Raw genomic sequence first — 54,881 nt, 5'->3', positions numbered from 1 at the left:
TATTTCTTCTTCATAAGCGACTCCTACATCTACAATCGCTATGCTGTTTCCTACAGAGTAATTTGTAACTTCCGTAATATTGCCGTTTGGAATAATAAAAACTTCGCCGTTCATGCCTTTAATTTTTGTAATTCGAAGTCCAATTTCCACTACCGTTCCCATATACTTTCCTGACACTTCGATCATATCTCCGACACTGTACCAATCTTCAAACACTAAAAAAAATCCGGATATTACATCTTTCACCAAGGACTGGGCCCCAAAACCGACGGCCAATCCAACTACCCCCGCGCCCGCCAAAACAGGCCCCAAATTAACTCCGATTTGTTGCAGTACCGTCAGTAACGCTACAAAATAAATGACATAGGTAGCGGTGTTTTTCATTAAACTTTTGGCTGTTTCCGACCGTCTTTGTGAGATTTTTAGATGGTCCCGTTTGCGGAATATTTTCTCGACCCCAAATTTTAAAATCGCAACCGATACACGGGCCAGAATCAGGATCAAGACGATTTTAAAGATCGTAACTCCGACTTCAATCCAAATATTATCATGCGCATTCAGATAACTTGTCCATTTCGCGTATACGTCCCTGATCCACATACCGTATTGATTTCTCCTTTCCCTAGAATACCTTTTTCCCATCTTATCACATTCGAGCGATTCTTCCCCACCTATAAAAAGGGCTTCTACCGAAACGTGTTTAAACAAAACTTGGCTTCGCCAAGCCTCTGGCGCGGACGAGGGACAGAAGATGTGTTAAAAACGCATGACAAATTGTATTACATTTGTAACTATCACCGATTGCCCAATTAACTGGTCAAGCGCTTCCCAACCCTTAACCCAAGATAAAAGTCCTAAACAATCCACCAGATATGCGGCTCCCGCACTCCCAATACAGAATCCGATCAGAGAACCTGCGATACGGGAACCCACCCTTACGTTTGTTTCCTCCCATAACGTCTCATACACCTTCAAAATCATCCGAATTCCAATCCATACACTGCACGCTGCCACACCCACAACAATCAGGTGATAGAGTTTGTCGGCCGGCCCCTCTCCCCCCGCACTTAAACCTATGCTTGTTGGCACCGCCTGCATGTGGTCCTGCATCCATTTTCTTAAATCCCATGCCCATGAACCGTCTACCAGCCTATCTTTGATGAACGGGACGGTGAACAATACGACTGCAATGGCACTCCCGATACCCATACAGCCTACCATGGAACGATATGCGCCTCTTTGCCATCCGTTTACGGTTGACCACGACAGTAAACAGATGATCAGCAAGTCCATCATCTCAATTCCTTCTCCCGCATATAATGTATGACCGAATCATATATTGCTGTATCCACTTTATAGTTATTTCGTTCCGGCAAGTATAGAACTCTTGTTTTTTCCACAAACTGACTGATAGAAAATCTTATTGGGGGAAGATTGGATGCCAGCTTTTAAAATAAATCATGCAATACCTGATGCGTCAGATCAGATCCGTAACCAGATTATCAATCTACTTTCTGAAACCGTTTCAAATCGTCCTTTATTAGTGGTTTGTATCGGAACTGATCGGTCTACAGGCGATTCCTTGGGACCATTAGCCGGGAGTCGGCTGCAAACTCTTTTACCTGACGGTGATTGCCCCGTATACGGAACGTTAGAGAATCCCGTACACGCCGTTAATCTCGCTGACACCCTCCAGTCCATTCAACAGCTTTATCACAACCCTTGCATCATTGCGATTGACGCTTGCCTTGGTCAGCTTAACTCGGTTGGCATGATTTCTGTCGCATCGGGTCCTTTGCGCCCAGGTGCCGGTGTCAACAAAAATCTGCCTGAGATTGGCGATCTACATATTACCGGTATTGTCAATGTCGGCGGCTTTATGGAATACTTCGTTCTACAGAACACAAGGCTTTCCTTAGTCATGAAAATGGCAGAATGCATTGCGCAAACGTTGGCGGAAACTCTGCCTGTTTTCTTGCCTGCTGCCAATAGGAAAGATACACGGTATAAGCCGGTTCGATTTGAAACAAACTACCTTCGTTAATACCAACCGGCTGCCATTGCCGGACTGGAGAGCAGCGGTACGATGTCAATCCCCTAACTTAACCTAATATTTGTCGTACCCATTTTTTTGGGGGAGGTGCAGCTAAAGAAGGCAACACCAAACTAAGCCCACCCCACCTTGAATTCCTGTTATTGCCATTTTATTCAAGGAACGGGTGTCCTTGCAGATCTTTGGTATGTCTACGCGTGTTGTCGGATCCCTCCTTCGGGCACGTAAAGTCGATTGGTCTTCAGCAGATAAAAGACCAATCTCATCAGTTTACGGGCTGTGAGCGCAAGGACTCGTCCCTCGGCAAACTCTTTTGGCTCCGCTTTCTTCTTGGCGTAGTACTCGGCAAAAACAGGGTCGTGCACCCGAACGCTGTTTGCCGCCTCGATCATGTAGTACTTGAGATAGCGGTTGCCGGAAAGAATCAGCCGGGTTCGGTTTGCTGTAAATTTCCCGGACTGGTGAACGGTCCAAGCCAGCCCTGCGTATTTCGCTGCTTCCTTATGGCTTTTGAACTGGCGTACATCCAGTTCGGCCACTATTCCGGAAGCAAAGATGGGACCGATGCCGGGGATGGAATCCAGCGTTTGCGGAATCGTCGCCAAGTAATCTTCAATCCCTTTGCGAAGCGCCTTCAGCTGCTCCTGTACTGTGCGAATCACGCGGATGCTGAAAGCCATAGCGAGATTGACAGAGTCCGCCATCACTTGCGCCAATCGATACGAAGAGCGGGCAGCCTTTTGGAAGGAACGGGCGACCGCCTCAGGATCGTCGAACCGGTTCTTGCCGTGCTTCACAAGGAAGTCGACGATAAGACTGGGATTGAAGAGGTACACATTCTTACGGCGGACGCCGAAATCAAAGTGACGTTGGATGTACATGGCGGCATGGGTCAAATAACAGCCCGTGTGCTCAAGGCCAAAGAGAACTTCTTCCGCGTGGTGTTTCTGCACCAGCTTGGTGATGCGATCCTGAAACTCCAGGATTCCAGGGCGATTGTTGGTGACGGTGAAAGGGCTAACAGCTCGTTTCTCATCGTCCCGGGTCAAACAGCAAACCGAATGGCTTCGCTGCCTACATCAATTCCGACAAACAGGGGAGAGGGCATGGCAATCACCTCCTTCGGTTGGAATGAAGATGCCTACGACCTTGGGATGTCCCTGGGAAACCCATGAACGACAGCCTTGCGAGCTATTGGAATACACCGGGGGCCATCGGTGCACATGCCTCCCTCTGCGGGAGGTAACGGAACATTCCCTTGGTAGACACCTGCGGCTATTTTCCCAAAGACAGCCCAAGGTCCTAAACATCTCTAACTGGCATTCAATTGCTAAAGCGATCGCTAGGAAAATGCTCCCGCGCTTCGCTTGGGCTACATCCAGCAACTACGTCATGGTTATGTAAACAAAATGGGCAGCTGCTCTTACTATACAAGGAGGAATTGTGATGAATCGGATTGCAGTCGAAGCAAATTTATCACCTGTTCATGAATATCTGAAAAACCAAGGATGTCAAGTGGATACCCTGGATGCGGATCATTTGGGTGCAAATAACCAGTATTCGGCCATTGTAATTTCAGGCACTGATCAAAATTTGATGGGGATCCAAAACGTAGCTCAAAACTGTCCGGTGATCAATGCTTCCGGCCTGTCTCCGCAGCAAGTTTACGAACGCATTCAACAACTGCAATAAGTTTTGTGGATACCACGAAACATACAAATTCCGATCAATCAAGAAAAGCATCCCCTTGAAAAACCGAGGGGATGCGCTCTTTAGATCGGGCGTACATCCGTAATTCTGTACTCAATCCCGTGAATGCCTTTGTAATATTCGGGGTACATTTCCCCTCCGCACTGTTCACAGGAGAAGCGCGGCGCCACCGATTCGTCTCCTAAATCCATCGCATCAAAGTCTCGTACGACCGACAAAGGGATCTCTTCATGCGTATCGCAATCCAAGCAGATGTAGTTGACCACCTTGTTCTTTCTTTCCCTGGTGTTTGCTTTCTTTTTCTTTTTTCCTTTCTTGCCGTGTTTGGAAACCGGACACATCCTCAATCATTTCCTCCAATCTCTTTCTCGCCGTCTCACAAACGGCATACTTCACCTTTAACCTTCCGTCTTGAATACACACTTCTCCCTTATACTCTAAATACTCTTGTTTAGATTTTGGGCATGCCAACGGATCGGCCCCCCAACTCAAGAACATTTTCTCTCTCCACCGAACCGTTACCCGCTTCTCCCTCGCTAGCTTCTGCAATCACGTTTTCGTCCGTTCCCACCACGCCTCGATCCGTTCCATCCACATTTTTTCGAACGCCTTGGGCGCATGCACATAAAACCCATCCGGATTTTCTCGATAGGCCTCATTCAGTAACTTTCGGTATTTCTTTCTCTCTCTTGGGTTCAAAGGTATGCAGTCCCATCACAATTCCAATGGTCACCTTGTAACGATCCAAAAACCAATCTTGCAGAAGTTTGGCTGCTTCATCCATGAATGCTTTTAGCATCTCTCTTTTGAGACAAAACAAGGACCACAGTCGCTCATCCATGGTGAATACAACATGGCGCTGGGGAACCGTAGGCAACTCCTGCTCCATCACCTTGCTCCACTCTTCCGTTTCCCCGTTGGAGTACGTCGTACAAAAGCGCCCTTACACCGGTACGGCACAAATTTCATATGTCCGCACCCTTCACAGGCAAACAGCTTGAACCGTTCCTCCAAACTTACTCAAATCTACACATAGGTAGCTTTGACGTTGAATTCCTGCTTCGTTGAGGCTGCCCCTGTGTTAGCAGGTCTTACGCTCTCTCCACAGGCTGTCGCCGTGGAACTCACGGCCAATTTCATCAGATTCCTTGCAGCATTCAAGTCTCGATCATGATGGGTTCCGCACTCAGGGCATGTCCACTCGCGTATCGACAGTGGCATGTCCTCTTCCTTTGTGCCACAATCTGAGCATGCCTTGCTCGATGCAAACCACCTGTCTGCGACAATCACCCGTCCGCCTCGCATCGCCGTCTTATACTCCAACTGCCTGCGAAATTCATGAAAACCCATGTCGCCAACCGCTCGCGCCAAGCGATGATTCGTCATCATACCTTTGACGTTTAGGTCCTCGATCACGATCACGCCATATTGGCTCGCCAGGTTGGTCGTCAGCTTGTGCAACTCATCATGGCGAATGTTGGCGATCCGCACGTGGAGCTTCGCTAATTTCTGTTTCGCCTTCGCTCTGTTCTTTGAACCTTTTTGCTTACGCGATAGAGAGCGGGACAGACGGCGCAACCGTTTCAAAAGAGTCTTATGCGGCTTCGCGCCTGTCACCATCGTCCCGTCCGACAAGGTGGCAAGACGATTGATTCCCAAATCCACACCGACGATGGCTTGGCTTTCGCTCATCGGCGGTACGTCTTCGGTGTCTACCGTAATACTGACAAACCACTTGCCCGCCTTACGCGAAATGGTGGCGGACATGATTTTGCCGGAAAACCTCAACGCTTCCCGCATCCGTACCCAACCAAGATTCGGGATGCGGATTCGCTTGCCACTGACCGCAAACTGATCGTTGGTCAACGTAAAACTGTCATGGACGCCTTTCTTTTTGAATGTGGGATACTTCGCGCGACCAGAAAAAAAGTTCTTGAACGCCTGCCCCAAATGGATGATTGCCATTTGCGGGGCGTTTTTCGTCACTTCGAGCATCCACGGAAACTGATCTCTTTTAATCAAGTTCAGTTGACGGCGAAGTGACGCTTCTGTCGGCTTTTCACCTGCTTCATACTGTCGCTTCCATTCTGCCAAGCCCCAATTGAAGGCAAAGCGAGCCACACCACACGCTTTTGCGAAGTAGGTGGACTGCTTGTTATTCGGTTGAAGCGCAATCTTATGGCTTCTCAGCATCCTCAACCACCCGCTTCATCCCTTCTATGAGCTTCTGGTTCTTGCGTGAACGCGAACCGTAGAGCCGTGCAGAAAACACCGTGATAATCTCCAAAACATCCTTGGCAAGATCTTCTTCAAACGTAGTGTCTTCGCCCTGGTTGAGAATCACCACTTCCACCTCTTTCGCCTCACAAATGGCGAAGACCAGCTCCGCACCAAAACGAAGGAGGCGATCTTTGTGTGTGATGACCAGTCTGCCTACTTCGTCCTGCAAGATGGCGTGTAAGAGGCGTTTCAAACCTTTTTTGTGGTAGTTCATTCCCGATCCAAGGTCAGAAACCACTTCAAACGTCCACCCTTGCGAAGCGCAGTACATTTCAAGGACTTGTTTCTGTCGCTCCAAATCCTCTTTCTGATCGTGGCTTGATACTCTGGCATAGGCCACGGTTGTTCTGTCGCTGCGCTGAAGCCGGAACAATTCAGGCCGCAGTTTCACAAGATCGTATCGCCGATGGCCGCCGGGGGTAATTTCATCCGGTTGCAAACGGCCTTCTTTTTCCCATCGCCGGAGTGTTGTAATCGATACTCCCAACACCTTTGAAGCTTCGCCTATCGTTACTAATCTGTACATATTGATAGTATACAGTCAGTTTTAGGCAGAATCAATGTTTACAGTTCAAGCCCTCCATGCATGGTTCCGCAAATACGAAACTTTTCCACTTCCGTGATTACTTGTGGACGAATTCGTTTCCCATGTGTGGCAGCAAACCGTTCCCCATGTCGATGTTCGTCAAAGAATATTCGTTTCAACTCGTTCGTCTCCACTTGAATATCCATACTCTTTACTTCAACAAAGAAAGGGAAATCCCTTGAATCACAAGAGACTTCCCCTCAGGAAATTTTATACATTCTTACAGTTTCAAAAAAAGCGCCGCTTGGCGCTTTTTATTTGTTTCTCTCCAGGTTTTGAACGGCCCGTTGTACCGCTTCTTTTTCTTCGTCTGTCATTTTATAGGAAGAATCCCCATTCTCAATCGGCTTAGCGAAAATCCTGGAATCTTCTCTGCCAAACAAACTTGTTAGCACAAAACCGTTTTTTTCTCGATTTAACAGTGCGATTGAAAAACTCAAATCGCTTCCCACATCGTTAAATGCGTTATATCGTACGATTCCCACCGGCCCTAAACTTTTTTCAATATCTTTCTGCACTTGTGAATGTTCCCCTTGAACTGTCTCAACTTTCGTTTGCAATTCCTTCAACTTCTCCATTTGTTTAAAAATCAATTCCTCTAGGTTGGATTTATCAACACCCCGCATCAACTGGCGATATCTTTTGTGAAGTTGGTTGAGTCGAACCGTGTTTATAATAAAGAAAAAAAGTGCTAGCACCAAGAGACCAACTAATACGAGTACAATTGTTTCAAGATTATCCAAAATCAATTGCCGGTAATCCAACATTTCGGAATGACTCCTTCCCAGTATAACATCGCGAACAACGATATTTTATCATATTATGCTGTGCTGCTTCTATGGTCCCCGGACCTATCTATACATGAACCATTTGATTGCTCCTGCAACAAAAATAGCAGGCAGCAGATTTCCTACGTTAATTTTTTTGATATCCAGTATCTGAATCGCTATGCCCATAATCAGTACTCCACCAGTTGCTGACATCATCGTAACGACTGGATCCGATAAAACGGTTTTTACCCATTCCGCCGATATCGCAATAATCCCTTGATAAACGAAAACTGGAATCGCTGCAAGCAGTACCCCCACACCCATCGTAGATGTAAATATGATTGAAGACAGCCCATCCAGTACGGATTTTGTATACAAGATCGAATGATTTTGGTTTAAACCGCTTTCCAACGCACCTACAACAGCCATTGCACCCACGCAATAAAGAAGTGAAGCAAAGACAAATGATTCTGCTACTTTTCCTCCGCCAAGACGAGTCATTTTGCGCTCGGCAAACTTACCGATCTGCTCCAACTTTCCTTCAATATCAATCCACTCGCCCAGCAAAGCACCGACCACCAAGGATATTATCACCCAAAACAGATCATTACCTGCCTCAAACGCCATCTTTGCTCCTATTACAAAAACAGCCAGTCCCATCCCCTGCAAGATGGTCTGTTTCATCCGCTCCGGAATCCGTCGAAAAACCATTCCTAAAAATGATCCCACGATAATAGCGGCAACATTGACTAAGGTTCCCAAAAGCGCCATTCTTTACTTCCTTTCAGTTGATGATATCTTTTAATGCATGGACCAACTCTTTTACATCCTCCTCCGAATTGAAATATCCAAAACTTACACGCACCAACCCCCCCTGCTCACTCGTTCCCAGACTGTCATGGGCTAATGGTGAACAGTGCAACCCGGCCCGGACTGCAATCTGATAATGTGCATCAAGAATAAACCCGATCTCGTTCGCATCAAATCCTTCCACAGCAAACGAAACGATCGGACATTGAAATTCGTTTTTCTCCCATCCATACACTGCGATCGAGGGAATCGCAGCCAATTCATCCACCAAATAATTGGCCAACTGTTGTTCATGTTGTTGAATTTGTTGCAACCCTGTCTGCTCAATAAAATTGACACCTGCGCCCAATCCGGCAATTCCCACCGTGTTACGGGTGCCGCTCTCAAAACGTTCCGGCCGAATTGGGGGTTGATCAATTAACTCTGAATAGCCGCCTGTTCCACCATGCAATAAAGGAACGAGATCCAATTCAGGATGAACATAAAGTCCTCCTGTTCCCTGTGGCCCGTATAAACTTTTATGACCGGTAAAGGCAAGCAGGTCAATCTTCATCGAATCCACATCAATCGAACAAAATCCTGCCGTTTGCGAAGCGTCTACCAGCAGTCTGATTCCATGCCTGCTGGTTATTTCACCAATCATCTCGATTGGCAGAATCGTACCTGTCACATTAGAGGCGTGTGTCACAGCAACCAATTTGGTATTCTCACGAAACGATTGTTCCAAAAGATCAGCATGCAAGTCTTTCCCTGTATGGATGTTTAGATATGTAACTTCAACGCCTTTTGCCTTGAGAAATTCAAGCGGTCGTCGAATCGAATTGTGTTCCAAGCTTGTCGTAAGAACATGGTCTCCCGGTTTAAGAAACCCCTTCAGTGCAAGGTTTGTTGATTCGGTCGCATTTTGTGTAAACACAATATCGTTCGGATTCTTAACATGAAACAACTTTGCAATTCGCGCTCTCGTTTCGAAAATTTTTTCTGCTGCTTTCGCTGCCAGTTGATGTCCGCTGCGCCCGGGATTGGCTGCATAATTCAGCAGCACTTCTTCCATTGATTTTACTACCTGTGGCGGTTTTGGCCATGATGATGCCGCGTTGTCTAAATAGATCATTTTTTATCCCCCACTGATCCACTGATTCAAAATATATAAATTTCCTAACAGGTAATGAAAAAGGCTTCTACCGAAGCATATTCAACGATGAAGCGGCGCCTATTAAAGGAACCCTTTTTCGACAGCCGAAAGTATAAAAATGGTGATGTAATATCACATTTTATACTTTCTAAGCTGTTGAAAAATCCGCTTTCGCCAAGCCTCTGGCCAAAGTTACACCCACCGAAGTGACAAGTACTTTCACTCACCAGTATTATGTTACGCTAGGGCACCGAAGGTGCCTAGTCGTGCCTTGCGGTTGGGACCCATGCACTTATACAATTGTACACTTCTACGTTATACTTTCCAATTGTGCAAGATAGAACGGAGAGGTTTTCCCTCTCCGCTTTTTATACCTTCTATTCACCTATCAAGTTTAGGATGCGTTCCAAATCTTCCAGCGAGAAATAATCGATTTCAATTTTTCCCCGTTTTTTGCCAGGATGAATTTTGACTGATGTTCCTAGACTGCTTCGAAACTTTTCTTCATACTGTTTAATCACTTTATTTTCTTCCGGTTTCTTCTTTTTTGTTTCACGTGAAACATTCTGCGTTAGTTGATTCACCATCTGCTCTACAACACGAACACTTAAATCTTGATCGACAATTTTTTTAGCGAGAGCAATCTTCTGCTCGTTGCTTTCCAATCCAAGCACGGCTCTTGCATGGCCCATCGAGATTGTTCCACGTGAAACATGATCACGAATTACCGGTGGGAGATTAAGCAAGCGGAGGAAATTAGCCACATGCGATCGGCTTTGTCCAACCTTTTTAGCCAACTCTTCCTGAGTCAGCTCAAATTTCTCCATAATATTATGATACGCTTCGGCTACTTCCATCGGATTTAAATCTTCACGCTGCAGATTTTCAATGAGAGCAATTTCAGTCATTTGCCTGTCATCAAACTCTTTTACAACAACAGGGACTTCTGTCAGCCCCGCCAGATTCGCAGCGCGCCATCTGCGTTCCCCAGCCACAATCTCATATCCGCGAAAGCTCTTCCGAACAATGATAGGTTGTATAATGCCGTGTTGTTTGATCGATTCCGTTAACTCATTCAATTTTTCCTGGTTAAACTCTTTGCGCGGTTGATACGGGTTAGGCCTTAAATCATCAATACTCGCCTGCACAATCGTATCATCTGCGCCAATCTGCGGCAGCAACGCTTCCAGTCCTTTGCCTAGACGTTTAGACATCAACCCGCCACTTCCTTTGCCAAGTCCATGTAAACTTCTGCGCCGCGTGAACGAGGATCATAAGAAATAATCGGTTGTCCATGACTGGGCGCTTCACTAAGCCGAACATTGCGGGGAATAATCGTCTGGTACACCTTTTCACGAAAATATTTCTTAACATCTTCAATAACCTGAATGCCCAGATTGGTTCTTGCGTCCAACATAGTTAAGACAACACCTTCAATTTCCAATTTGGTGTTGAGATGTTTCTGCACAAGACGAATCGTATTAAGTAATTGACTTAAGCCTTCCAGAGCATAATATTCACATTGTATGGGTATCAAAACAGAATCTGCTGCGGTCAACGCATTTATTGTCAAAAGACCGAGAGATGGGGGGCAATCAATGATAATGTAATCGTATTTGCTTTTCAGTGGCTGCAGTGCTTTCCGAAGACGCACTTCACGGGAGATGGTCGGAACCAGTTCAATCTCAGCCCCTGCAAGTTGAATCGTTGCAGGTATGATATGAAGACTTTCTATTTCGGTGGAGCGGATCGCTTCTTGCGCACTTACATCATTTATTAATACATCGTAGATGCAATTTTCTACATCTGCTTTGTTGACCCCAACCCCACTTGTCGTATTTCCTTGCGGGTCGATGTCAATCAAAAGAGCGCGTTTACCCAAAGCGGCTAGGCATGCACCGAGGTTTACGGCAGTCGTTGTTTTCCCAACTCCGCCTTTTTGATTTGCTACTGCGATTATTCTCGCCAAGAAGCTTCACCTCGTTAGACTATGATTCTCGTAAATTTTATTTTACAAGATAGAATACAAAAAAGAAACCGCCGCAGGTAAACGACATTCGAATTTTTAAACCTACCCGGCAATCAATCCCTAAAAACAGATGGAACAACAGCCGTAAAATTTAATCAGAAAACTTATTTTGGCACGCGGATCACAATTTGATAGTAATCAGCATGATCATGTTCTTCCGTTTCCAATGAAATTCCTGTTTTTCGAATCATATCCATCGATTGCCGAATCGTATTCAGGGCCAATCGGACATCTTTTGAAAAAGAAACTTTGCGCGCTTTCTTTTTCGGATTTTCCATTTCAAGCAGCTTTTCAATCCGAAGTTCTGTCTGCTTCACGTTCCACTGTTTATCAATCACTTCGGCCAGTACTTTTAGCTGTAATTCAGCAGTGGGAAGCGACAACATCGCTCTTGCGTGACGTTCTGTAATTTGCCTGGTGAGAAGCGCTTGATGTACTTCTTCCGGCAAATTCAGCAAACGAAGTTTGTTAGCAACAGTTGACTGTGCTTTGCCAAGACGTTGTGCCAGGCTTTCCTGCGTAAGCCCGTGCAGCTCCTGCAGCTTTTGATAGGCGTAAGCTTCTTCAATAGCCGACAAGCCCTCACGTTGCAGATTTTCAATCAACGCCACAGAGGCTGCCTGAACATCACTTAGCTCTCTAACAATCGCCGGTATCTGGTTAAGACCCAATTTTTTGGCAGCACGCCAACGACGCTCGCCTGCAATCAGTTCATATCCCGAACCGTTGCGGCGAACGACAATGGGTTGAATCAAACCATGTGTCCGGATCGTCTGACTTAATTCGTCAATTCTTTCATCATCAAAAACGGACCGTGGCTGATAGCGATTCGGTTGAATAGAATCGATCGGCAGCTGCTTCACTTCTTCCGACCCTGCTCCGCTCAGCTCCTTATCCGCAATGCCAAAAATCCTCGATAATTGATCTTTCATCGCCATTCCCCCACAGGATATTTCCCGAGAAAACTTTCTATGTTTGCAGGTAATTATTCGCGGTACCAATCTAAAGTTCCTTCTTATACAATTGGTTTTTTCGCGGGTGTTCCCGCTTTGCGGGGATATGCTTTCGGTGTTGGACGGATCTTTTTAATCGCAATGATAGTGCGTTTACCCTCGATTTGAGAGATGTCGAATGTGCGAATACTGTGCAGTTTCCCCCCCAACGTCTCCAACGCTTTTGCTGATTCCTGCAATTCCGCTTCCCCGTCCGGGCCTTTCATCGCAAAGAAATATCCCCCCGTCTTGACGAACGGCAAACAAAACTCCAACAACACCGGTAACCGGGCAAGCGCACGAGCCGTAACCTGGTGGAACGATTCACGCCATTTTGGATCCCTTCCATAATCCTCCGCCCGGCCGTGGACGGCGGAAAAATTCGGGAGATGCAGCTCTTTGAACAACTCCTGCAAAAAAGAAATCCGCTTCTGCAGCGAATCCAGCACTGTGACTTTTAAATCCGGGCATAAAATCTGTAGAGGCACCGACGGAAAGCCTGCCCCCGCCCCCACATCCAGCAGATCGGCAGAACGGTCAAATTCCGGTACTGTCAACAAAGTCACCGAATCATAAAAGTGTTTCCAATACACAGCAGATTGCTCTGTAATGGCGGTCAGATTGATTCGTTCATTCCATTCCACCAACAGTTCGTAATAACGTGCAAAGCGGGCAAGGTCCCCCTTACCCACTTCTATACCGATCTCAGATTGAATTTCTTTCGCAAATTGGTCAAATAACAGTTGGCTCATGCGCCGGCGCTCCTTTTAATCTTACTTTCCAGCCAGACCAGCAAAATCGAAATATCCGCCGGATTTACACCCGAAATACGTGATGCTTGACCAATTGAACGAGGTCGTATTTTAGCCAACTTTTCTTTTGCCTCAGAAGACAAACCCTGCACCTCATGATAGTCGATATGATCCGGAATCAGCCGCGCTTCCAGCTTCTTTTGCCGTTCAATCTGCTGTGTTTGCTTCTCAATATACCCTGCGTATTTAATCTGGATTTCAACCTGCTCCGCTACTTCCGGATGCACGGTTTGCGGAGCTGGCGCAATTTCCTGGATCGATTTGTAATCGATCTCCGGCCGCTTTAACAGCTGGTCCAATGTGACAGCTTGATCTTTATCGAGCGGATGGGTCTCTTTTTGAATCAAAAACAGGTTGATCTCATCCGCTTTAAACCGGATCGATTTCAAACGGCTTATCTCGTTTTGGATTCCCTCTTTCTTTCTCAGGAATCGTTCAAACCGTCGATCGGACACCAACCCTATGCGGTGACCGATCTCCATCAAACGCAAATCAGCATTGTCGTTGCGCAGAATCAAACGGTATTCAGCCCTGGAGGTTAACAGCCGATAAGGTTCGTTTGTTCCTTTCGTAACCAAATCATCGATCATGACGCCAATGTATGCGTCCGCCCGTCCCAAAATCACAGGCTCACGATCAAGGGCGCCCAAAGCCGCATTAATTCCCGCCATAATCCCCTGTCCTGCCGCTTCTTCATATCCGGACGTACCGTTAATTTGTCCGGCTGTATACAACCCACTGATCGCTTTTGATTCAAGCGTAAGCTTCAATTGCGTTGGCAAAATCGCATCATACTCGATCGCATAACCGGGCCGCATCATTTCCACATTCTCCAGCCCGGGAATCGTTCGAAGCATCTGAAACTGTACATCTTCCGGCAAGGAGGTAGAGAACCCCTGAACGTACCATTCTGCCGTTTTCTTTCCTTCCGGTTCCAAGAAAATCTGATGGGCAGGTCGATCCGCAAACCGAACCACCTTATCTTCGATAGAAGGACAATAGCGGGGGCCCGTTCCTTTAATATCGCCGGAATACATCGGTGCCCGGTGAAGATTTTCCATAATGATCGAATGAGTGGATTCATTTGTATAGGTCAACCAACACGGGACCTGTTCACGCGGCGCCACATCATCCGAAAAAGAAAAATGCAGCGGTTCCGGATCACCCGGCTGTACGACACATTTATCAAAGTTGATCGAGTTTTTGTTAATGCGCGGCGGGGTTCCCGTCTTAAAGCGGGTTAATTCAAAACCCAAATCCAGTAAAGAATCGGTTAATTTCAAGGAGGGCATTTGACCGTTCGGACCACTTTGATAAGAAACATCGCCAATAATGACGCGGCCTCTTAAATAAGTCCCAGTCGTCAACACAACAGCCTGCGCATGATACTCCGCGCCTGTACGGGTTACAACGCCCTTGATACGTCCGTTTTCAACCAACAACTCTTCCACCATCGCCTGGCGCAATGTCAGATTGGGAGTATGTTCAATTGTTTCTTTCATGGTCAAACTATACAGCGCTTTGTCCGCTTGCGCACGCAATGCGTGTACAGCAGGCCCTTTCCCTGTGTTCAAAAGCCGCATCTGAATATACGTTTTGTCAATATTCGCTGCCATTTCCCCGCCAAGGGCATCAATTTCACGAACCACATTCCCTTTTGCCGGACCGCCAACCGACGGATTGCAGGGCATATAAGCCACCGTATCCAGACTGATATTTAGCAAAAGCGTTTTACATCCTATCCGCGCGGCTGCCAATGCGGCCTCACATCCGGCATGACCGGCACCAATTACAATTACCTGATACTCTCCAGCAAAATACCTCATCACAGACACCCCCGTTCCTGATTACTTACCCAAACAGAATTGGGAAAAAATCTGGTCCAACAGATCTTCCCCCGCCGTTTCCCCAATAATCTCGCCTAAAGTTTCCCACGCTTCCCGAATATCAACCGCTACAAGATCGAGTGTCATCCCGGCCTCCGCCGATTCAATTGCATCCTTAAGCTGACGGTCCGCTTTTTCCAACAGCGAAATATGACGGACATTCGATACATAAGCAGCCTCTTTTCCCTCAATCGAACCGCTCAAAAACAAACTTTCCACTTGCTGTTCAAGCTTTTCCAAACCACTCGTTTCTTTGACAGACATCTCAACAAATATTCCGGAAGAAGCGATGTGCCGGATTTCATCAAGATTCATTCGTCGAGGCAAATCCAATTTGTTCAATATAATAACGGTTGGTTTATTCGCCGTATAGGTCAGCAATTCGCGGTCTGTGTCATCAAGCGGACGGCTGGCGTCCAACATGAAAAGAATGAGATCCGCCTCTTCTAAAGCGCCTCGGCTTCGTTCCACGCCGATTCGTTCCACCACATCTTCTGTCTCCCGAATACCGGCCGTATCGATGATCTGGATCGGGATGCCCCGGATGCTGATCTGTTCTTCCAAAATATCACGCGTGGTTCCCGGGATATCCGTAACAATCGCCCGATCTGTACGGGACAGCAAATTTAAAAGTGACGATTTCCCCACGTTCGGTTTTCCAATAATCACAGTGCGAATTCCTTCCCGGTAAATCCGCCCGGTTCGTGACCCCTGCAAAAGAGACCGGATCTCGTTTCGCATCTCGTTGCCCTGTCGGATAATTTGCCGAATCGCAACATCTTCTACATCATGTTCAGGATAATCGATTGTGACTTCTATATGTGCCATCAATTCAATCATGGTTTGCCGCAAAGAGGCAATCTTTTTGCGTAAAAACCCCTCCACCTGGCGAAAGGCAATTTTCATGGAAGAATCCGTTTTTGAACGGATCAGATCAATGATGGCTTCCGCTTGTGACAAATCAATCCGTCCGTTTAGAAAAGCCCGCTTTGTAAACTCGCCAGGTTCAGCCAATCGAGCACCGGCCCCGAGTACAAGCTGGAGAACCCGTTGAATTACAATGATACCGCCGTGACAACTGATTTCAACCACATCTTCTCTTGTAAAACTCCTTGGTGATCTCATCAGGGAAACCAATACTTCGTCCACCTTTTCACCCGTTTCGGGGACGGTAATATAACCATAATGAAGCGTATGAGAGGCAGCATCCGCCAGTTTTTGTCTGGAGTGAAAAACGGTATCGGCTACTTTGATCGCGTCAGGACCGCTAATTCGAATAACACCAATGCTGCCTTCCCCCAACGCTGTTGCAATTGCTGCTATCGTATCAAACTCTAGCATAGGAATCCCCCAAGAGAATCAACTGACTTTCAAAAAGACAGCTTTTATTTTATCATAATCATTTCCCATTCAGAAAAAAAACCGTCATCTTAGACGGTTGCGGACTACTTTGGAAAAATTGTCACTTTGCGATTCGGTTCCTCACCGACGCTGCGAGTGCCAACCTGTTTATATCCCTGCAGATAGGTATGAATGACTTTTCGTTCATGCGCAGGCATCGGTTCCAATTCAATTTCTTTCCGCTCCCGAATCACCTGCTTTGCCAGGCGGTCCGCCAAACGTTCAAGTGTTTCCTTACGTCGTTGTCTGTATCCTTCTGCATCCAATATAATTCGCAAAAAAGATTTCGAATGTTTATTTGCCACCAAATTGACCAGATACTGCACAGCATCCAATGTCTGACCGCGTTTCCCAATCAGGATGCCGAGTTGTCCTCCTTCAATTTCAAAAAGGTAAAACCCGTCTTTATCCTGACGAACCGTAATTTGCGCATTCAAATTCATGGAACGGACCAGATCATTCAAAAATTGTTCGGCTCTTTCAACCGCCACAGATACATCAACGATTTGATCATCCGGCAACGGGTCAAACACTTCCGGTTTTAAGTCGGCCGTTTCGATTGCCTGCTCAGCTTCTTTAACAACTGCCTCAATCTCCGCTTCACGGGATCCGATCAAGCCAAACAGACCACGCGAGGGTTTCGTCAGAACACGAACATCAATCTGATCTTCAGAAACCCCCAACTTGTCAAGAGCGACCTGAATCGCTTCTTCCACTGTCTTACCGGTGGTCACAACTCGTTTCATTTATTGGCGCCCCCCTGTTTGGCTGCCGCTTGCGGTCGTTTCAAGAAATAGTACTGAATAATGGTCAAAATGTTGCCGAACGCCCAATAAAGCGCGAGAGCAGCCGGAAAAGAAAAACTGAAGAAGAAAATCATGGCCGGCATAATATACATCATCATCTTTTGCTGCGGGTTATTTATATCCATCATTGTCATTCGGGTCTGAATGAATGTGGTAAGCGCAGCCAGCACAGGTAAAATAAAAGTATGATCCGGCTGTCCCAATGGAACTAAACCGAGAAACCTCGCATTCTGAATATCATGGTTATACATGATTGCCTGATAAAGACCAATCAAAATAGGCATTTGCACCAAAATCGGCAGACAACCCGATAGCGGATTTGTTCCTTTCGACTGGAACAACTTCATCATTTCTTGATTCATTCGCTGCGGATCATCTTTATACTTTTCACGAATTTTCGTCATTTCAGGCTGCATTTCCTGCATAACCTTTGAGTGTTTCAACTGCTTGTACACCAATGGAAAAATAATAATTCGTACAATCAATGTAACGACCAAAATCGAAAGGCCATAATCGCCTAGCAGGTGACCGAAATAATCGAGGGCGTCTGAAATCAAACCGACAAACTTCCCCCATATATTTGAACGATTTAATTCACCCATGGGCCTGGCGCCACACCCCGCCGTAACTAAAGCCACTAACATTAAAAGCGAAAAATTGCGAAGTTTTTTCAAAAAAGTCCCCTCCTAGTTCGAACCCCTGCGTTTGCGTTCCGGCACCAAATCGATTCCACCAGGATGCCATGGAGCACACTTTCCTATCCGGATCAACGTCAACCATCCCCCTCGCAACAAACCGTGCTTCTCGATCGCCTCAACGGCATATTCGGAACAAGTTGGGTAAAAACGGCAAGAAGGAGGTTTTAAAGGAGAAATCCATTTGCGATAAAATTGAATCAACAAAATAGGCAAGCGTTTCATTTTCTTATGTATCCCGCTTTGTGCAATAAGTGTGCGAGGTGGCAACAAAAATCGGTGAAATCCAAATCGACTGCAGGCTGTCTGGCAATAATCACAAAATCGACTGACAAAAAGGAATCGATGCCTGACGTTCGAAAAGCCTCCCTGACATATCGTTTGACCTTATTTCGAACCACGGCAATACCTATCTTTTTTGACACCGAAATACCCACCCGGTAATGTTCCAATTGGTTAGGAGCATGATATAAAACCAGGTACCGGTTCGCAACTGACTTGCCTTGTTGAAAAACGCGGCTAAAATCGCGATTATCTTTCAGTCTATGGATTTTATTCATAATTACCTCTCAGTATGACAAAAAAACCGAGCTTTTAAACAGTTAAAAAAAGACCACAAACGAAATTTGTGGCCTTATGCGGACAATACCTTTCTTCCTTTACGGCGACGAGCAGCCAATACTTTACGGCCGTTTTTCGTGCTCATACGTTTACGGAAACCGTGAACTTTCTTACGCTTGCGAACGTTCGGTTGAAACGTCGGTCTCATCTTGACACCCCCTATAGCAAAAAACCATATCTCTCACGAAACAAATGATTTTCCGTCATCCACATACTAGGTAATTATAGACATGTCCAAAGCCAAATGTCAAGGTTATACACATGTGAGTAAATTCCAGATGCCCTCCCCTGAATATCCACAAATTTCGACAATTTTTTCAACCATCTATCCACAATCCACAGGCCTGCGGACATTCTGTTTGGAACAATGTCCGTTCTGTGGGTAACTTTTAAAAAATCATTGCAGTTCTACGACAAATTTTGTTATCATGAATTTACAATTGCAGTGGATAACCTGCTTTTATACACAAACTTGTCCACACCTTGTGGATAATCTTGTGAATACTTATCCTCTAGGTGGATTGAAAGAATTCACATATCCTCATTGGAGCCGTGTTTCTGAGTTATACCGCGTAATTTCAACAAATTTCCTATCAGTTTTATCCACAAACATTGATTTGTAATTGTGGCTTTTTTTTTCTTGTCGAGTAACTCTGGGACAATCGTCTTGGCTAGGAGGTAGGAATTGTTTTATGGATTGGCATGCGGAAGATCTTTGGCAAAAAACGCTTTCCCTCTTGGAACACACGCTTTCCCAGCCGAGTATTGAAACTTGGTTTAAAGTGATTAAACCGGTTTCCATTGAAGGGAATACGTTGGTTGCCTCGGTCCCGAACGACTTTTCAAGAGATTGGTTGGAATCAAGGTATTTGAACATCATTAATGAAACTCTAACTTCAATTGCTTTGACCAATATGCGGGTTAAGTTTGTGATTCCGCAAATTGCGCCAGAACAATTTATTTCCAAAGAACAGCCTCTCGCAAAAGAAACAGTACGTCGACCGGATCTGTCGGAAGAATTTGTTCCCTCGGCCCTTAATCCGAAATACAAGTTTGAAACATTTGTCATCGGGTCGGGTAACCGGTTTGCCCACGCAGCCGCACTGGCAGTGGCGGAAGCTCCCTCCAGGGCATATAATCCTTTTTTTATTTATGGGGGAGTCGGTCTAGGAAAAACCCACTTGATGCATGCCATCGGCCACTATGTATCGGAACATAACCCGGCGATGAAAGTTCTCTACATTTCTTCTGAAAAGTTTACAAATGAGTTTATTAACGCGATTCAATACAATCGTACGGAGGATTTTCGCAATAAATACAGGAACATCGATGTTTTGTTGATAGATGATATTCAGTTCCTGGCGGGAAAAGAACAGACACAGGAAGAATTTTTCCATACGTTTAACACCTTGCATGAAGAGAGCAAGCAAATCATCATATCAAGCGACAGACCGCCGAAAGATATCCCCACCTTGGAGGATCGGCTCCGTTCCCGATTCGAATGGGGACTGATTACAGATATTCAACCCCCTGATCTGGAAACGCGCGTCGCGATCTTACGAAAGAAAGCCAAAGCGGATGGTTTAAGCATACCGAATGATGTAATTATGTATATTGCCAACAAGATCGATACAAACATCCGCGAACTGGAAGGCGCCTTGATCCGTGTTGTGGCTTATTCCTCGCTGATTAACCAGGACTTGAACGCAAACCTGGCGCAAGAAGCGTTGAAAGATATCATTTCCGATTCACGGCCGAAAATGATTACGATCAGCGACATCCAAAGAGTTGTCGGAGAACATTTTGACCTTCGTATTGATGATTTTAAAGCCAAAAAAAGAACGAAGGCAGTTGCCTTTCCCAGACAGATTGCCATGTATTTGGCAAGAGAATTGACCGATTTTTCACTTCCCAAAATCGGCGATGAATTTGGCGGCCGGGATCACACAACCGTGATTCACGCACATGATAAAATCGCTAAGGAGTTGGAAAACAACTATTCGCTAAGACAAACGGTGGAATCGCTGCGTGAGAAAATCAAAGTATAAAGGGAAGTTATCAACATACTTTCAACATCGACAAAATTAGACAAAATAAGAATCCACAGAGTTTATCCACAAATCCACAGACCTTATTACTACTATGAATAATTTACTTAGAAATTAATATGATTATGAACGGCGCAAAAGTTTTATGACAGCACATGAGGAAACAAGTGTGATTAAGGAGGACATAAAGTGAAGCTGTTAATTGAACGAGGTATACTTCTTTCTGCAATCCAAAACGTACAACGATCAGTTTCTACAAAAACGACAATTCCTGTCTTATCCGGCATTAAAATAACCGCAACCCATGAAGGGCTGCAAATGACAGCCACCGATCTGGAAACGGGAATTGAAACACACATCCCAACCCACATAGAAGATCAAGAACATGTACAAATTATGGAAGAAGGTTCTATCGTTCTAACAGCTCGCTACTTGTTCGAAATCGTTCGTAAACTTCCACATTCGCAAGTGGAATTGGAAGTGAAACAAAATTATTTGACAATTATCCGTTCCGGTTCTTCTGAGTTTAATCTGCATGGATTGCATGCAGAAGAATTTCCCCGCTTGCCGCAAGTATCGGGAGATCAAATATTCAGCACATCTTCTCTTGTGCTGAAAGAAATGATTCGGCAAACGGTGCCGGCTGTGTCTACCGAAGAAATCAGACCTGTACTGACAGGCGTTGTCGCGTCTATGCAGCAGGGAGAATTGCGTTTTGTGGCAACAGATAGCCATCGTTTGGCGCAAAGAAACGCAAGGGTAGAAGCGTCTGCCGATCTTGCATTCGACAATGTGATCATTCCCGGCAAAAGCTTATCCGAATTAAGCAGACTTTTGCCTGATCAGGACAGTCTGGTTGATGTGGTTATAGCAGACAACCAGATTTTATTCCGGTTTGGTCAGACTAAATTTTATTCCCGGTTGATAGACGGGCAGTATCCTGACACGTCACGGATCATTCCCGCCTCATTCAAGACCCACGTGCACGTTGCGACCAAGTCTCTTCTTGATGCGGTGGAACGGGCAGCGTTGATTGCGAGAGATAACGACAACAACGTGGTGCGTTTGAATATAAAAGCGGACCAGTTTGAAATTTCCTCCAATTCGGCTGATGTGGGAAAAGTGACGGAAAACATTGCAGCGGACGATTTTTCTGGTGAGGACCTGTTGATTGCCTGCAACGCCAAGTATTTGATCGATGCATTGCGAGTCATCGAAAGCGATAAAATCCTGATTGAATTTACGGGAGCGATGAGTCCGTTCTTGATCAAGCTGCCAGACAATCCGGATTATATCCATCTGATTTTACCGATTCGGATTTATTAAATTGTATGTGGAATTGCTGTCTGATTCTTTTGAAGGAGGCCATCTGTATTGAGGCAAGTGAGCATCTATTCGGATGAAATCACATTAGGGCAATTATTGAAACATGCCGATATTATCGGTTCCGGTGGGGAAGTGAAAGCTTTCCTGCAGGAAACGAAAATTCTGGTGAATGGGCAACCGGAAAACAGGCGCGGGCGAAAACTTCGGGAAGGCGATATTGTCGAGGTGGAGGGAAACGGACGATTGGTCCTGACCCGCAGTCACTAAGATGATTTTGCAGAGTCTTGAAGCTGTGAATTTCCGGAATTATGCTCATCTGTCCTTGACACTTTCTCCCTATATTACGATTCTGGTTGGTCAAAATGCACAGGGGAAAACAAATATTCTGGAAAGTATTCTGATGCTTTCGCTGGCCAAATCGCACCGGGCGGGTCGTGATTCCGAAATGATCCGCTGGGGGGAAGAATTTGCTTCCGTTACGGGTCAGGTAGTACGGCAGCAAAGAACGTATGAATTGAACCTGAAAATCTTAAATCGCGGTAAAAAGGTTCGTGTCAATCAAATTGAAAAACGGAGAATCAGCGATTTTATCGGTCATTTGAATGTGGTTTTATTTGCACCTGAAGATCTTCAACTCGTAAAGGGCGCTCCACAAACCCGCAGGAAATTTTTGGATGTTGAACTCGGGCAAATTAACCCACAGTACTTACATAACCTGGTTCAGTATCAACGGGTTTTGCAGCAGCGAAACAATCTTTTGAAAGACGCAGAATCGCTTGACTCCCGGTTGTCAGAAATGCTTTCCGTATGGGATGATCAGTTGGTCGAATACGGCAGCCGGATAGTGACAAAACGGGTCGAGTTTGTCCATAAATTACAAATGCATGCGGCGGAGATCCATCGCCAGATCACCTCCGAAAAAGAGTCGTTGGAATTGTCCTACCAGTGCGTTTTGCTGGAAAATGGACGCTCGCTTGAAGCAGTGAAGGAATATTTTCGACAACAACTGGTTGCCAGGCGAAAGGAAGATTTCCGGAGAGGCATTACTTCGACAGGCCCTCATCGGGATGATATCGAAGTTCAAATTGACAGCAAAAATGTTCAGGTTTACGGTTCACAAGGGCAACAGCGAACGGCCGCCCTGTCAATGAAGCTGGCAGAAATCGAACTGATTCGGCAAGAGGTGGGGGAATACCCGGTACTGCTGTTAGATGACGTATTGTCTGAATTGGATGAAATGAGGCAGCTGCATCTTTTGGAAAGTATGGGGCAAAAAGTACAAACTTTAATTACCACCACAATGACATACGGGTTAGATGAGATGATGCGGGAAAAAGCGGTCGTATACAGGGTTTCGCAAGGAACGATTGAGAAAATGTAAAGGGGGCAGCCGGATGTTTATTCATTTGGGTGGCGACGTAATGGTGCCAAGTCGGGAAGTGATTGCCATTTTTGAAACCAAAACGAAAGATTTGGCAGAAAGTACAAAAGAATTTTTAAACGTTGCCGAAGAAGAGGGTTTTGTAATTGTGATCGATGAAAATGAAAGCAAATCATTCGTCGTGACAGATAAAAATGTGTATTTTTCTCCCATTTCTTCCCTAACATTGAAAAAAAGAGCAGGGTTTGTGGCGGAACTTGACGAAAAATAAACTAGGCGGTCAGGATATGGAATCCTGTTTTGAGGGGTCAGGATGTTGGAATCCTGTTTTTTTTGCGTTTAGATCGGGGCGTATGGTAAAATTTATAGGCATTAAAGGAATCGGAGGGACTTGAATGACGCAGGAGACGCACGTTTATGACGAGTCTCAGATTCAGGTTTTGGAAGGTCTCGAGGCCGTTCGAAAGCGTCCGGGTATGTACATCGGATCGACAAGCGCTCGCGGCTTGCATCATCTGGTTTGGGAGATTGTCGACAATAGTATTGACGAAGCGCTCGCGGGACGTTGCGATAAAATTAACGTCACAATCCATCCGGATAACAGTGTGACCGTCAGCGACAACGGAAGTGGTATACCGGTTGGAATCCATCCTAAAATGGGAATTCCAACTGTGGAAGTGGTTCTTACAGTTCTTCACGCCGGTGGCAAATTTGGCGGAGAAGGATACAAAGTGTCAGGTGGACTGCACGGTGTGGGTTCTTCTGTTGTGAACGCTCTTTCCGAATATTTGGTGGCGGAAGTGAAGCGGGAAGGAAAAATCCATAGACAAAAGTTTGAACGGGGAAAAACCGTTTCTCCTCTCGAAGTGATCGGGGAAACGAATGAGACAGGAACCACCATCACATTTAAGCCCGATCCGGAGATATTCCGGGAGACGCTTGAATTCAGCTATGATACGCTGCAATCTCGTTTGCGCGAGTTGGCATTTTTGAACGGCGGAATTTCCATCAAACTGACTGATGAACGGAATGACAAGCAGCAAACTTTTCATTATGAGGGCGGTATCCGTTCATTTGTCGAATACTTAAATCAAAATCGGGAAACTCTTCATGAACCTGTCTTTGTCGGCGGCGAAAAAGACGGCATTATAGCCGAGGTAGCGCTTCAGTACAATGACGGATTTGCAAGCAGCATTTACTCTTTTGCAAACAACATCAATACGCATGAGGGTGGAACGCACGAAGTCGGGTTTAAAACGGCCCTGACTCGTGTTATTAACGATTACGGGAAACGGATGAATTTGTTGAAAGACGATACGAAATTGGACGGGGATGATGTGCAGGAAGGGTTGACTGCTGTCATTTCCGTTAAGATTCCGGAACCGCAATTTGAAGGCCAGACGAAGACAAAATTGGGGAATTCGGAAGTTCGCGGTATCGTACAGACATTGTTCAGTGAAAAATTTACAGATTTCTTGAACGAAAATCCGGCAGTCGGCAAAAAGATTGTCGAGAAAGCGCTTATGGCAGCGAGAGCAAGGGAAGCAGCCAGAAAAGCGCGGGATTTAACACGGCGGAAAAGCGCGCTTGAAGTTGGGTCCTTACCGGGTAAGCTGGCAGATTGTATGTCGCGTGATGCTTCGATATCCGAAATTTATATTGTGGAGGGAGATTCGGCGGGAGGATCGGCTAAACAAGGCCGTGACAGCAAATTCCAAGCGATTTTGCCTTTGCGCGGGAAAATTCTCAATGTAGAGAAAGCCCGTCTCGATAAAATCCTTTCCAACGCGGAAATTCGAGCCATTATCACAGCCATAGGAACAGGCATTGGAGAAGATTTTGATATCAGCAAAGCGCGTTACCACAAAATCGTGATTATGACAGACGCCGATGTAGACGGTTCCCATATCCGTATCCTGCTTCTTACGTTCTTCTATCGATTTATGCGTCAACTGGTTGATCAAGGATTTATTTATATCGCGCAACCGCCGCTTTATAAGATCACAAAAGGTCGGCAGATCGTGTATGCATACAATGACAAAGAACTGGAACGGATTTTATCTGAAATGGGCCGTAACGGGATTAATATTCAACGGTACAAAGGTCTCGGAGAGATGAACGCCGACCAATTGTGGGAGACCACAATGGACCCGGAACATCGCACGCTGCTTCAGGTATCGGCGGAAGATGCGGCAGAAGCGGATATGATTTTTGATAAGTTAATGGGCGAGCGTGTCGAGCCCCGTCGTGAATTCATCGAAGAAAACGCCAAATTTGTCCGCAATCTGGATATCTAAAACCCCAGAAAGTGACGAAAAGCTTTGGAGCAAACACCGGGTACTTTCCGGGGGCCCCGGAAAAGCATTTGTACCGAGGCACAGGAATATGTTTAACGCGACCTTGGAGGGAATGGAATGCCGGAAACAGGCAAAGTCTTACCGATTGACCTAGGGACAGAACTGCGCAATTCATTTCTGGATTACGCAATGAGCGTCATTGTCAGCCGTGCAATTCCGGATGTGCGCGACGGACTGAAGCCGGTGCATCGCCGTATCTTATTTGCGATGTTTGAGGCGGGCAATACGCCGGATAAACCGTATAGAAAATCGGCACGGATCGTGGGTGACGTGCTCGGTAAATATCATCCGCACGGCGATTCGTCCGTATACGATTCGTTAGTTCGGATGGCGCAGGACTTTTCTACCCGCTATCTGTTGGTCGACGGACACGGCAACTTCGGTTCGATCGACGGCGATTCGGCGGCTGCCATGCGTTATACCGAATCGCGGATGTCGCAAACAGCGCTGGAGCTACTTCGTGATATTAACAAAGAAACGGTTGATTTCGGACCCAACTATGACGGCAACGAAAAAGAACCGCTCGTTTTGCCTTCCCGTTATCCAAATTTGCTGGTGAATGGATCGTCCGGCATTGCGGTTGGAATGGCCACCAATATTCCGCCCCACAATTTACGGGAAGTGATTGATGGGGTACTGATGATGATTGAGAATCCGGCTGTCACGGTCAGCGATTTGATGACAGTTGTGAAGGGACCGGATTTTCCGACAGGTGCCTTGATACTTGGCCGCGATGGCATCCGCAAAGCGTTTGAGACGGGCAGGGGTTCCGTTATCATGCGGGCTGTCACCGAAATTGAAGAAACAAAAAGCGGCAAAGCGCAGATTATTGTGAAAGAAGTTCCTTATCAGGTGAACAAAGCGAGACTTGTCGAACGAATCGCGGAACTGGTTCGCGAAAAGCAAATTGACGGGATTACGGATCTTCGCGATGAGTCAAACCGTAATGGAATTCGCGTCGTGATTGAATTGCGCAGAGACGTGAAACCGCAAGTGGTGCTAAACAATTTATTTAAACAGACTCCGCTGCAAACGTCATTTGGCGTCAACGCACTGGCTCTTGTAAATGGGGAACCGAAAGTTCTCAATTTGCGGGACATGATTTTTCATTATCTGGAACACCAAAAAGAGGTCATCAGACGTCGTACGCAATTCGATCTGAAAAAAGCGGAAGCGCGTGCTCACATTTTGGAAGGATTGCGAATCGCGCTTGATCATATTGATGAAGTGATCGCTTTGATCCGCGCCTCAAAGACGGACGAGGATGCCCGTAACGGTTTGATGGAAAAATTCGGTCTCAGCAACGAACAGGCGCAAGCGATCCTGGATATGAGGCTGCGTCGTTTGACCGGTTTGGAACGGGATAAAATCGAAGAAGAATACAATGAACTTCTCAAGTTGATCGCCCGCTTGAGAGAAATTTTGGCGGATGAATCGGTCTTGATGGGCGTCATTCGGGAAGAAATTACCGAAATAAAGGAACGTTTGGGCGATGAAAGACGTACCCAAATCATAGCGGCTGAAGGCGAAATTGATATGGAAGACCTTATCCCGCAGGAAGATGTGGTGGTTACCATCACACACGCCGGATATGTCAAGCGTTTGCCTGCCAACACGTATAAAAGTCAACGGCGCGGCGGCCGCGGGGTGACCGCGATGGGAACGAAGGAAGAGGATTTTGTTGAGCATCTGTTTACTACCTCGTCCCACAACTATATCTTATTCTTTACGAATAAAGGAAAGGTATACCGTTTGAAAGCGTATGAGGTGCCGGAATTTGGCCGTGCCGCGAAAGGGACGCCGATTATAAACCTGTTGAATATTGAACAGGGAGAGATTGTCTCAGCGGTGATTCCGGTCAAGGAGTTTGCAGAAGGTCAGTATTTGTTCATGGCGACACGCCATGGGGTTGTCAAAAAGACTTCCCTGGCTGAATTCGCAAACATCCGAAAAGGTGGCTTGATCGCTTTAAACATTCGGGAGGATGATGAGCTGATCGGTGTACGCCTGACCGACGGAAACCGCCAAATCATCATGGGTACAAGAAACGGTATGTCGATCCGTTTCAATGAAAATGATGTGCGTGCGATGGGCCGAACCGCAACAGGAGTGAAAGGAATCACGCTTGGCAAAGACGATGTTGTGATTGATATGGACATCATCGTCCCCGGGTGGGATATTCTTGCCGTTACATCACGGGGATACGGCAAGCGTACGGTCGAAACCGATTACCGACTGCAATCAAGAGGCGGTAAAGGAATCAAAACGCTAAATGTAACGGAGAAAAACGGTCATGTGGTAGGACTAAAGGTTGTATCACCGGAAGAAGACCTGATGATTATTACGAACTCCGGTGTTGTAATTCGCCTGCGGATTAACGAAATTTCCGAGTTGGGGCGCTATACGCAGGGTGTAAAACTGATTTCGGTTAAGGAAGACGAAGAAGTATCCACGGTTGCTCGGGTTTTGTCGAGCATTGATGAGGAAGAAGACGAATAGGAATAAGTTGGAAGGCTGTACCGAATGCTGATTCTTTAGGGACAAAAGCAAATCGGGCAGCCTTTTCATTTCAGCGTGTAACAATTTCAAACCCAAACAAAAGCAGTGCGTGGATCAACGTCAGCAAGATCATTTTTACCTGGTTGAATGTGATGTTGGCTATGTTAAACGGGTTTGTTTGGCGTGCCGAACTGGCCCCCAGCAAGCTGCACAACACAGACAGGATAAAAATTTTGTGAACAGCCAAAGTGGCCAATATGCTGACAAATGTGGCCAGCAGAAAATAAGAGGCGGTCAGATTTGGCACAGCCGATTTTCCAACACGGGAAGCAATCCAGGCGACCGTCGTGATTTTTTGCGGGACAGCTTCCCAGTCTGCATCAATGTCGCTGGTATGATGCTGCATCAGCCATCCGACACAGAGCAGCGAGTGAATGATGGCCGCCCAAATGACAGGAACTGAAACGGAGCCGGTCAGGATATAGTAGGTACCCAGCGTACAGGCTGCCATGGCAGGAAAGGCAGCCAGCCATTCACCGAGAAACGGATAATAGGACAGGCGAAACGGGTAACTGGAGTAGGACCAGGCTGACCAGATACCGACCAGTATAAAAATCCACACCGAATGCGCAGTCAAAGATTGTAAATATACCCCGAGCCCAATGGCCAGTAAAATCCCCAAAATCCCAACGACCAGCAATTGTGTTTCGCTATAAAACCCCTTCCTGATTACTTTGCTGCCGCCTGATAAAATGCCGGGAGATTTCTGATCGGTGCCGGAACGCCAATCGGTCCGGTCGTTAAGCGCATGCGCTACAATCCCCTGTAAAGTCAAAGCACCCAGCAGCAGGAGGCAAATCGCGATCCAGGGAAGGGATCCTAAGCCGTGCCGATCATGTATGGCAAAACCGACGGAAAGGAGAATGGCGCAAAAACTCCATGAAAGTACCGGCACGATGCGAATTAAAGTAAAAAGTCCTTTAATGGAGCGTAGGAGCATAACAAGATTCCTCCTGTAAATTGTCAAGTTTTTGTTGCTGTTGGAGGGCGAAGTGAATCAGTTGTGTTTTGGTTTCCGATGGTTTGAATGCGGTCAGGGCATCAATCGATTTGCTGATGTAAGAAGCTGCTGTTTTTTTCGTATAAAGAATCGCTTCCGGGGAAATCAAAACAGTTGACCGGTTTGCCGGTTCACTCGGTGTCTGATGCAGGGAATGCAGATAAGGAAGCGTATAAATTCCTCGCGACAGATCCTGTAAGACCGGTTTTCCGATCAAGTTCGGATCGCCGATCACATCTTGCAAATCATCAATGATTTGATAGGCCATGCCGAGGTTATATCCGTACTCCGCGAGAGATTGAGCAGCCGGAGGAACATCTACCAGCAAACAGCCAATTTTACAGCAACTGGAAATGAATCGAGCTGTTTTGGCGTAAATTCTTTGCAAATAATCAGCTTGTGACAGGAGGGAATTGCCTTGTTGATCGATTTGCATAAACTCTCCGGCGACCAAACTTTCAATCGTTTCGGAGAACTCGGCAAGAACAGGCGGATAGGAAGAAATTACTTTTAACAGCTTCCCAAAAAAATAATCGCCCAACAGGACAGCCGCCCCTTCTCCAAAACGATGATGCACGGACGGTTGATTCCGGCGGATTGCCGTTTGATCAACAATATCGTCATGCACTAACGATGCCATGTGCAGCAGTTCAGTCGCAGCCGCAAGATCCAGCAGATTTTGTTTGGGGGCTGAGACGATCTCGCCGCATAGAAAAACGAGCAGTGGACGGATGCCCATTCCTCTTTGCTGCAAAAAATAATCAACGATTCTTTGGAGGGACGGACTGTCTGTCCGGACGATCCGTTGTAATTCATGATGCACTTCAGACACGATTGGATGAATCATCTTATCCCTCCTATGCGTTGTAAAATATATATTGCTCCCCAAACAGTTCGTTTAATATCAGATTGGGAAACTTTCGCATGGATATATTCAAAAATTCATTTATTAAATACACATCCTGCGAGTAGTAGGATAAAATCATTTCGCCCCATCGTTCCGTTTCATACCGGCAGAGCATTCCCAACACAAACATCACCATGAAATGCAGGCTGATCTCTGGAATCACAGTATCGTCAGCCAACGGATATCGGATATAGGACTGGCCATAGAAATCGTAAATGAGCAACGGGTGAAACGTGACCGGACTCAAGTGATAGACGTGAAGACGACCGGGAGGGTCGCTTTCTGCCAATTGAAAGATGTCCTTCGGCAGGTTGTACGAATTGCCGGACATACGGTTGAGCAGTGATAAAAACTCTTCGCGTGTATGATTGGCGGCCTGCAGCAACCATCTTGGCAAATCCCAATAGGTTTTATTTTCTGTCTGTCGCGTGTGAAGTTCACAAACGGACGGCAGCCCGTACAGGCGTTGATACCCGTCAGCCAGTTCCGGTATGACAGCTAGCAGATTTTTAATATACACTTTCTGCTTGTCTGAAAAAGGACTTCCGCCAAGCAGTTGGTGAAGGACGATAAACAGCCCGTCTTTTTGAATGCGGATTTCATCTTCCATAAATTGATAAGAATCCCGTTTCAGTTTGCGAGTTGACAATCCGTGTTTCAAAACGCTTGTGTTTGACGGATAGTCGGGATCACAGGATGCGATGAACGCTCGCGCCAGACTCATCATTCCGTAATACAGCAAAAGCGGTTTTGTCATAATGTCGCATGATTCTGCCGCCCGGTAGTATTGACGGGCTTGTTTGATCCCGAAAATCAGTTTGGGTGTGGCCAAATAGGCGGATCGCTGCGGATCGGGCAGGCCGATTTTTTCATATCGTTCACGCAAATAGCGGCTCGCTGTCTGCTCATTCTCAAAATACACAAACGTGTCCCACATTTTACGATAAGGCTCCTCTGTGCGGAGTCGGGTGACTTTCACCATACGAGAGAACCCCCTTCGCTGCGGTACATTGTCTGTTCTAAAAAAGTGGATTGACCATTTTGTCCGTATTTGTGTAAACTAGCCATAATATCTACGGGCAAGAGGGAAACTATGCAGAAGAGGGGGTATACACGATGTGGGAAGACAAATTTGCAAAACAGGGTTTGACATTTGATGACGTGTTATTGATACCGCAAAAGTCGGAAATTCTGCCGCGCGATGTCAAAATTAACAGTCGCATCACAAACAAGATTACACTGAATGTACCTATCGTATCGGCGGGGATGGATACCGTCACGGAAGCGAAAATGGCAATTGCGATGGCCAGAGAAGGTGGCATCGGGATCATTCATAAAAATATGTCAATCGCAGAACAGGCGGAAGAAGTCGATAAAGTGAAGCGCTCCGAATCAGGAGTGATCACCGATCCGGTCTTTCTGACACCTGACGACCATATCTATGATGCAGAAGCACTTATGGCGAAATACCGCATTTCCGGCGTTCCAATCGTGGACGGAGAGAGACGGTTGGTAGGTATCTTAACCAATCGTGATTTACGGTTTGAACAGAATTATCGGCGTAAAATCAAAGAGGTTATGACAAAAGAAAACCTGGTCACAGCCCCGGTTGGAACTACGCTGGAAGATGCAAAGCAACTTCTTCAGCAGCACAAGGTCGAGAAATTGCCGTTGGTGGATTCACAATATATTCTGCGCGGTTTAATCACCATCAAGGATATTGAAAAAGCGGAAAAATATCCGAATGCGGCGAAAGATCAACAGGGCAGATTGTTGTGTGGAGCGGCACTCGGTGTTACAAAGGACACATTCGAAAGAGCGGAAGCGCTGATCAATCATGGTGTCGATCTGGTTGTGGTGGATACGGCGCATGGTCATTCAGCCGGTGTTTTGCGAACAGTCAGGGAACTGCGCAACCGGTATCCGAACCTGGAAATTGTGGCAGGAAACGTTGCAACCGGCGAAGCGACAAGGGATTTGATCGAGGCGGGAGCCAGCGCCGTGAAAGTGGGTATTGGACCGGGATCGATTTGTACAACACGGGTCGTAGCGGGAATAGGGGTTCCTCAAATCACGGCTGTTTATGATTGTGCTACGGTCGCCCGTGAATATAACATTCCGATCATTGCGGACGGCGGTATCAAATACTCTGGCGATATCGTCAAGGCGATTGCGGCGGGAGCTGATGTGGTGATGATCGGGTCCCTCTTGGCAGGCACGGAAGAAAGTCCTGGCGATATGGAAATTTTCCAGGGGCGTTCGTTTAAGGTGTACCGCGGGATGGGATCGATCGGAGCGATGAAAGAGGGGTCGGGAGACCGGTATTTCCAAGAAGGGGAACAGAAATTGGTACCGGAAGGAATTGAGGGCCGGGTTCCTTACCGGGGAGCGGTTGCCGAAATTATTTACCAGTTGATCGGCGGCATCCGGGCAGGAATGGGTTATTGTGGCGCCCAAACGATTGAAGAACTTAAGAACAATACGAAATTCATTCGCATAACAGCGGCCGGACTGCGCGAAAGCCACCCGCATGATGTTCAAATTACAAAAGAAGCGCCAAATTACAGCCTATAATCCAGCAGGCGAGAGATGAACGAAGACGAGGAGACTTCCTCGTCTTTTTTGCCGTTCTTCCGTATGTTATACTGGTTTCAACTGGTAGAAAGGAGACAAGCATGAAGCAGAAACAAACTTGGGTGAGAAGAGTATTGCAGACGGCGGCTGTTTTTTCAATTGCTGCATCAACTGCCTTGTATTCCTTTGCGATGCCGGCAAAGGCGGCGGAAGCCAACCTCGTACAGGCACCGGCTGCAATGTTAATTGATCTGAAGTCCGGTCAAGTATTATATGCGAAAAATGAAAATGAAAAGCGGTATCCGGCAAGCACAACCAAAATTATGGATCTGCTTTTAATCATGGAAGCCGTGCAAAAGGGTGAGAAAAAGCTTACAGATATCGTCCCGGTTCCTTTAGAGGCTTATAACGTGGAAGGGTCAAGCGTTTGGTTGGATCCAAAAGAAAAATGGACATTGGATGATATGATCAAATTCATTTCGGTTCCTTCCGGCAATGATGCGGCAGTCGCCACTGCCGTTTTTATAGGGGGCAGTCAACAAGCGTTCGTTAAAATGATGAATGACAAAGCACAGCAGTTGGGCATGAAAAACACCCATTTTGCCAATCCGGACGGATTGCATGACCCGAATCATTATACGACTGCATCTGATTTGGCCATTGTCGCCAAACAGCTGGTCACAGAATTCCCGCAAATTTACAAGTACACTTCCATTCAAAAGTTTGAGATTCGCAACGGAAAAAATGTAATTGAAAACACGAATCATCTGATTGGCAAGTATGAAGGTATGAACGGGTTAAAAACAGGGTTTACTGATGAAGCGGGCAATTGTTTGGTGAGTACGGTGGACCGCAACGGGTATCAACTGATGGGCATCATTTTAGGGGCAAAAGATGATCAGGAAAGGCAGCTGGATACCATTAAATTGCTAGATTTCGGGTATAACAACTTTACGTCCCAGTTGGTGGCGGGAAAAGATAAACCGCTTCCCGATAAAGCGCTGATTAAAACCGCAGTTAACGAGCAAGTGGAAGTAGCGCCTGCGAAAGATTTTTATTTGACAATAAGAAAAGGACAAGATCAGGGAATTGAAACAAAATATGTTTGGAACAATGTGGAAGCTCCATTGAAAAAGGGGCAGGTCGTGGGGCAGATGCAAAAAGTGCAAAATGGCCAAGTGTTAAATTCAGTCGATCTGGTGGTCACACAGGATGTGGAACGGGGAAGTTGGTTTCGGTTGTTATTTCGTAACCTGTGGACCAGTATCAAAGGGTTGATCTGATCACATTGATTACACGGAAGAAAAGGTGAGTACCAATGGGTAATGGAATCAATCCCGTATGGTGGATGGCATTAAACGGTTTTTTGATCTTTATTCTGCTTCCAGGCGGATTCTTTATGTTTCGGGCTTTCTTGCGGCGTATGAAGAGAGAGGAAGAGCAGGAAAATCAATTGAAGAACCAGGAATGATCCGGTCTGGATCACCCCTGGTTTTTTCTTTCAAACAAAAATGTTGTTCTGTATAACAGGGTACGCTAAAATAGTATGCATGAAATTTATAAGCTTGCGAGGAGTGGGGATAGAATGGAAGTAGGTACCTCCCGAGTCAAACGTGGCATGGCGGAAATGCAAAAAGGCGGCGTCATCATGGACGTTGTGAATGCGGAACAAGCTAAAATAGCGGAAGAGGCGGGCGCAGTGGCCGTTATGGCACTGGAACGCGTGCCTGCAGATATACGTGCAGCCGGGGGAGTTGCCCGTATGGCTGACCCGACGATTGTGGAAGAAGTAATGAAAGCTGTTTCGATTCCGGTGATGGCGAAAGCTCGTATCGGTCATTATGTGGAAGCCAAAGTTTTGGAAGCGCTTGGTGTGGACTATATTGACGAGTCGGAAGTTTTGACGCCGGCGGACGACAAGTTCCACATCAACAAAAAAGAGTTTACGGTACCGTTTGTATGTGGCGCGCGGGATCTGGGAGAAGCGCTGCGGCGTATTGCGGAGGGCGCTTCGATGATCCGCACGAAGGGCGAACCGGGTACAGGCAACATTGTCGAAGCGGTTAAGCATCAGCGCACCATGCAGGCGCAAATCCGCAAAGTTCAAAATATGTCGGAAGACGAATTGGTGTTTGAAGCGAAAAATCTCGGAGCGCCGGTTGAACTGCTGCTGGAAGTGAAAAAATTGGGCAAACTGCCGGTTGTCAATTTTGCGGCAGGCGGCGTAGCCACTCCGGCAGATGCGGCATTGATGATGCATCTGGGTTCAGACGGTGTGTTCGTGGGTTCCGGTATCTTCAAATCGGATAACCCGGCCAAGTTTGCCAAAGCGATCGTGGAAGCAACCACACATTACACCGATTACAAGCTGATTGGCGAACTTTCGAAAAATCTGGGTACGGCGATGAAAGGGATTGAACTTTCCACTTTGACAGCAGATCAACGCATGGCAGAACGCGGCTGGTAGGAGGCCTGTTCTTTCATGAAAATAGGGGTTTTGGCTTTACAGGGCGCCGTATTTGAACACGTAAAAAGTCTGCAGCAGGCGGGCGCCGATCAGGTCGTAACGATCAAACGCCCGGATGAACTGGAAGGGCTTGACGGATTGGTGTTGCCCGGCGGGGAAAGTACGACAATCGGAAAACTAATGAATCAATACGGTTTGATGGAGCCGATTCGCGAGATGGCGAAACAGGGAACGCCTCTGTTTGGAACATGCGCCGGTTTGATTCTGATGGCGAATCGGATTGAAGGGCAGGATTCGGCTCATTTAGGTGTGATGGATATATTGGCGAACCGCAATTCGTTTGGCCGACAGCGGGAAAGCTTTGAAACAGACCTTTCGATTAAAGGTATTGAGGGAGAACCGTATCGGGCCGTTTTTATCCGCGCGCCGCATATTGTGGACGTTGGAAACGGTGTAGAGGTTTTGGCCAAGCACCAGGACCGAATTGTGTCAGCCAAACAAGACAATCTGTTGGTGGCCGCTTTTCATCCGGAATTGACAGATGATGTTCGCCTGCATGAGTATTTCCTGGATATGGTGAGAAATCGCAAGTAAATGTAATCATACATTCAGTAGTCAGGTTCGGTTTTTTCCGTGAGGCTATTGAATGTATGATTTCGCTTTTACATAAGACAGGACGGTCAAGGAGATGGTGTCGAGTGTTAGATGCACGAGTCCTGCGAAATGAGCCGGATCGAGTTCGCGAATCGCAAAGAAAAAGAGGAGAATCACCTGATATCGTAGACGATTTTCTGCAGTTGGATACCCGCAGACGCGAGCTTTTGACTGAGTCGGAAACATTAAAGGCAAAGCGTAACAGTGTATCCCAGGAAGTTGCCAAGCTGAAAAAGGCAGGCCAGGATGCGGAAAGCCTGGTGCTTGAAATGCGTGAAGTGGGTGACCGGATTAAACAGTTGGATGAAGAATTGAGGGGACTGGAAGATAAAATTGAGCATATCCTTCTCACAATTCCTAACATCCCGCACGAAAGTGTGCCCTATGGCGAATCGGAAGACGACAATGTGGAAATCAAAAAATGGGGCGAAATTCGCCAATTTGATTTTGAACCGAAACCGCACTGGGAAATTGGGACAGAATTGGGCATTCTTGATTTTGAATCTGGCGGCAAAGTAACGGGCGCACGGTTTGTTTTTTATAAAGGGCTGGGAGCTCGTTTGGAACGCGCCTTGATTAATTTTATGCTGGACATACATACGGGAGAACACGGGTATACGGAAGTGCTTCCACCGTTTATCGTCAATCGTGCAAGTATGACAGGGACAGGCAATCTGCCAAAATTTGAAGAAGACGCGTTTAAGCTGACAGACACCGACTATTTCTTAGTTCCAACGGCAGAAGTCCCCGTGACCAATTTGCACCGTGATGAAATTTTACAAATGAGTGATCTGCCCCGATATTACGTCGCATTCACACCGTGCTTTCGTTCCGAAGCGGGCGCAGCCGGACGAGATACCAGGGGATTGATCCGGATGCACCAGTTCAATAAAGTTGAGATGGTTAAATTCACACGTCCGGAAGACTCCTATGAAGAATGGATGAAGTTGGTTAACAACGCGGAAACCATTTTACAGCGGCTTAATTTACCTTACCGGGCACTCGATATGTGTACGGCGGATCTCGGATTTGGAGCGGCAAAAAAAATCGATCTGGAAGTTTGGCTGCCAGCAGCCAACCAATATCGTGAAATTTCCAGTTGTTCGAATTTCGAAGATTTTCAGGCACGGCGTGCGAATATCCGATTTCGTCGGGAAGCGCAGGCTAAACCGGAGTTTACTCATACAATTAACGGGTCAGGTCTTGCGGTGGGTCGTACGGTGGCGGCCATTTTGGAAAATTATCAGCAACCTGACGGAAGCGTCCAGATTCCGGAAGCGTTGGTTCCCTACATGGGAGGCATCCGGACAATTAAAAAGCAATAAAGGTCCAAATGCCCCGGTCCCCATTCATTAGACAGGGGCATTTGCAATTTAATCGCTTGCGCCAGCACCATTGCAACCGCCCATCACGTATATACACCGAATACACCGTACATAGCAACCCCCTCTTTTTAAGAATTTGATTCAAATTACGGGTATTCGAACGGTTTTGACAACGATACATCAGGTTGAAGATGTAAAAAGCGTGAATAGGAACCGGTGTGTTAGGGATATAGCGTGAAGGGGGCGCTTTTTGTATAATACGTTTATACGTTTGCAGGGGAGAGATTGGAATGTTCCTGATTGGACTGCTGTTATTTATTGTGTGCATGATCGTACAGTTTTTCGCTCTTCACCGTACAGCATTCGGGCGATCCCTTTTTATTACGGCAGCGATGTTCCTGGTCGGATTTATGGTGAGCCTGTCGCCTTATACGGTGTCTCAGTTTATATCTAAGTTTTTTTACATTTTGGGATGGGGATTTATGTTGCTGGTCACATGGCAATCGATTGTTCGACGTATGCGCATGAAAAAGTTAACAGATAGAAAATCTTGATTTCACAAGGAAAACACTGTACAATAGATAAGTGCTTATAAAAAGGTGCATGGAGTGATGGCCGAGTAGGTCGAAGGCGCTCGCCTGCTAAGCGAGTATACGGGGATAACCCGTATCGAGGGTTCGAATCCCTCTCACTCCGCCAGTTACATACCATCAGCCAGAGGGTGAGAACCCCCGATAAAACTATGAAACAGAAGAAAACCAGCCGGACAGGCTGGTTTTTATGTGCGGCGTGCCCAGCTAAGCACGCGCTATCTAGCCGGTGAAAGTCCGGTCAGGGTAATCACCAAGGAGCCCTGTAGCTTGGATGTCTACGTATGGAGAAATCTGTGCGTAGAAGCGCATCGACAAAAGTACCTGTCAGAGACAGGGCGAGCAAGATACCAGGCCGTAACATCAAGTGAATCTTGCCGTGTCGTCAAAGGGGATGGTATTTCTAACAAGTTTACTCACCACGAGTTCCTAATTCAGGGGAGAAATTTGCAGTTCGGCGACGAATGATGATAACTCACTCCTGAAGACGGGGAACTGGCGGAGGAAAGCCGTATGCGGGAAATCCGCACGTACGGTTTGACGAGGGGTCCGGGCGCGAAAGCCCCCGTCCTACTCTATTCTTTGGCGACGGTTTGTTCAACGGCTGACTGATAAAGATCAATCGGAACGGCAAGCCCACACGGGCCATCGGTTAACTCCATAAGCCGTTCCAGCATGTAGGCGCGATATACAAAACCGCCTTTCAACCCAATTAAATTTTCGATTAGTTGGTTGGGGGATAAGGATAAAATGTGTGGTAAATTAAGATCGGCCATGTTTTGGGTACGAATCAAATGGGCAATTACGTCTCGTTCGATCATTGGAAGTTGCTGTCACCTCTTTTTTGCGGAAGAAGAGGGCTGAATGTTTTCGAAAAGATCGGGAAACAGAATTTTGGCCGGTACCCCATAATACCGTTCAAGTTTTAGCATCGTATTCCGCCCCGGATTGGAATGTCCGCCCTCCAACTTCCGTAGGTAAATCGTGGAGATCCCCAAATCCAATGCCACTCTTTCTTGTGTAAGATGACGAGATGTGCGCTCTTCCGCTAAACGCTCTCTTCTCACACTCCCACCCCACCGATCCAGGAGTCTTATACGTACAAGGATACATGATACATTTTGTATCGTCAATCGTTTATTTATAATTTTTTGTTTTCAACAGATACAATTTGTAACTATAATGATAGTGAGATGGAGGTGGGAGGATGATTGAAAAGCGTCTTTCCATACTGAGAGGAAACAGAACACAGCAGGAAGTGGCGGATGCATTGGGGATTTCGCGTGCCCGATATGCTCACTACGAAACGGGCCGAAATGAACCCGATTTGAATACATTGGTACGGCTGGCTGACTTTTTTCAGGTGCCTGTGGATGATTTGTTGGGACGATCGAATCAATTGAAAGAAGATAAAACAAATTATTGGGTAAACGGGGCGGAAGAAATTCGGGAATTGGCAGAATTGCTGCTGCATGATGAAAAAAGCCGACTTTTTTGGAAAGAATTCATTAAGTCTTCTCCTGAAAAACGGAGCCGTTTTCTTGATTTGTGGAGGGATCTTGAGAACGGAAAGTAAGAGGCGTGGTCTTTTGGCCGAGACGAAAGGCAAAGATTTCAGCTTGATTCTTTCGAACTCGTTTGTATAATAGGGTTAGCATGCACCCGTAGCTCAGGTGGATAGAGCGGTCGTTTCCTAAACGACGTCTTGGGGGGGTTCGAATCCCTCCGGGTGCACCAAATGTATGGAGTTAATGCGGATTTCCGATATGCGGAGATCCGCTTTTTTTGGCGGCATGGAGGAAAATCATCGCAGATCAATATTTAGATTGACTAAACATTTATGTTTAGGTAAACTAAGCACGTGAGCTTAGATTAAATAGGGGTGCAAATATGGAGATCGACAGGGATTTTATTAGAGGAAGTACGGCATTACTCATACTTTCCTTGTTAGAAAGGGAAGGAGAACTGTACGGTTACCAGATTACAAAGCTGATTAAAGATCGAACGGAAGGGATTTTAGATTTTAAAGAGGGAACACTTTATCCCGCTCTTTATAAGTTGGAGGAAGATGCCTTTATTACAAGTGAGTGGATCGATACCACGGGTAGAAAACGGCGTTACTATCGTATCACTGCAAAGGGGAAGGAACGATTGTCTCAAAAGAAAAAGGAATGGAATGTATTTACCAGATTGGTAAATGGGGTCATCGATTATGCGTAATCGGTTAGCAGAATACGTCCAAACTATATTCCCTGATTCCAGAAGGTTCAGGGAGATGAGGGAAGAATTCCTTGCCCATCTTGAGGATGCAACTGAGGAATATGTTTCGATGGGATATTTAAGAGAACAATCCATGGAAATGGCAATCAAGGATTTCGGTGATGCAAATATGTTGCGAAAGGAAGTTGTTTTCATGCTGAAGAATCGTCTCAGAAATGTTCAATTGCTCGTGTGGCTGTTCCTTGCTTTAACTGTGGTGTCTTTTGCGTTGACTGGCGTTCTGAGCCTGGATATTCGAGAGTTAGACCCTTTTCACACTGCTGAGGCCTGGGACACTTTAAAGTCAATATTCTTCTCATCACTTTTGTTAACTCTTGCCACATGGATCTGGAGCAGAAGAATGAAACAACGTATTACACAATGAAAATCAGGCGGATTCACTTTTTTCCGGGAACCCGCTTTTTCCTGTTTGCGGGGTTGCTAGGGTTGTTCGGATCGGCGGTAAACCGCGGGCAGTAGATCACTTCCACATACGCAGGCTGCTTGCATGTCATTTCACTGCAAAGTTTGCATCTTTCGGCACAATCGTATATCCACTCGATTTGTTTTGTTTGCATGGCCCGGTCCATTTGTCCTACCCCCTATTCCCTGTTTATCTTCTGGATTCACCCGGAAAATCCTCTCATTACAGGTGAATTTGCCTGTTTCTAAACGCCTTTTGCCCTATGATTGTGTGCGGACATAGGGTTTGACATGCAAGAAAATACTGCCAACAACGGCAAATTCGTTGAATTGTCATTCCCGTTATGGTATTATAAGAATCCGCCGATTGAATGGTGGGTGGTTATCATGGAACATTTGGTCTTTATGCAGGAAGCTCTAAAAGAAGCGGCTAAAGCAGCTTCCCTGGGAGAAGTTCCGATTGGAGCGGTGGTTGTTCGTGACGGACAGGTGATTGCCCGTGCGCACAACATGCGGGAAATTTGGAAAGATCCGACTGCGCATGCGGAAATTATTGCGATCCGGGAAGCGAGTCGAATTTTAGGCGGATGGCGCTTGACAGGTTGCAAGCTATACGTTACTCTAGAACCCTGTCCGATGTGTGCAGGTGCGATTCTGTTAGCGCGCATGGATGAAATCATATTTGGCGCCAAAGAACCGAAATTTGGTGCCGCAGGTTCGCTTGTTAACCTGATTGAAACGGATCAATTTAATCATCGTCCACATCTTTCCTCTGGCATAATGGCGGATGAATGTGGTATGATACTTAAGGAGTTTTTCAAAACTCGTCGATAACAATAGCAATGTGGAGAGGTGTCCGAGAGGTCGAAGGAGCTCGACTCGAAATCGAGTAGGCGTTAACAGCGTCTCGTGGGTTCGAATCCCACCCTCTCCGCCACATTAGACTACTTATTAAGGTGGGGGAAACCTCACGTTGTATCAACCGCCAAAACAAGAACCTTTGGCTCAGGCCGGGTTCTGTGCGACGGGAACTCCTGAACCGTGTCAGGTCCTGACGGAAGCAGCACTAAGGGAAACTTCACGTGTGCCGCAGAGGCGCCTGGTCTGAGCCAATGGCTCTTGTCGAACCGTCCTGAAAAGGGCGGTTTTTCTGTTAGGTCGATTTTTTTTGGCTGTTACATATGGTAATCTATACATGAATCGGGATTGCTTTAGGAGGGCTTCTCATGTCGTATATCGCCCTGTACCGGGAGTGGCGACCACAATCATTTGCCGATATGGTGGGGCAAGAGCATGTGACTCGCACGCTGCAAAATGCGCTGCGTAAGGGACGTATTGCCCACGCCTATTTGTTTTCCGGTCCGCGGGGAACGGGCAAGACCAGTTCCGCCAAAATTTTGGCGAAAGCGATCAATTGTGTAAACGGGCCAGCCGAGGAGCCCTGTAATGAATGCCCTGCTTGCCGTGGCATTACAGCCGGCTCGATCATGGATGTGGTGGAAATTGATGCCGCGTCCAACCGAGGTGTCGATGAGATTCGCGAATTAAGGGAACAAGTAAAATATGCGCCGACCGAAGTCCGGTATAAAGTGTATATTGTGGATGAAGTTCACATGTTAACGACGGAAGCGTTTAATGCGCTGTTAAAAACGTTGGAGGAACCGCCGCAGCATGTGGTGTTTATATTGGCCACCACAGAACCGCACAAGCTGCCAGCTACCATTCTTTCTCGCTGCCAGCGGTTTGACTTTCACCGTATTTCCGGCAGGCAGACGGTCGATCGGCTGCGGCAGATTGCAGCGGACAAACAGATTTCGGTCGCGGAAGATGCGTTATGGATGATTGCCCGGGCTGCAGAAGGCGGAATGCGCGATGCGCTGTCGATTTTTGATCAACTGATTTCGTTTGGCGGAGATCAGGTCACTGCAGATACGATTACTTCCTTGTTAGGCGGGGTGCGGACAGATGTCTTGTCTGCGATTGCCAGTGCGATTGCAGAGAAAGATATGCAGCAGGCGCTTACCCTGTTGGGCAGCCTTTTGGAAGAAGGAAAAGAAGCCGGGCAAATTTTGCATGAACTAACCGTTTATTTCAGGGATCTTTTGATGCTAAAAACGGTGCCGGGGCTGCAGGAGGTCCAAGATCGCGCGCAGTACGATAAACAGTTTGCGGAAATAGCGGAACGGTTTGAAGCGAAACAATTAATTGATATGATTACAAGGATGACAGATACGGCCCAGGAGATGAAGTGGCACAATCAGGGCACCCTGTTGCTGGAGATGTTGATGATTCGCCTTTGCAAAGACGAATCGGATGACAAACAGGAATTAATCCGCCGCATCGAAAATTTGGAACGGCAACTGGCTGCGGGTGTCATCGGTAAACAGTCGACACAGGAGACTTTTGGTACAAGCGGGGAAAAGGCACAACAGAGCAGCCTGGACAGATCGACGGCAACTCCCAGGCAGGCGGCAGGCACACGATCCAGCCAACCGGCAGGTACGCAGAAACAGACAGCCAAATCGCCTGTCTCCCAGCCGGAGTCCTCTCAACCAGCGCCGTCTCCCGCAGCACGGTCGCTTCATAAACTGATTCAAAATCCGAATTATGATCTGTTTCAAAAGGTTTCCAGCGGATGGAATCAAGTCTTGGATGAAGTGAAGCGGCGGAAGATTACGGCACAAGCTTGGCTGTTGGACGGAGAACCGACAGCCGTTGACAGCGGAAATGTGATCGTTGCTTTTAAAAACCAGATTCATCGGGATACGGTGATGAAGCCGATTCACAAATCGGTGATCGATGAGGTGTTGAGTGAATTTTTAGGGGAACCCTGCTCGCTGGTTGCTGTATTACAGTCGGAATGGAAAGCATTCAAACAACAAGGCCATGAAGAATTGGCCAGTACGGCAGAAGATCCATTGGTAAGCGAAACGATTACGTTGTTTGGACAAGATCTTGTCGAAATTGAAGATTAGGAGAGATTCGAATGAAAAATATGAATCAGTTAATGAAACAGGCAAAAAAAATGCAGGAACAGTTACTGAAAGCCCAGGAAGAATTAGGCAGCAAGACAGTAGAAGGCAGTGCGGGCGGCGGTGCCGTTACGGTGGTGGTAACGGGTCATAAGTTTGTACAGTCGGTTTCCATCAAACCGGAAGTGGTGGATTCGGAAGATGTGGAAATGCTGCAGGATCTGATTTTGACGGCTGTCAACGATGCGATGAAAAAGGCGGACGAGTTGAGCCAGAAGGAATTGGGGCAGTTCGGTAAAGGGTTGAATCTGCCATTCTGATCGGGAATCGAGGAGACATTGCATGTTGTATTATCCGCAACCGATTGCTGATTTGATTGATGGGTTTATGCTGCTCCCGGGAATCGGTCCGAAAACGGCACAACGACTTGCGTTTCACGTACTTAACATGAAAGAAGAAGATGTCATGGGATTTGCCAAAGCGCTGGTGAATGCCAAACGGCATCTTCATTATTGTTCCGTTTGCTGCAACATTACAGATATTGACCCCTGCCGGATTTGCAGTGATTCCAGCCGCAATCCCGAAATTTTGTGCGTGGTGCAGGACGCCAAGGATGTCGTGGCGATGGAGAAAACAAGAGAGTTCAATGGCCGGTATCATGTACTGCAGGGTTCGATTTCTCCAATGGAAGGGATTGGACCGGATCAGATTCGGATCCCAGAACTGCTCCGACGCCTGCAGGATACAGATGTAAACGTCAGTGAAGTGATTTTGGCAACAAACCCGAATGTAGAGGGAGAAGCAACCGCTATGTACATCTCCCGGCTGCTAAAACCGGCAGGTATCAAAATCACACGAATCGCACACGGGCTTCCCGTTGGCGGCGATTTGGAATATGCGGACGAAGTGACACTTTCAAAAGCGCTTGAAGGTCGACGGGAACTTTAAGCAATAAATTTCCAGGATTACATATCGCTTGCCGTTGTGACGGCAGGCATTTTTTTCGGAGTTTTAAGGAATACTTTAGGCTGTCCTTGCTTATACTCTAGTGATCTCAAATCCATAGAGTGCTAGCTAGGGGGGAATAGCATGAATCTGAATCAGATTTTGAATAGATGGTTGGATCGTTCTGTGGTGGAACAACTGCAGATTTCTTCGGAAGAAGCGCAGTTTTTTACGGAATTGGATCTGTCTCATAGAGAATGGGTTCTTGCACAGGAGCGACTCAATTACCTGGTGGACCCCGAACTGATTGACCATGCGATTTTCGTATTGGAGGCGGCGGAGAAAAAATACAGTTTTTATTTGAGGAAGGCGAAGGAAAAAGGGATCCGCATTAAAATTCCTTACCCGCAAGCGGTGTAAATAATACCCAAAGGGCACAAGTCACGCTTAGGCACATACGTGCTAGGTCTTGCTATGGAGGTGATTGGTATGACTACGCCGCAAACGGTCGCATGGGTGGTTGGCGGAGCGGCTGTCGTTTGGCTTCTGTTGAGAGGAGGCCGCGCGCCGGGAACTGTTTTGTTAGGGATAGGCAAAGCGTTGTTGTTTGGAGTGATTGGACTCTTCCTACTCAATCTGGCGGGCCAGTATATTCAAGTTTATATACCTGTAAACCCGGTTACCGCTTTATTAGTAGGGTTACTCGGTGTACCCGGCTTGGCCGCTTTACTCGTGATCCAGCTCTGGATTTTGGTCTAGCACCTGTTTTCCGATTTTTTCATAGAATGGCGTATAAAAACAGTTACATTTGCCTAAGACTGATGCTAGATATGGAAGAGTCGGAAAGCGGTGAATGGGATGAACGAAAAACAATTTACCCAGACATGTATTGTGTGCTCCAAACCGTCCGCAGAGGGAATTCGGATCTGGAATCAATTTGTTTGTGTGTCCTGTGAAAGAGACATTGTAAAAACGGAAGTGGAAGACGCGAAGTACAATTTTTATATTGAACGGATGAAAAAAATCTGGCTGGACCAGATTTCATAAGGAAAACTTGGCTTTCGCCAAGCCCCTGGCGCGCTCATTGAGCATTTGTCACGACGACCATGGACGGTCTAGTGTCGACGATGCAACATGGACGTTGCGTTTTCGTCGACGGACGACCATGGACGGTCTAGTGTCGGCCGTGTCGCAGGACGCGACGTTTATGGCCGACCGCTAGGGCACCTAAGGTGCCTAGTCGTGCCTTGAGGGCCGGTCCCCCATGCACTTATACTATCGCATGCTTCCAAGTTATACTTTCCGATCATGTGACAAAGCCGCCATTTCGGCGGCTTTGTCTGTTCGAGGAAAATTTCTGCAGATTAAAAAATGTTGCTGGAGCCTGCATCCCATCGTTCACGGCGGGCAACCCCAGAATGGTAAGCAGCTTCCACTACTGCCTCCGATACTACATCGGCTACCCTTTTGTTAAATACAGACGGGATGATATAGTGTTCAGAGAGTTCCTCGTCTGTCACAACAGAAGCAATGGCCCGAGCGGCTGCCAGCTTCATCTCTTCATTTATGGTGCGCGCCCGGCATTGCAATGCTCCTTTGAAAATTCCGGGGAAACAAAGTACGTTGTTAATCTGGTTTGGGAAGTCGGAACGACCGGTCGCCATGACCCGAACATGCGGTTCTGCCAGCTCCGGATCGATTTCCGGGTCCGGGTTTGCCATCGCAAATACGATCGGATCTTGCGCCATGGATCGGATATGATCGACCGTCAAAACTCCAGGTCCGGATAGACCGACAAATACATCAGCGCCACGGATTGCATCTGCCAGTGTCCCTGTTATGTTATCGGGATTTGTGTGGGCGGCATACCAGCTCCACATCTCGTTTTCATACTTCTCATTCCGATTTAGGATACCGGGGCGGTCGACGCCAATCAGGTTTTTGACGCCGGCGGCCAGAATCATTTTGGAACAGGCAACGCCGGCGGCTCCAATCCCTACGACGACTACTTTTAAGTTCTCTAACTTTTTGCCGACCACTTTGGCGGCGTTAATCAACCCTGCCAACAGGACTACGGCTGTTCCGTGCTGGTCGTCGTGAAAGACGGGGATGTCCAATTCTTCTTTTAACCGCTCTTCGATTTCAAAACAGCGCGGAGATGCAATGTCCTCTAAGTTGATCCCGCCAAAAATAGGCGCAATCGACTTGACGATCTTTACAATTTCATCCGGGTCCTTTGTATCCAGGCAGACAGGAAACGCGTCCACACCTGCGAATTGTTTAAACAGCATCGCTTTTCCTTCCATCACAGGTATGGCGGCGTATGGCCCAATATCACCAAGGCCAAGCACGGCTGTACCGTCTGAAACAACCGCTACGGTGTTGCGTTTGATGGTTAATTGAAACGCTTTGGAAGGGTCTTCATGGAGAGCTTCACAAACACGGGCCACATGAGGCGTATAGACGCGGGAGAGGTCATCCCGGTTTTTTACTTTTATTTTGGGAGTCACTTCCACTTTCCCGCCGAGATGCATGAGAAACGTCCGGTCTGACACATTAATCACTTTGATGCCTGGCTCTGTTTCCAAGGCGGAGACAATCTGTTTGCCATGATCGCGGTTGGAAACGTTAATCGTGACATCCCGAATGACCGTCTCGCGGGTTACGCGTATTACGTCGACCGCAATAATATCGCCGCCTGCTTCCCCGATAATGGAAGCGAGTTTTCCAAATGTTGTGTTGGAATTCAACAATTCGAGACGAAAAATCAGACTGAGCCCAACGTTATGCTGGATTGCCATGTGAATTCTCTCCTTTGTACAAGCATAGGCTTCTCGGATAATGATGGTACTTATTTTATCCTTTTGTCCAAGTTCGAACAAGTAAAGTATGGAAAATGGTTTGTTGAACAAGCATTCAGTAAAAGTTATAATTTAGAAAAAATCGGCCAGGTCTCGCTATGCACCCAAAGGGTACAAGTCTCGCCTTGGCACATACGTGCCAGGTCTCGCTATGGAGGTTTGTTTCGTGTACGATCGGATTCCTATTTTGGAGGCGCTGACTTCTCATGTAACTGCAAATCCGCTGCCGCTGCATGTTCCCGGACACAAAATGGGGAGAGGGTTTGCGGTGCAGTTGGCTGTTTGGATGGGACAGGCACTGCGTCTCGATTTGACCGAATTGCCCGGATTGGATGATTTGCATCAGCCGGAAGGTCCGATCGCAGAGGCCCAGCAGTTGGCGGCAGAAGCCTTTGGCAGCGATATGACTTATTTTCTGGTTGGCGGATCGACTGTCGGCAATCTGGCAATGATTTTGACTGTCTGTGCAGCGGGGGACACGGTCATATTGCCGCGCAATGCGCATAAATCCGTTCATAATGCAGTTATGCTGGCCGGTGCCCGGCCGGTTTACCTGTACCCGCAGGTGGATGAACAATTTGGGATTCCCACTGTTGTCCCAGTTAAGGAAGTAGAACGGGCATTGCAGGAACATCCGGCAGCCCGCGCCGTATTGATTACCAATCCGACGTATCAGGGAGTCTGTTCGGATGTTGCTGCCATAGCGGATGTCGTACACCGCCACGGCAAACTGCTGTTGGTGGACGAAGCGCACGGGGCGCATTTTTCATTCCATACAAAATTGCCTCCTGCCGCGATCCAATCAGGTGCCGATTTGGCGGTGCAGAGCACCCACAAAATGCTTGGCTCCCTGACGGGAACGGCGATGCTGCACGGCAAAGGAAATCGTTATGATAGAGAACGGCTGAAAATGATGCTGCAGGCGGTACAAACATCAAGTCCCTCGTATTTGATGCTGTTGTCCCTAGATGCTGCCAGACATCAGATGCAGATGCAGGGAACGGAGCTGCTGCAGCGAGCGATAGATGATCTTGCCGAAGGACGCGCAGAAATAACCAAACTGAAAGAGATCAAAATGTATGGTGGAGATCAGGTTTTTGCAATCGATCCGTTTAAATGGTGGATTCAGGTGGAATCTCTGGGGTTGAGCGGATGGGAAGCGGATCGGATTTTGCGGGAACATCGGGGAATCTATTGTGAGATGGGGGATGATCGTCACCTGCTCGCCGTATTTTCCTATGCGGATACGGGGAAACAAATCGGACGTTTTTTGCAGGGACTTCGGTACCTGACGGAGAATCATAAGAGTAACGCGTTACTAGAAAACAAGATGGATTCAACCGTTTATGGCGGGTTTCGTTTGGAACAGGCGCTTCTGCCGAGAGAATTATCAGGGCGGGAACGATCGACTGTCAAATTGGAGAATGCAGCAGGGTGGATTGCGGCGGAAGCGGTGATTCCCTATCCGCCCGGGATTCCGTTAATTTTGCCGGGCGAACGCTATTCAACCGAACTGATTGAACATTTGACCCTGCTGAGGCGTAGCGGAGCGCGTTTTCAAGGAGCGGAAGATCCTGCGCTGCAATTTGTCCGGGTTGTGGTCTGAAGAACAGGAGACGTGAGCATGGCAGGATTGTTTATTACGTTTGAAGGCCCTGATGGTGCGGGCAAATCGACCCAGGTGAAAAAATTGGCCGATTGGCTTTCCGCATCAGGAATTGCCTGCCGAGTTACCAGGGAACCGGGCGGTACACCGCTTGCGGATAAAATTCGCCAGATGCTGCTCGACCCGGCAAATGAAGCAATGGTGCCGAAAACGGAAGCATTGCTTTATGCAGCATCCCGCGCGCAGCATGTGGCGGAAGTGATCCGGCCTGCCCTGCAAAATGGACAAGTGGTCATCTGTGATCGCTATACGGACGCAAGTATCGCTTACCAAGCAGTAGGGCTTGGCCTATCGCCTGACATGATTCGTCGCTGGAGCGAAGAAGCGACAGACGGGTTGTGGCCGGATCGCACGTTTTTGCTTGACCTTCCGGCGGAATTGGGAATGGCTCGCATCCGTGAGAGGGGGGGCCCTGATCGGATCGAAGGTCGGGGAATCGAATACCATCAACGCGTTCGAGACACATTTTTGGCGCTGGCGGAAAGGGAACCTGAGCGGTTTATCGTTTTGGACAGCCGCCAGACGATCGACGAGCTGGCAGAACGAATCCGGCAGGAAATGAAACGACTGATCGGCAAGTGAGGTACACATGAAAATCAACAGACGATCCGGCAGTTTTATCGAACAGTTGGGGCTTCGTGAGGACAAACCGGTTCATGATGCAAACCAAGCGGTCTTTCGGGATATGCTTTCCCTGTCAAAAAGCAGACTTGCAAAATCCGAATTGGACAAATTGCTGCAATCCATCGATCAACTGGGGAAAGAACTGGCCAAACAGCGGTCGTGGCGAGCCATGATGCAATATAAAGAACGGATCCGGATTTTTCTCGAAGAAGTTGTCAAAACCGGTTACGGAATCAAAGAAAAACAAGGGTTTGACCGGCGGGGGCGTGTGAAATTGTACAAAATTATCTCGGAACTCGATGACTTGATGGCACAGTTGGCGGCAGAAGTATTAAGCGAAGAAAAGGATGAACTGGAAATTTTGGCAAAGATCGGCGATATTCGAGGATTGCTGGTTAATCTGTATTCATAAGGTGATGGAAATGAGCGGGCAGCCGCCGATGGAATCGTTTTCGATCCAATTGTTAAAGCAAATTTTGACCAGCGGTCGTTTGGCTCATGCGTATCTGTTCACAGGTCCCGATGAGATGGGCATGAAAGCGGCCGCCCTTTATTTTGCAAAGGGAATTTTTTGTATGGCGCAAAATTTGGAACGCCCCTGCGGACAATGCAGCAATTGCCGAAGAATCGAAAACGGCAACTATCCGGACCTTGTGGTTCTTGAACCGGATGGACCATCGATTAAAATCCAACAGGTTCGCGAGATTCAGAAATCGTTTGCTTTAAAAGCGATGGAAGGAAACCGCAAGGTGTATATCATAACGAGAGCCGACTTGATGACGGTAGAAGCGGCCAATGCGCTGTTGAAATTTCTGGAGGAGCCGAGCACTCCGATAACTGCCATTTTGCTGTCGAACCGAAAGGAAAGCATGCTCCCCACGATTGTTTCCCGTTGTCAATTTGTCCCCTTTTTCCGCATGCCAGTTGAAACCATACAACAAATATTACAGGCGGAGGGAATATCTGTCGGTAAGGCAAAATTGGCCGCAAGCATAAGGCAAACGGTTGACTCTGCCAAACAGTTGACCGCCTATGATCGATTTGCGGAAATAGCAAATCTGGTGATACAATTAACAGAAGAAATTCATTTAAAAAGGGGCAATCCTCTTTTTCTGATACAGGATAAAATCATCAAGCCCGACTGGAGTCCGGAAGATGTGGAAACATTCCTTGATTGCCTGGCTTGGTGGTATCGAGATCTGTTGCTTGCGAAACTGGACATAACAGACGGGTTGGTATATGAAAACCAACACACCCGTATTCAGTCTCAAGCAGCGTTGTATGATTCGGAACATTTGGCGCAGATGGTAGAGGTTGTCCTGTTGGCCAAAAAACGTTTACAATCCCAAGCGAACCGGCAGTTGATGTTGGAACGTATGGTATTGCAGCTGCAGGGGGAATTTTAGATGTTATATTCTGTGATCGGCGTCCGTTTTAAAAAAGCGGGCAAGGTCTATTATTTTGATCCGGGGGAACTCCCCGTTCATCTGAATGATCATGTAATCGTCGAAACGGCCAGAGGGGTCGAGTATGGTCAAGTTGTGGTCGATAAAAAAGAAGTGTCCGAAAATGATGTAATCCTCCCGTTGAAGAAAGTGATCCGCATTGCCGACTCGAAAGATGCCGAGCAAGTCAAGCAAAATCAGGAGTTGGCCGGCAAAGCGCGTGCTGTCTGTTTTGAAAAAATCCGCGAGCATCAGTTAGATATGAAGTTGGTGGATGTAGAATATACGTTCGACCGCAACAAAGTCATTTTTTATTTTACGGCGGACGGACGGGTCGATTTCCGTGAACTGGTGAAAGATTTGGCGGCGGTTTTCCGCACGCGGATTGAACTGCGTCAGATCGGAGTGAGGGATGAAGCGAAACTGCTTGGCGGCATCGGTCCATGCGGTCGAATTCTTTGCTGCTCCTCGTGGTTGGGTGATTTTGACCCTGTATCGATTCGGATGGCAAAGGATCAGAATCTGTCGCTTAATCCTTCGAAAATATCCGGTTTATGCGGGCGTTTGATGTGCTGTTTGAAGTTTGAAAATGATTCGTACGAACAAGTGACGGGATAAGGTGGGAGATGCCATGGACAAACAAGCGGTGTTTGCCCAGGTGGCTGAACTGGAGGAGCGAATTGGGGAGCTCTACGGGGAGTTAGGAAGCCTGAAGAAAAAAATTATCGACTTGTTGGAAGAAAACTCCAAACTACAGGTGGAAAACGGCAACCTGCGTGATCGGCTGGAAGGGCAAACTTCAAAGAGCGGCGGGCAACAGTCGTCAGTTGGTGGATTTAATGCACTGACCAAACTGTATGAAGAAGGGTTTCACATCTGTAATATTCATTACGGCTCGATTCGAACCGAAGGAGATTGTTTGTTTTGTCAGTCGTTTTTGCAGAAATCGTAACCAAATAAGTCAAGCGTCCGGCGCAAGCGGTTTCCGTAAGAGAGATCGCCACATCGCGTGTCGGGCGCTTTTAATTGGATAGACTGGTGCATAGCGAGACCTGGTGCCTTGCACCAAGGCGAGACTTGTGCCCTTTGGGTGCATAGCGAGACCTGGTGCCTTGCACCAAGGCGAGACTTGTGCCCTTTGGGTGCATAGAGAGACCTGGCATGTAAGTGCCGCAACGGAACATTTTGTGCAGGGAGGATCAGGATGCCATTTGAACTGAGAACGGGTGAACGTTTGGATGATTTAATGGCGCATGGGCGGCACATTATCCAGAGTGAAGAAGTGTTTTCCTTCTCGCTGGATGCTGTATTGTTGGCTCACTATGCAACGGTTCGGCCAAACGATCGGATACTGGATCTGGGGACAGGGAATGGCGTGATACCCGTTCTTTTAACAACCCGCGTAACCAGTCCGGTACGTCAAATTGTCGGGGTAGAGCTGCAGGAGCGCTTGGCTGACATGGCGCGACGAACGGTCGAGGGAAACGGACTGCAGGATACCATCCAAATCGTGCAGGGAAATATAAAAGAAGTAGGAACTCTTTTTCTGCAGGGCCATTTTGATTTGGTGACTTGCAATCCACCCTATTTGCCGGTTGGACAAGGAGATGCAAACGCAAACGAGCATGTGCGGATTGCCCGTCATGAGGTAGCCTGTACGCTGGCGGATGCCGTGTCGGCTGCCGGACGGATGGTGAAAAACGGCGGCAAGGTAGCGTTTGTTCATCGCCCGGACCGAATGGTCGACCTGTTCTATCAAATGAGGCAGGAACAGTTGGAACCTAAACGGATGCGGCTGGTGTTTCCGCGTATTCATCAGAAGCCAAACATCGTGCTGGTAGAAGCGATCAAACACGGCAAATCGGATCTGAAAATCGATCCTCCCCTCATCATTTACCGGGAGGACGGCAGTTGGAGCCCGGAGGTCGCAGCAATCTATAACGGTAGGAGTCTAATCTGAATGGAAAAAAAATACAGTTATCGTCAAACAGAAGAGGGAAAGCTGTATCTGGTGGCGACCCCGATCGGCAATTTGCAGGATATGACATTTCGTGCAGTAGAAGTTCTCCGCCAGGCATCCGTGATTGCGGCGGAAGACACGCGCCAGACGTGGAAGCTGCTGAACCATTTTGAAATGGAAGGCCCCCGTCTCATCTCTTATCATGAACATAATAAACCGAAAGCAGAAAAAGAGATTCTGGAACTGCTGCGGCAGGGGCAAACGGTTGCCTTGGTGACCGATGCAGGAACGCCGGCCATTTCCGATCCTGGCGAGGATCTTGTACGGGCAGTTATCGATTCGGGGTTTCCAGTGATTTCGATTCCTGGTGCCTGTGCCGCGATTACAGCGTTGGTTGCATCGGGACTCCCAACCCGCCAATTCTCATTTGTTGGGTTTTTGCCAAGAGAACGGAAACATCGCATAAAAGAGTTGGCTTACTGGAAGAGACGCACGGAAACACTGATTTTCTACGAAGCGCCGCATCGAATTCGTGAGACGGTAGAGGATCTGCTTGCCGAACTGGGAAATCGGCATATTTCAGCGGCCCGAGAACTAACCAAACGATATGAGGAGTTTGCACGAGGAACACTGGAGGAGTTTAAACAACTGCTTGACGAACAACCGGCCAAGGGGGAGTATGTGCTGGTGGTGGCAGGTTGTTCGCCTGAGGAAGCGGAAGTTGAGGAGGACGTTTGGTGGCGGGGGTTATCTGTGTCCGATCATGTAGATGCGTTGATCGGTCAAGGGATCGCAAAAAAAGATGCGATCAAACAAGCAGCCAAGCAGCGCGGCCAGTCAAAACGGGATGTCTATCAAGCAGTATTGCAGGCAGAAGCGGATGAAAAATAAAAAAACCATTGAGCGATAACCGTCAATGGTTCGGAATCTTTATTGGTTCATTTCGGAAATACAGGTCGGGCAGACATTTTTGCCTTTAAAATGAACAATCTCATCCGCTTGTCCACAAAAAATACAAGCTGGTTCATATTTTCGCAGAATGATTCGGTCAGAATCGACATAAATTTCCAAAGCGTCTTTTTCCCCGATCCCCAAGGTTCTGCGCAACTCAATCGGAATCACGACGCGACCCAATTCATCAACCTTACGTACGATACCGGTCGATTTCATAATATCACCCTCTCCCCACTAAGAAAAATCTACAAATATCGACACAGTTTGGATAAGCAAAGCGTACCAACTATTCCCAGATAAGTCAACAAGCAATATCTGTATTTTCCCGCCTTCTGCCTAGATCATGGCTGGTAAAACAGACCAGCGCAAAGTTGTGATTGTCGGCGACTTGGGGTACAATAACCCGTATACATGCTTAGGAAAAATTTGTCTCTCGTTCGCTGGGAGGCATTTTCAAACTGTCTGTTGTTATTTTATCATATTTACCGGCTTGAAATTAGAGAGGGGGAAGCAAGATGTCACGACCAACTTTTTACATTACGACGCCGATTTATTATCCGAACGACAAACTGCATATCGGTCACGCGTACACAACGGTTGCGGCAGACGCTATGGCTCGTTACAAACGGTTGCGCGGATATGACACGTTTTTTTTGACGGGCACGGACGAACACGGTCAAAAGATAGAACGCCGGGCGGCAGAAGCAAAAAAAAACCCGCAGCAGTTTGTTGATGAAATCATTCTCTGGATTAAAGATTTGTGGCGGGAACTGGATATCTCTTACGACGATTTCATTCGTACGACAGAAGATCGGCATAAACAAGTGGTTCAAAAAATATTTCAGCGTTTTCTCGAACAAGGGGACATTTACCTGGCGGAATATGAGGGGTTGTACTGTACGCCAGATGAAGCATTCTGGACGGAACGGCAGGCGCCTGACAGGAAATGTCCGGACTGCGGCCGGGATCTGGAATTGGTGCGGGAGAAGAGTTACTTC

Annotated in this window: 64 protein-coding genes, 3 tRNA genes, 1 other RNA gene and 2 pseudogenes (2 of these 70 cut by a window edge); 40 read left to right on the top strand and 30 right to left on the bottom strand. The window is 47.1% G+C overall.

Annotated features, from left to right (window positions below; translation table 11 throughout):
- Both skT53_RS12775 and skT53_RS12770 read right to left on the bottom strand, forming a co-directional pair.
- A protein-coding gene (locus skT53_RS12775; RefSeq protein ID WP_200757538.1) for a mechanosensitive ion channel family protein crosses the window boundary here: on the bottom strand, nt 1–600 show its 5' portion. Its footprint begins 303 nt before the window's first position; 600 of the gene's 903 nt are visible here — the first part of the coding sequence; its start codon is at nt 598–600; the stop codon falls past the left edge of the window.
- A gap of 156 nt (nt 601–756) precedes the next feature.
- Complete coding sequence (locus skT53_RS12770) at nt 757–1,296, bottom strand: CvpA family protein (RefSeq protein ID WP_200757536.1); 540 nt, start codon at nt 1,294–1,296, stop codon at nt 757–759.
- A gap of 142 nt (nt 1,297–1,438) precedes the next feature.
- Here skT53_RS12770 and yyaC point away from each other — a divergent pair, with 142 nt between their 5' ends.
- Nucleotides 1,439–2,044: a spore protease YyaC gene (gene yyaC / locus skT53_RS12765; RefSeq protein WP_200757534.1), complete on the top strand. Its 606-nt coding sequence runs from the start codon at nt 1,439–1,441 to the stop codon at nt 2,042–2,044.
- A 200-nt stretch (nt 2,045–2,244) separates the two neighbouring features.
- Here yyaC and skT53_RS12760 read toward each other — a convergent pair whose 3' ends face one another.
- Nucleotides 2,245–2,757, bottom strand: a complete 513-nt coding sequence (locus tag skT53_RS12760; protein WP_200757526.1) for a transposase — start codon at nt 2,755–2,757, stop codon at nt 2,245–2,247.
- Between the two features lie 36 nt (nt 2,758–2,793).
- Here skT53_RS12760 and skT53_RS12755 point away from each other — a divergent pair, with 36 nt between their 5' ends.
- Entirely contained in the window at nt 2,794–3,228 is a 435-nt protein-coding gene (locus skT53_RS12755) for a hypothetical protein (RefSeq protein ID WP_200757524.1), read from the top strand.
- A 271-nt stretch (nt 3,229–3,499) separates the two neighbouring features.
- Nucleotides 3,500–3,745: a YkuS family protein gene (locus skT53_RS12750; RefSeq protein ID WP_226375209.1), complete on the top strand. Its 246-nt coding sequence runs from the start codon at nt 3,500–3,502 to the stop codon at nt 3,743–3,745.
- A gap of 80 nt (nt 3,746–3,825) precedes the next feature.
- Here skT53_RS12750 and skT53_RS12745 read toward each other — a convergent pair whose 3' ends face one another.
- The 20 genes and pseudogenes from skT53_RS12745 to rpmH all read right to left on the bottom strand — a co-directional run bounded on the left by skT53_RS12745 (nt 3,826) and on the right by rpmH (nt 18,734).
- Nucleotides 3,826–4,110 carry a hypothetical protein gene (locus tag skT53_RS12745; protein WP_226375208.1) on the bottom strand — a complete coding sequence of 95 codons (285 nt, stop codon included), beginning with the start codon at nt 4,108–4,110 and terminating at the stop codon, nt 3,826–3,828.
- A gap of 104 nt (nt 4,111–4,214) precedes the next feature.
- On the bottom strand, nt 4,215–4,358 hold the full coding sequence (locus skT53_RS12740; protein WP_200757520.1) for a hypothetical protein: 144 nt from the start codon (nt 4,356–4,358) through the stop codon (nt 4,215–4,217).
- A 60-nt stretch (nt 4,359–4,418) separates the two neighbouring features.
- Entirely contained in the window at nt 4,419–4,652 is a 234-nt protein-coding gene (locus tag skT53_RS12735) for a hypothetical protein (RefSeq protein ID WP_200757518.1), read from the bottom strand.
- A 137-nt stretch (nt 4,653–4,789) separates the two neighbouring features.
- Nucleotides 4,790–5,956 carry an RNA-guided endonuclease InsQ/TnpB family protein gene (locus skT53_RS12730; protein ID WP_226375207.1) on the bottom strand — a complete coding sequence of 389 codons (1,167 nt, stop codon included), beginning with the start codon at nt 5,954–5,956 and terminating at the stop codon, nt 4,790–4,792.
- Nucleotides 5,940–6,569, bottom strand: coding sequence for an IS607 family transposase (locus tag skT53_RS12725; RefSeq protein ID WP_200757516.1), 630 nt, complete (start codon nt 6,567–6,569; stop codon nt 5,940–5,942). The genes skT53_RS12730 and skT53_RS12725 overlap by 17 nt, the downstream gene beginning before the upstream one ends.
- Before the next feature lie 41 nt (nt 6,570–6,610).
- Nucleotides 6,611–6,763, bottom strand: a pseudogene (locus tag skT53_RS12720) (IS91 family transposase); the annotation flags it as partial.
- A 120-nt stretch (nt 6,764–6,883) separates the two neighbouring features.
- A complete protein-coding gene (locus tag skT53_RS12715; protein ID WP_200757512.1) occupies nt 6,884–7,396 on the bottom strand; it encodes a DUF4446 family protein in 513 nt (170 codons plus the stop codon).
- Nucleotides 7,397–7,480: 84 nt separating this feature from the next.
- Nucleotides 7,481–8,170 (bottom strand): DUF554 domain-containing protein, encoded by a 690-nt coding sequence (locus skT53_RS12710; RefSeq protein WP_200757510.1) that lies wholly within the window; start codon nt 8,168–8,170, stop codon nt 7,481–7,483.
- A 13-nt stretch (nt 8,171–8,183) separates the two neighbouring features.
- Nucleotides 8,184–9,323: an aminotransferase class V-fold PLP-dependent enzyme gene (locus skT53_RS12705; protein ID WP_200757508.1), complete on the bottom strand. Its 1,140-nt coding sequence runs from the start codon at nt 9,321–9,323 to the stop codon at nt 8,184–8,186.
- Nucleotides 9,324–9,721: 398 nt separating this feature from the next.
- Complete coding sequence (locus skT53_RS12700; protein WP_200757506.1) at nt 9,722–10,558, bottom strand: ParB/RepB/Spo0J family partition protein; 837 nt, start codon at nt 10,556–10,558, stop codon at nt 9,722–9,724.
- Nucleotides 10,558–11,313: a ParA family protein gene (locus skT53_RS12695; RefSeq protein WP_200757504.1), complete on the bottom strand. Its 756-nt coding sequence runs from the start codon at nt 11,311–11,313 to the stop codon at nt 10,558–10,560. The genes skT53_RS12700 and skT53_RS12695 overlap by 1 nt, the downstream gene beginning before the upstream one ends.
- Nucleotides 11,314–11,477: 164 nt before the next feature.
- A complete protein-coding gene (noc, locus tag skT53_RS12690; RefSeq protein WP_200757502.1) occupies nt 11,478–12,311 on the bottom strand; it encodes a nucleoid occlusion protein in 834 nt (277 codons plus the stop codon).
- A gap of 77 nt (nt 12,312–12,388) precedes the next feature.
- On the bottom strand, nt 12,389–13,117 hold the full coding sequence (rsmG, locus tag skT53_RS12685) for a 16S rRNA (guanine(527)-N(7))-methyltransferase RsmG (protein ID WP_404828862.1): 729 nt from the start codon (nt 13,115–13,117) through the stop codon (nt 12,389–12,391).
- Nucleotides 13,114–15,003 (bottom strand): tRNA uridine-5-carboxymethylaminomethyl(34) synthesis enzyme MnmG, encoded by a 1,890-nt coding sequence (gene mnmG / locus skT53_RS12680; protein WP_200757497.1) that lies wholly within the window; start codon nt 15,001–15,003, stop codon nt 13,114–13,116. Before mnmG ends, rsmG begins: the two co-directional genes overlap by 4 nt.
- 21 nt (nt 15,004–15,024) lie before the next feature.
- Nucleotides 15,025–16,404, bottom strand: a complete 1,380-nt coding sequence (mnmE, locus tag skT53_RS12675) for a tRNA uridine-5-carboxymethylaminomethyl(34) synthesis GTPase MnmE (protein ID WP_200757495.1) — start codon at nt 16,402–16,404, stop codon at nt 15,025–15,027.
- A gap of 104 nt (nt 16,405–16,508) precedes the next feature.
- Entirely contained in the window at nt 16,509–17,210 is a 702-nt protein-coding gene (gene jag, locus skT53_RS12670) for an RNA-binding cell elongation regulator Jag/EloR (RefSeq protein ID WP_200757493.1), read from the bottom strand.
- Entirely contained in the window at nt 17,207–17,944 is a 738-nt protein-coding gene (locus tag skT53_RS12665; RefSeq protein ID WP_226375206.1) for a YidC/Oxa1 family membrane protein insertase, read from the bottom strand. Before skT53_RS12665 ends, jag begins: the two co-directional genes overlap by 4 nt.
- Nucleotides 17,945–17,956: 12 nt before the next feature.
- A complete protein-coding gene (gene yidD, locus skT53_RS12660) occupies nt 17,957–18,190 on the bottom strand; it encodes a membrane protein insertion efficiency factor YidD (RefSeq protein WP_200757491.1) in 234 nt (77 codons plus the stop codon).
- Entirely contained in the window at nt 18,187–18,525 is a 339-nt protein-coding gene (gene rnpA, locus skT53_RS12655; protein ID WP_200757489.1) for a ribonuclease P protein component, read from the bottom strand. The genes yidD and rnpA overlap by 4 nt, the downstream gene beginning before the upstream one ends.
- A gap of 74 nt (nt 18,526–18,599) precedes the next feature.
- On the bottom strand, nt 18,600–18,734 hold the full coding sequence (gene rpmH, locus skT53_RS12650; protein WP_200757487.1) for a 50S ribosomal protein L34: 135 nt from the start codon (nt 18,732–18,734) through the stop codon (nt 18,600–18,602).
- A gap of 544 nt (nt 18,735–19,278) precedes the next feature.
- On the opposite strand from rpmH, the gene dnaA reads away from it, so the two are divergent.
- The 7 genes from dnaA (at nt 19,279) to gyrA (ending at nt 28,197) form a co-directional block, all read left to right on the top strand.
- The gene (dnaA, locus tag skT53_RS12645; protein WP_200757485.1) at nt 19,279–20,634 is read left to right on the top strand and encodes a chromosomal replication initiator protein DnaA; all 1,356 of its coding nucleotides are present in this window, start codon (nt 19,279–19,281) and stop codon (nt 20,632–20,634) included.
- A 189-nt stretch (nt 20,635–20,823) separates the two neighbouring features.
- Nucleotides 20,824–21,960 (top strand): DNA polymerase III subunit beta, encoded by a 1,137-nt coding sequence (gene dnaN / locus skT53_RS12640; RefSeq protein ID WP_200757483.1) that lies wholly within the window; start codon nt 20,824–20,826, stop codon nt 21,958–21,960.
- Nucleotides 21,961–22,008: 48 nt separating this feature from the next.
- On the top strand, nt 22,009–22,227 hold the full coding sequence (gene yaaA, locus skT53_RS12635) for a S4 domain-containing protein YaaA (RefSeq protein ID WP_200757481.1): 219 nt from the start codon (nt 22,009–22,011) through the stop codon (nt 22,225–22,227).
- Nucleotide 22,228: 1 nt separating this feature from the next.
- A complete protein-coding gene (recF, locus tag skT53_RS12630; protein WP_200757479.1) occupies nt 22,229–23,341 on the top strand; it encodes a DNA replication/repair protein RecF in 1,113 nt (370 codons plus the stop codon).
- Nucleotides 23,342–23,354: 13 nt separating this feature from the next.
- Nucleotides 23,355–23,612, top strand: a complete 258-nt coding sequence (remB, locus tag skT53_RS12625) for an extracellular matrix regulator RemB (RefSeq protein WP_200757477.1) — start codon at nt 23,355–23,357, stop codon at nt 23,610–23,612.
- Nucleotides 23,613–23,736: 124 nt separating this feature from the next.
- Nucleotides 23,737–25,638, top strand: coding sequence for a DNA topoisomerase (ATP-hydrolyzing) subunit B (gene gyrB, locus skT53_RS12620; protein WP_200757475.1), 1,902 nt, complete (start codon nt 23,737–23,739; stop codon nt 25,636–25,638).
- Between the two features lie 117 nt (nt 25,639–25,755).
- Entirely contained in the window at nt 25,756–28,197 is a 2,442-nt protein-coding gene (gyrA, locus tag skT53_RS12615) for a DNA gyrase subunit A (protein WP_200757473.1), read from the top strand.
- Between the two features lie 70 nt (nt 28,198–28,267).
- Here gyrA and skT53_RS12610 read toward each other — a convergent pair whose 3' ends face one another.
- From skT53_RS12610 to skT53_RS12600, 3 genes are read right to left on the bottom strand one after another with little or no spacing between them, the layout of a single operon-like run.
- Nucleotides 28,268–29,197, bottom strand: a complete 930-nt coding sequence (locus tag skT53_RS12610; RefSeq protein ID WP_200757471.1) for a prenyltransferase — start codon at nt 29,195–29,197, stop codon at nt 28,268–28,270.
- Complete coding sequence (locus tag skT53_RS12605) at nt 29,178–30,104, bottom strand: polyprenyl synthetase family protein (RefSeq protein ID WP_200757468.1); 927 nt, start codon at nt 30,102–30,104, stop codon at nt 29,178–29,180. Before skT53_RS12605 ends, skT53_RS12610 begins: the two co-directional genes overlap by 20 nt.
- A 10-nt stretch (nt 30,105–30,114) precedes the next feature.
- Nucleotides 30,115–31,146: a YaaC family protein gene (locus tag skT53_RS12600; protein WP_200757466.1), complete on the bottom strand. Its 1,032-nt coding sequence runs from the start codon at nt 31,144–31,146 to the stop codon at nt 30,115–30,117.
- 134 nt (nt 31,147–31,280) lie between these two features.
- Here skT53_RS12600 and guaB point away from each other — a divergent pair, with 134 nt between their 5' ends.
- The 8 genes from guaB to skT53_RS12560 all read left to right on the top strand — a co-directional run bounded on the left by guaB (nt 31,281) and on the right by skT53_RS12560 (nt 37,883).
- On the top strand, nt 31,281–32,738 hold the full coding sequence (guaB, locus tag skT53_RS12595; RefSeq protein ID WP_200757464.1) for an IMP dehydrogenase: 1,458 nt from the start codon (nt 31,281–31,283) through the stop codon (nt 32,736–32,738).
- 101 nt (nt 32,739–32,839) lie between these two features.
- Entirely contained in the window at nt 32,840–34,021 is a 1,182-nt protein-coding gene (locus skT53_RS12590; RefSeq protein ID WP_200757462.1) for a D-alanyl-D-alanine carboxypeptidase family protein, read from the top strand.
- A 35-nt stretch (nt 34,022–34,056) separates the two neighbouring features.
- Nucleotides 34,057–34,209 carry a hypothetical protein gene (locus skT53_RS12585; protein WP_200757460.1) on the top strand — a complete coding sequence of 51 codons (153 nt, stop codon included), beginning with the start codon at nt 34,057–34,059 and terminating at the stop codon, nt 34,207–34,209.
- 114 nt (nt 34,210–34,323) lie between these two features.
- Nucleotides 34,324–35,205, top strand: coding sequence for a pyridoxal 5'-phosphate synthase lyase subunit PdxS (gene pdxS, locus skT53_RS12580; protein WP_200757458.1), 882 nt, complete (start codon nt 34,324–34,326; stop codon nt 35,203–35,205).
- A 15-nt stretch (nt 35,206–35,220) separates the two neighbouring features.
- A complete protein-coding gene (gene pdxT / locus skT53_RS12575; protein WP_200757456.1) occupies nt 35,221–35,799 on the top strand; it encodes a pyridoxal 5'-phosphate synthase glutaminase subunit PdxT in 579 nt (192 codons plus the stop codon).
- Between the two features lie 104 nt (nt 35,800–35,903).
- Nucleotides 35,904–37,184: a serine--tRNA ligase gene (gene serS, locus skT53_RS12570; RefSeq protein ID WP_226375205.1), complete on the top strand. Its 1,281-nt coding sequence runs from the start codon at nt 35,904–35,906 to the stop codon at nt 37,182–37,184.
- 290 nt (nt 37,185–37,474) lie between these two features.
- Complete coding sequence (locus tag skT53_RS12565) at nt 37,475–37,738, top strand: hypothetical protein (protein WP_200757452.1); 264 nt, start codon at nt 37,475–37,477, stop codon at nt 37,736–37,738.
- 51 nt (nt 37,739–37,789) lie between these two features.
- Nucleotides 37,790–37,883, top strand: a tRNA-Ser gene (locus skT53_RS12560).
- Between the two features lie 466 nt (nt 37,884–38,349).
- On the opposite strand, the gene skT53_RS12555 is transcribed toward skT53_RS12560, so the two are convergent.
- Together skT53_RS12555 and skT53_RS12550 are read right to left on the bottom strand one after the other, a co-directional pair.
- Complete coding sequence (locus skT53_RS12555) at nt 38,350–38,595, bottom strand: hypothetical protein (RefSeq protein WP_200757450.1); 246 nt, start codon at nt 38,593–38,595, stop codon at nt 38,350–38,352.
- Between the two features lie 12 nt (nt 38,596–38,607).
- Complete coding sequence (locus skT53_RS12550) at nt 38,608–38,841, bottom strand: helix-turn-helix domain-containing protein (RefSeq protein ID WP_200757448.1); 234 nt, start codon at nt 38,839–38,841, stop codon at nt 38,608–38,610.
- 140 nt (nt 38,842–38,981) lie between these two features.
- Between skT53_RS12550 and skT53_RS12545 the strand changes: the two genes are divergently transcribed.
- The 13 genes from skT53_RS12545 (at nt 38,982) to skT53_RS12485 (ending at nt 45,420) form a co-directional block, all read left to right on the top strand.
- Nucleotides 38,982–39,350: a helix-turn-helix domain-containing protein gene (locus skT53_RS12545; protein WP_200757446.1), complete on the top strand. Its 369-nt coding sequence runs from the start codon at nt 38,982–38,984 to the stop codon at nt 39,348–39,350.
- Nucleotides 39,351–39,432: 82 nt separating this feature from the next.
- Nucleotides 39,433–39,511 (top strand) — tRNA-Arg (locus skT53_RS12540).
- Nucleotides 39,512–39,664: 153 nt separating this feature from the next.
- Nucleotides 39,665–39,994: a PadR family transcriptional regulator gene (locus skT53_RS12535; RefSeq protein WP_200757444.1), complete on the top strand. Its 330-nt coding sequence runs from the start codon at nt 39,665–39,667 to the stop codon at nt 39,992–39,994.
- On the top strand, nt 39,972–40,418 hold the full coding sequence (locus tag skT53_RS12530) for a permease prefix domain 1-containing protein (RefSeq protein WP_318978481.1): 447 nt from the start codon (nt 39,972–39,974) through the stop codon (nt 40,416–40,418). Before skT53_RS12535 ends, skT53_RS12530 begins: the two co-directional genes overlap by 23 nt.
- Before the next feature lie 425 nt (nt 40,419–40,843).
- Nucleotides 40,844–41,290, top strand: a complete 447-nt coding sequence (tadA, locus tag skT53_RS12525; RefSeq protein ID WP_226375448.1) for a tRNA adenosine(34) deaminase TadA — start codon at nt 40,844–40,846, stop codon at nt 41,288–41,290.
- Between the two features lie 12 nt (nt 41,291–41,302).
- Nucleotides 41,303–41,393 (top strand) — tRNA-Ser (locus tag skT53_RS12520).
- 71 nt (nt 41,394–41,464) lie between these two features.
- Nucleotides 41,465–41,564: signal recognition particle sRNA small type (ffs, locus tag skT53_RS12515), an RNA gene on the top strand.
- Between the two features lie 118 nt (nt 41,565–41,682).
- Entirely contained in the window at nt 41,683–43,431 is a 1,749-nt protein-coding gene (gene dnaX, locus skT53_RS12510) for a DNA polymerase III subunit gamma/tau (protein WP_200757440.1), read from the top strand.
- Between the two features lie 11 nt (nt 43,432–43,442).
- Nucleotides 43,443–43,748, top strand: a complete 306-nt coding sequence (locus skT53_RS12505) for a YbaB/EbfC family nucleoid-associated protein (protein ID WP_200757439.1) — start codon at nt 43,443–43,445, stop codon at nt 43,746–43,748.
- Nucleotides 43,749–43,773: 25 nt separating this feature from the next.
- Nucleotides 43,774–44,376 carry a recombination mediator RecR gene (recR, locus tag skT53_RS12500; protein ID WP_200760976.1) on the top strand — a complete coding sequence of 201 codons (603 nt, stop codon included), beginning with the start codon at nt 43,774–43,776 and terminating at the stop codon, nt 44,374–44,376.
- A 141-nt stretch (nt 44,377–44,517) separates the two neighbouring features.
- Entirely contained in the window at nt 44,518–44,793 is a 276-nt protein-coding gene (locus tag skT53_RS12495; protein WP_200757437.1) for a DUF2508 family protein, read from the top strand.
- 69 nt (nt 44,794–44,862) lie between these two features.
- Nucleotides 44,863–45,132: a pro-sigmaK processing inhibitor BofA family protein gene (locus skT53_RS12490; RefSeq protein ID WP_200757435.1), complete on the top strand. Its 270-nt coding sequence runs from the start codon at nt 44,863–44,865 to the stop codon at nt 45,130–45,132.
- A 99-nt stretch (nt 45,133–45,231) separates the two neighbouring features.
- Nucleotides 45,232–45,420 (top strand): sigma factor G inhibitor Gin, encoded by a 189-nt coding sequence (locus skT53_RS12485; protein WP_200757433.1) that lies wholly within the window; start codon nt 45,232–45,234, stop codon nt 45,418–45,420.
- A gap of 317 nt (nt 45,421–45,737) precedes the next feature.
- Here the strand turns inward: skT53_RS12485 and skT53_RS12480 are convergent, their stop codons facing one another.
- The gene (locus skT53_RS12480) at nt 45,738–47,174 is read right to left on the bottom strand and encodes an NAD-dependent malic enzyme (protein ID WP_200757431.1); all 1,437 of its coding nucleotides are present in this window, start codon (nt 47,172–47,174) and stop codon (nt 45,738–45,740) included.
- 226 nt (nt 47,175–47,400) lie between these two features.
- Between skT53_RS12480 and skT53_RS12475 the strand changes: the two genes are divergently transcribed.
- From skT53_RS12475 to rsmI, 8 genes and pseudogenes are all read left to right on the top strand, one after another.
- Entirely contained in the window at nt 47,401–48,840 is a 1,440-nt protein-coding gene (locus tag skT53_RS12475) for an aminotransferase class I/II-fold pyridoxal phosphate-dependent enzyme (protein ID WP_200757430.1), read from the top strand.
- 18 nt (nt 48,841–48,858) lie between these two features.
- A complete protein-coding gene (tmk, locus tag skT53_RS12470) occupies nt 48,859–49,482 on the top strand; it encodes a dTMP kinase (protein ID WP_200757428.1) in 624 nt (207 codons plus the stop codon).
- Between the two features lie 7 nt (nt 49,483–49,489).
- Entirely contained in the window at nt 49,490–49,936 is a 447-nt protein-coding gene (locus skT53_RS12465) for a YaaR family protein (RefSeq protein ID WP_200757426.1), read from the top strand.
- A 10-nt stretch (nt 49,937–49,946) separates the two neighbouring features.
- A complete protein-coding gene (gene holB / locus skT53_RS12460; RefSeq protein ID WP_200757424.1) occupies nt 49,947–50,930 on the top strand; it encodes a DNA polymerase III subunit delta' in 984 nt (327 codons plus the stop codon).
- Nucleotides 50,931–51,572 (top strand): annotated as a pseudogene (locus skT53_RS12455) (PSP1 domain-containing protein); the annotation flags it as partial.
- 28 nt (nt 51,573–51,600) lie between these two features.
- On the top strand, nt 51,601–51,921 hold the full coding sequence (locus tag skT53_RS12450; protein ID WP_200757420.1) for an initiation-control protein YabA: 321 nt from the start codon (nt 51,601–51,603) through the stop codon (nt 51,919–51,921).
- A 252-nt stretch (nt 51,922–52,173) separates the two neighbouring features.
- Nucleotides 52,174–52,929 carry a tRNA1(Val) (adenine(37)-N6)-methyltransferase gene (locus skT53_RS12445; protein ID WP_200757418.1) on the top strand — a complete coding sequence of 252 codons (756 nt, stop codon included), beginning with the start codon at nt 52,174–52,176 and terminating at the stop codon, nt 52,927–52,929.
- Entirely contained in the window at nt 52,930–53,820 is an 891-nt protein-coding gene (gene rsmI / locus skT53_RS12440) for a 16S rRNA (cytidine(1402)-2'-O)-methyltransferase (protein ID WP_200757416.1), read from the top strand.
- 39 nt (nt 53,821–53,859) lie between these two features.
- Here the strand turns inward: rsmI and skT53_RS12435 are convergent, their stop codons facing one another.
- Nucleotides 53,860–54,099, bottom strand: coding sequence for an AbrB/MazE/SpoVT family DNA-binding domain-containing protein (locus skT53_RS12435; protein WP_200757414.1), 240 nt, complete (start codon nt 54,097–54,099; stop codon nt 53,860–53,862).
- Between the two features lie 299 nt (nt 54,100–54,398).
- Here skT53_RS12435 and metG point away from each other — a divergent pair, with 299 nt between their 5' ends.
- Nucleotides 54,399–54,881, top strand: partial view of a methionine--tRNA ligase gene (gene metG / locus skT53_RS12430; RefSeq protein ID WP_200757412.1) — the beginning only. The gene runs 1,539 nt beyond the window's last position; 483 of the gene's 2,022 nt are visible here — the first part of the coding sequence; the start codon lies at nt 54,399–54,401; the stop codon falls past the right edge of the window.

Origin of the sequence: Effusibacillus dendaii (assembly GCF_015097055.1) — a bacterium.
Classification (GTDB): Bacteria; Bacillota; Bacilli; order Tumebacillales; family Effusibacillaceae; genus Effusibacillus; species Effusibacillus dendaii.
This window is presented reverse-complemented; position numbering and strand designations above follow the sequence as displayed.

What these genes read in the sequence shown, in the direction of transcription:
- dnaX (WP_200757440.1), top strand. Translation starts at nt 41,683, where the DNA reads ATGTCGTATATCGCCCTGTACCGGGAGTGGCGACCACAATCATTTGCC.
- skT53_RS12710 (WP_200757510.1), bottom strand. Translation starts at nt 8,170, where the DNA reads ATGGCGCTTTTGGGAACCTTAGTCAATGTTGCCGCTATTATCGTGGGA.
- skT53_RS12445 (WP_200757418.1), top strand. Translation starts at nt 52,174, where the DNA reads ATGCCATTTGAACTGAGAACGGGTGAACGTTTGGATGATTTAATGGCG.
- pdxT (WP_200757456.1), top strand. Translation starts at nt 35,221, where the DNA reads ATGAAAATAGGGGTTTTGGCTTTACAGGGCGCCGTATTTGAACACGTA.
- jag (WP_200757493.1), bottom strand. Translation starts at nt 17,210, where the DNA reads ATGAAACGAGTTGTGACCACCGGTAAGACAGTGGAAGAAGCGATTCAG.
- dnaA (WP_200757485.1), top strand. Translation starts at nt 19,279, where the DNA reads ATGGATTGGCATGCGGAAGATCTTTGGCAAAAAACGCTTTCCCTCTTG.
- rpmH (WP_200757487.1), bottom strand. Translation starts at nt 18,734, where the DNA reads ATGAGACCGACGTTTCAACCGAACGTTCGCAAGCGTAAGAAAGTTCAC.
- skT53_RS12715 (WP_200757512.1), bottom strand. Translation starts at nt 7,396, where the DNA reads ATGTTGGATTACCGGCAATTGATTTTGGATAATCTTGAAACAATTGTA.
- skT53_RS12435 (WP_200757414.1), bottom strand. Translation starts at nt 54,099, where the DNA reads ATGAAATCGACCGGTATCGTACGTAAGGTTGATGAATTGGGTCGCGTC.
- skT53_RS12610 (WP_200757471.1), bottom strand. Translation starts at nt 29,197, where the DNA reads ATGCTCCTACGCTCCATTAAAGGACTTTTTACTTTAATTCGCATCGTG.
- mnmE (WP_200757495.1), bottom strand. Translation starts at nt 16,404, where the DNA reads ATGCTAGAGTTTGATACGATAGCAGCAATTGCAACAGCGTTGGGGGAA.
- holB (WP_200757424.1), top strand. Translation starts at nt 49,947, where the DNA reads ATGAGCGGGCAGCCGCCGATGGAATCGTTTTCGATCCAATTGTTAAAG.
- skT53_RS12535 (WP_200757444.1), top strand. Translation starts at nt 39,665, where the DNA reads ATGGAGATCGACAGGGATTTTATTAGAGGAAGTACGGCATTACTCATA.
- skT53_RS12505 (WP_200757439.1), top strand. Translation starts at nt 43,443, where the DNA reads ATGAAAAATATGAATCAGTTAATGAAACAGGCAAAAAAAATGCAGGAA.
- rsmG (WP_404828862.1), bottom strand. Translation starts at nt 13,117, where the DNA reads ATGAGCCAACTGTTATTTGACCAATTTGCGAAAGAAATTCAATCTGAG.
- skT53_RS12490 (WP_200757435.1), top strand. Translation starts at nt 44,863, where the DNA reads ATGACTACGCCGCAAACGGTCGCATGGGTGGTTGGCGGAGCGGCTGTC.
- gyrB (WP_200757475.1), top strand. Translation starts at nt 23,737, where the DNA reads ATGACGCAGGAGACGCACGTTTATGACGAGTCTCAGATTCAGGTTTTG.
- mnmG (WP_200757497.1), bottom strand. Translation starts at nt 15,003, where the DNA reads ATGAGGTATTTTGCTGGAGAGTATCAGGTAATTGTAATTGGTGCCGGT.
- skT53_RS12705 (WP_200757508.1), bottom strand. Translation starts at nt 9,323, where the DNA reads ATGATCTATTTAGACAACGCGGCATCATCATGGCCAAAACCGCCACAG.
- skT53_RS12590 (WP_200757462.1), top strand. Translation starts at nt 32,840, where the DNA reads ATGAAGCAGAAACAAACTTGGGTGAGAAGAGTATTGCAGACGGCGGCT.
- tadA (WP_226375448.1), top strand. Translation starts at nt 40,844, where the DNA reads ATGGAACATTTGGTCTTTATGCAGGAAGCTCTAAAAGAAGCGGCTAAA.
- skT53_RS12760 (WP_200757526.1), bottom strand. Translation starts at nt 2,757, where the DNA reads ATGGCGGACTCTGTCAATCTCGCTATGGCTTTCAGCATCCGCGTGATT.
- skT53_RS12555 (WP_200757450.1), bottom strand. Translation starts at nt 38,595, where the DNA reads ATGATCGAACGAGACGTAATTGCCCATTTGATTCGTACCCAAAACATG.
- skT53_RS12545 (WP_200757446.1), top strand. Translation starts at nt 38,982, where the DNA reads ATGATTGAAAAGCGTCTTTCCATACTGAGAGGAAACAGAACACAGCAG.
- skT53_RS12495 (WP_200757437.1), top strand. Translation starts at nt 44,518, where the DNA reads ATGAATCTGAATCAGATTTTGAATAGATGGTTGGATCGTTCTGTGGTG.
- skT53_RS12530 (WP_318978481.1), top strand. Translation starts at nt 39,972, where the DNA reads ATGGGGTCATCGATTATGCGTAATCGGTTAGCAGAATACGTCCAAACT.
- skT53_RS12700 (WP_200757506.1), bottom strand. Translation starts at nt 10,558, where the DNA reads ATGTCTAAACGTCTAGGCAAAGGACTGGAAGCGTTGCTGCCGCAGATT.
- skT53_RS12450 (WP_200757420.1), top strand. Translation starts at nt 51,601, where the DNA reads ATGGACAAACAAGCGGTGTTTGCCCAGGTGGCTGAACTGGAGGAGCGA.
- remB (WP_200757477.1), top strand. Translation starts at nt 23,355, where the DNA reads ATGTTTATTCATTTGGGTGGCGACGTAATGGTGCCAAGTCGGGAAGTG.
- skT53_RS12565 (WP_200757452.1), top strand. Translation starts at nt 37,475, where the DNA reads ATGTTCCTGATTGGACTGCTGTTATTTATTGTGTGCATGATCGTACAG.
- pdxS (WP_200757458.1), top strand. Translation starts at nt 34,324, where the DNA reads ATGGAAGTAGGTACCTCCCGAGTCAAACGTGGCATGGCGGAAATGCAA.
- gyrA (WP_200757473.1), top strand. Translation starts at nt 25,756, where the DNA reads ATGCCGGAAACAGGCAAAGTCTTACCGATTGACCTAGGGACAGAACTG.
- rnpA (WP_200757489.1), bottom strand. Translation starts at nt 18,525, where the DNA reads ATGAATAAAATCCATAGACTGAAAGATAATCGCGATTTTAGCCGCGTT.
- skT53_RS12605 (WP_200757468.1), bottom strand. Translation starts at nt 30,104, where the DNA reads ATGATTCATCCAATCGTGTCTGAAGTGCATCATGAATTACAACGGATC.
- yidD (WP_200757491.1), bottom strand. Translation starts at nt 18,190, where the DNA reads ATGAAACGCTTGCCTATTTTGTTGATTCAATTTTATCGCAAATGGATT.
- skT53_RS12735 (WP_200757518.1), bottom strand. Translation starts at nt 4,652, where the DNA reads ATGGAGCAGGAGTTGCCTACGGTTCCCCAGCGCCATGTTGTATTCACC.
- skT53_RS12465 (WP_200757426.1), top strand. Translation starts at nt 49,490, where the DNA reads ATGAAAATCAACAGACGATCCGGCAGTTTTATCGAACAGTTGGGGCTT.
- noc (WP_200757502.1), bottom strand. Translation starts at nt 12,311, where the DNA reads ATGGCGATGAAAGATCAATTATCGAGGATTTTTGGCATTGCGGATAAG.
- guaB (WP_200757464.1), top strand. Translation starts at nt 31,281, where the DNA reads ATGTGGGAAGACAAATTTGCAAAACAGGGTTTGACATTTGATGACGTG.
- yyaC (WP_200757534.1), top strand. Translation starts at nt 1,439, where the DNA reads ATGCCAGCTTTTAAAATAAATCATGCAATACCTGATGCGTCAGATCAG.
- skT53_RS12750 (WP_226375209.1), top strand. Translation starts at nt 3,500, where the DNA reads ATGAATCGGATTGCAGTCGAAGCAAATTTATCACCTGTTCATGAATAT.
- skT53_RS12730 (WP_226375207.1), bottom strand. Translation starts at nt 5,956, where the DNA reads ATGCTGAGAAGCCATAAGATTGCGCTTCAACCGAATAACAAGCAGTCC.
- skT53_RS12585 (WP_200757460.1), top strand. Translation starts at nt 34,057, where the DNA reads ATGGGTAATGGAATCAATCCCGTATGGTGGATGGCATTAAACGGTTTT.
- rsmI (WP_200757416.1), top strand. Translation starts at nt 52,930, where the DNA reads ATGGAAAAAAAATACAGTTATCGTCAAACAGAAGAGGGAAAGCTGTAT.
- skT53_RS12485 (WP_200757433.1), top strand. Translation starts at nt 45,232, where the DNA reads ATGAACGAAAAACAATTTACCCAGACATGTATTGTGTGCTCCAAACCG.
- skT53_RS12480 (WP_200757431.1), bottom strand. Translation starts at nt 47,174, where the DNA reads ATGGCAATCCAGCATAACGTTGGGCTCAGTCTGATTTTTCGTCTCGAA.
- skT53_RS12600 (WP_200757466.1), bottom strand. Translation starts at nt 31,146, where the DNA reads ATGGTGAAAGTCACCCGACTCCGCACAGAGGAGCCTTATCGTAAAATG.
- tmk (WP_200757428.1), top strand. Translation starts at nt 48,859, where the DNA reads ATGGCAGGATTGTTTATTACGTTTGAAGGCCCTGATGGTGCGGGCAAA.
- skT53_RS12725 (WP_200757516.1), bottom strand. Translation starts at nt 6,569, where the DNA reads ATGTACAGATTAGTAACGATAGGCGAAGCTTCAAAGGTGTTGGGAGTA.
- skT53_RS12770 (WP_200757536.1), bottom strand. Translation starts at nt 1,296, where the DNA reads ATGATGGACTTGCTGATCATCTGTTTACTGTCGTGGTCAACCGTAAAC.
- recF (WP_200757479.1), top strand. Translation starts at nt 22,229, where the DNA reads ATGATTTTGCAGAGTCTTGAAGCTGTGAATTTCCGGAATTATGCTCAT.